The 57,671-nt window shown below is 72.3% G+C and carries 43 protein-coding genes and 1 tRNA gene (2 of these 44 only partly in view); 18 read left to right on the forward strand and 26 right to left on the reverse strand.

What is annotated here, in order from left to right; genetic code table 11:
* Both KF840_22725 and lpxD read right to left on the reverse strand, forming a co-directional pair.
* A protein-coding gene (locus KF840_22725; protein ID MBX3027720.1) for a DUF177 domain-containing protein crosses the window boundary here: on the reverse strand, positions 1 to 149 show its beginning. The gene continues 385 nt to the left of window position 1, outside the view; only the first 149 of its 534 coding nucleotides appear in the window; it begins with the start codon at positions 147 to 149; its stop codon lies beyond the left edge, outside the window.
* Between the two features lie 54 nt (positions 150 to 203).
* Entirely contained in the window at positions 204 to 1,226 is a 1,023-nt protein-coding gene (gene lpxD / locus KF840_22730; GenBank protein ID MBX3027721.1) for a UDP-3-O-(3-hydroxymyristoyl)glucosamine N-acyltransferase, read from the reverse strand.
* A 175-nt stretch (positions 1,227 to 1,401) separates the two neighbouring features.
* Here lpxD and KF840_22735 point away from each other — a divergent pair, with 175 nt between their 5' ends.
* The 4 genes from KF840_22735 (at position 1,402) to KF840_22750 (ending at position 4,872) form a co-directional block, all read left to right on the forward strand.
* Complete coding sequence (locus KF840_22735) at positions 1,402 to 2,274, forward strand: ATP phosphoribosyltransferase (protein ID MBX3027722.1); 873 nt, start codon at positions 1,402 to 1,404, stop codon at positions 2,272 to 2,274.
* 156 nt (positions 2,275 to 2,430) lie between these two features.
* Positions 2,431 to 2,784: a peptidoglycan-binding protein gene (locus KF840_22740; GenBank protein MBX3027723.1), complete on the forward strand. Its 354-nt coding sequence runs from the start codon at positions 2,431 to 2,433 to the stop codon at positions 2,782 to 2,784.
* Positions 2,785 to 2,824: 40 nt separating this feature from the next.
* Entirely contained in the window at positions 2,825 to 4,054 is a 1,230-nt protein-coding gene (locus tag KF840_22745) for an aminotransferase class III-fold pyridoxal phosphate-dependent enzyme (GenBank protein ID MBX3027724.1), read from the forward strand.
* A gap of 17 nt (positions 4,055 to 4,071) precedes the next feature.
* Positions 4,072 to 4,872 carry an enoyl-CoA hydratase/isomerase family protein gene (locus KF840_22750; protein ID MBX3027725.1) on the forward strand — a complete coding sequence of 267 codons (801 nt, stop codon included), beginning with the start codon at positions 4,072 to 4,074 and terminating at the stop codon, positions 4,870 to 4,872.
* Between the two features lie 65 nt (positions 4,873 to 4,937).
* Here KF840_22750 and KF840_22755 read toward each other — a convergent pair whose 3' ends face one another.
* From KF840_22755 to KF840_22770, 4 genes are all read right to left on the reverse strand, one after another.
* Positions 4,938 to 5,420, reverse strand: a complete 483-nt coding sequence (locus tag KF840_22755) for a hypothetical protein (GenBank protein ID MBX3027726.1) — start codon at positions 5,418 to 5,420, stop codon at positions 4,938 to 4,940.
* Positions 5,421 to 5,543: 123 nt separating this feature from the next.
* Positions 5,544 to 6,713 carry an N-acetylglucosamine-6-phosphate deacetylase gene (nagA, locus tag KF840_22760; protein ID MBX3027727.1) on the reverse strand — a complete coding sequence of 390 codons (1,170 nt, stop codon included), beginning with the start codon at positions 6,711 to 6,713 and terminating at the stop codon, positions 5,544 to 5,546.
* On the reverse strand, positions 6,710 to 7,882 hold the full coding sequence (locus KF840_22765) for a CoA transferase (GenBank protein MBX3027728.1): 1,173 nt from the start codon (positions 7,880 to 7,882) through the stop codon (positions 6,710 to 6,712). The genes nagA and KF840_22765 overlap by 4 nt, the downstream gene beginning before the upstream one ends.
* The gene (locus tag KF840_22770; protein ID MBX3027729.1) at positions 7,879 to 8,670 is read right to left on the reverse strand and encodes an enoyl-CoA hydratase/isomerase family protein; all 792 of its coding nucleotides are present in this window, start codon (positions 8,668 to 8,670) and stop codon (positions 7,879 to 7,881) included. The genes KF840_22765 and KF840_22770 overlap by 4 nt, the downstream gene beginning before the upstream one ends.
* Positions 8,671 to 8,972: 302 nt before the next feature.
* Here KF840_22770 and KF840_22775 point away from each other — a divergent pair, with 302 nt between their 5' ends.
* A complete protein-coding gene (locus KF840_22775) occupies positions 8,973 to 9,533 on the forward strand; it encodes a Smr/MutS family protein (GenBank protein ID MBX3027730.1) in 561 nt (186 codons plus the stop codon).
* 69 nt (positions 9,534 to 9,602) lie between these two features.
* Here the strand turns inward: KF840_22775 and KF840_22780 are convergent, their stop codons facing one another.
* Complete coding sequence (locus KF840_22780) at positions 9,603 to 11,804, reverse strand: glycoside hydrolase family 127 protein (protein MBX3027731.1); 2,202 nt, start codon at positions 11,802 to 11,804, stop codon at positions 9,603 to 9,605.
* A gap of 136 nt (positions 11,805 to 11,940) precedes the next feature.
* On the opposite strand from KF840_22780, the gene KF840_22785 reads away from it, so the two are divergent.
* Both KF840_22785 and KF840_22790 read left to right on the forward strand, forming a co-directional pair.
* Complete coding sequence (locus KF840_22785; protein MBX3027732.1) at positions 11,941 to 13,659, forward strand: glycosyltransferase family 39 protein; 1,719 nt, start codon at positions 11,941 to 11,943, stop codon at positions 13,657 to 13,659.
* Between the two features lie 94 nt (positions 13,660 to 13,753).
* Positions 13,754 to 13,825, forward strand: a tRNA-Gly gene (locus tag KF840_22790).
* A gap of 181 nt (positions 13,826 to 14,006) precedes the next feature.
* On the opposite strand, the gene KF840_22795 is transcribed toward KF840_22790, so the two are convergent.
* The 7 genes from KF840_22795 to KF840_22825 all read right to left on the reverse strand — a co-directional run bounded on the left by KF840_22795 (position 14,007) and on the right by KF840_22825 (position 20,664).
* Positions 14,007 to 14,771, reverse strand: a complete 765-nt coding sequence (locus KF840_22795; GenBank protein MBX3027733.1) for a class I SAM-dependent methyltransferase — start codon at positions 14,769 to 14,771, stop codon at positions 14,007 to 14,009.
* Positions 14,772 to 14,948: 177 nt separating this feature from the next.
* The gene (gene greB, locus KF840_22800; GenBank protein MBX3027734.1) at positions 14,949 to 15,500 is read right to left on the reverse strand and encodes a transcription elongation factor GreB; all 552 of its coding nucleotides are present in this window, start codon (positions 15,498 to 15,500) and stop codon (positions 14,949 to 14,951) included.
* 87 nt (positions 15,501 to 15,587) lie between these two features.
* Positions 15,588 to 16,700 carry an ABC transporter permease gene (locus KF840_22805; GenBank protein ID MBX3027735.1) on the reverse strand — a complete coding sequence of 371 codons (1,113 nt, stop codon included), beginning with the start codon at positions 16,698 to 16,700 and terminating at the stop codon, positions 15,588 to 15,590.
* 193 nt (positions 16,701 to 16,893) lie between these two features.
* Positions 16,894 to 17,862, reverse strand: coding sequence for an IS5 family transposase (locus KF840_22810; protein MBX3027736.1), 969 nt, complete (start codon positions 17,860 to 17,862; stop codon positions 16,894 to 16,896).
* A 68-nt stretch (positions 17,863 to 17,930) separates the two neighbouring features.
* Entirely contained in the window at positions 17,931 to 18,929 is a 999-nt protein-coding gene (locus tag KF840_22815) for an ATP-binding cassette domain-containing protein (GenBank protein MBX3027737.1), read from the reverse strand.
* A complete protein-coding gene (locus KF840_22820) occupies positions 18,926 to 19,999 on the reverse strand; it encodes an efflux RND transporter periplasmic adaptor subunit (protein MBX3027738.1) in 1,074 nt (357 codons plus the stop codon). The genes KF840_22815 and KF840_22820 overlap by 4 nt, the downstream gene beginning before the upstream one ends.
* Entirely contained in the window at positions 19,996 to 20,664 is a 669-nt protein-coding gene (locus KF840_22825) for a TetR/AcrR family transcriptional regulator (GenBank protein MBX3027739.1), read from the reverse strand. Before KF840_22825 ends, KF840_22820 begins: the two co-directional genes overlap by 4 nt.
* 540 nt (positions 20,665 to 21,204) lie before the next feature.
* Here KF840_22825 and KF840_22830 point away from each other — a divergent pair.
* Complete coding sequence (locus tag KF840_22830; protein ID MBX3027740.1) at positions 21,205 to 23,466, forward strand: hypothetical protein; 2,262 nt, start codon at positions 21,205 to 21,207, stop codon at positions 23,464 to 23,466.
* 129 nt (positions 23,467 to 23,595) lie between these two features.
* Here the strand turns inward: KF840_22830 and KF840_22835 are convergent, their stop codons facing one another.
* The gene (locus KF840_22835; protein ID MBX3027741.1) at positions 23,596 to 25,446 is read right to left on the reverse strand and encodes an NAD(P)/FAD-dependent oxidoreductase; all 1,851 of its coding nucleotides are present in this window, start codon (positions 25,444 to 25,446) and stop codon (positions 23,596 to 23,598) included.
* A 271-nt stretch (positions 25,447 to 25,717) separates the two neighbouring features.
* Complete coding sequence (locus KF840_22840; protein ID MBX3027742.1) at positions 25,718 to 26,311, reverse strand: hypothetical protein; 594 nt, start codon at positions 26,309 to 26,311, stop codon at positions 25,718 to 25,720.
* Positions 26,312 to 26,523: 212 nt separating this feature from the next.
* Between KF840_22840 and KF840_22845 the strand changes: the two genes are divergently transcribed.
* Positions 26,524 to 26,982 (forward strand): DUF2834 domain-containing protein, encoded by a 459-nt coding sequence (locus tag KF840_22845; protein MBX3027743.1) that lies wholly within the window; start codon positions 26,524 to 26,526, stop codon positions 26,980 to 26,982.
* Between the two features lie 12 nt (positions 26,983 to 26,994).
* On the opposite strand, the gene KF840_22850 is transcribed toward KF840_22845, so the two are convergent.
* The 3 genes from KF840_22850 to KF840_22860 all read right to left on the reverse strand — a co-directional run bounded on the left by KF840_22850 (position 26,995) and on the right by KF840_22860 (position 30,975).
* Positions 26,995 to 28,275 carry a hypothetical protein gene (locus tag KF840_22850; GenBank protein MBX3027744.1) on the reverse strand — a complete coding sequence of 427 codons (1,281 nt, stop codon included), beginning with the start codon at positions 28,273 to 28,275 and terminating at the stop codon, positions 26,995 to 26,997.
* Between the two features lie 198 nt (positions 28,276 to 28,473).
* Positions 28,474 to 30,027, reverse strand: coding sequence for a hypothetical protein (locus KF840_22855; protein ID MBX3027745.1), 1,554 nt, complete (start codon positions 30,025 to 30,027; stop codon positions 28,474 to 28,476).
* Between the two features lie 9 nt (positions 30,028 to 30,036).
* Positions 30,037 to 30,975 (reverse strand): right-handed parallel beta-helix repeat-containing protein, encoded by a 939-nt coding sequence (locus KF840_22860; GenBank protein MBX3027746.1) that lies wholly within the window; start codon positions 30,973 to 30,975, stop codon positions 30,037 to 30,039.
* Positions 30,976 to 31,129: 154 nt separating this feature from the next.
* Here KF840_22860 and KF840_22865 point away from each other — a divergent pair, with 154 nt between their 5' ends.
* Together KF840_22865 and KF840_22870 are read left to right on the forward strand one after the other, a co-directional pair.
* Entirely contained in the window at positions 31,130 to 32,119 is a 990-nt protein-coding gene (locus tag KF840_22865) for a TauD/TfdA family dioxygenase (GenBank protein ID MBX3027747.1), read from the forward strand.
* Between the two features lie 5 nt (positions 32,120 to 32,124).
* Positions 32,125 to 33,231, forward strand: coding sequence for a Gfo/Idh/MocA family oxidoreductase (locus KF840_22870; GenBank protein ID MBX3027748.1), 1,107 nt, complete (start codon positions 32,125 to 32,127; stop codon positions 33,229 to 33,231).
* 44 nt (positions 33,232 to 33,275) lie between these two features.
* On the opposite strand, the gene KF840_22875 is transcribed toward KF840_22870, so the two are convergent.
* The 3 genes from KF840_22875 to KF840_22885 form a co-directional block, all read right to left on the reverse strand.
* A complete protein-coding gene (locus KF840_22875; protein ID MBX3027749.1) occupies positions 33,276 to 34,541 on the reverse strand; it encodes a right-handed parallel beta-helix repeat-containing protein in 1,266 nt (421 codons plus the stop codon).
* 216 nt (positions 34,542 to 34,757) lie between these two features.
* Positions 34,758 to 35,579 carry a carbohydrate ABC transporter permease gene (locus tag KF840_22880; protein MBX3027750.1) on the reverse strand — a complete coding sequence of 274 codons (822 nt, stop codon included), beginning with the start codon at positions 35,577 to 35,579 and terminating at the stop codon, positions 34,758 to 34,760.
* Entirely contained in the window at positions 35,576 to 36,637 is a 1,062-nt protein-coding gene (locus KF840_22885; GenBank protein MBX3027751.1) for a sugar ABC transporter permease, read from the reverse strand. Before KF840_22885 ends, KF840_22880 begins: the two co-directional genes overlap by 4 nt.
* A gap of 1,197 nt (positions 36,638 to 37,834) precedes the next feature.
* Here KF840_22885 and KF840_22890 point away from each other — a divergent pair.
* The 4 genes from KF840_22890 (at position 37,835) to ugpC (ending at position 44,897) form a co-directional block, all read left to right on the forward strand.
* Complete coding sequence (locus KF840_22890; protein ID MBX3027752.1) at positions 37,835 to 39,388, forward strand: glucan biosynthesis protein G; 1,554 nt, start codon at positions 37,835 to 37,837, stop codon at positions 39,386 to 39,388.
* 401 nt (positions 39,389 to 39,789) lie between these two features.
* Positions 39,790 to 42,003 (forward strand): glucans biosynthesis glucosyltransferase MdoH, encoded by a 2,214-nt coding sequence (gene mdoH, locus KF840_22895; GenBank protein MBX3027753.1) that lies wholly within the window; start codon positions 39,790 to 39,792, stop codon positions 42,001 to 42,003.
* A gap of 46 nt (positions 42,004 to 42,049) precedes the next feature.
* On the forward strand, positions 42,050 to 43,813 hold the full coding sequence (locus KF840_22900) for a DUF3131 domain-containing protein (protein ID MBX3027754.1): 1,764 nt from the start codon (positions 42,050 to 42,052) through the stop codon (positions 43,811 to 43,813).
* Positions 43,814 to 43,823: 10 nt separating this feature from the next.
* Positions 43,824 to 44,897 (forward strand): sn-glycerol-3-phosphate ABC transporter ATP-binding protein UgpC, encoded by a 1,074-nt coding sequence (gene ugpC / locus KF840_22905; GenBank protein MBX3027755.1) that lies wholly within the window; start codon positions 43,824 to 43,826, stop codon positions 44,895 to 44,897.
* A 95-nt stretch (positions 44,898 to 44,992) separates the two neighbouring features.
* On the opposite strand, the gene KF840_22910 is transcribed toward ugpC, so the two are convergent.
* Positions 44,993 to 48,817: a glycosyl transferase gene (locus KF840_22910; protein ID MBX3027756.1), complete on the reverse strand. Its 3,825-nt coding sequence runs from the start codon at positions 48,815 to 48,817 to the stop codon at positions 44,993 to 44,995.
* Between the two features lie 8 nt (positions 48,818 to 48,825).
* Positions 48,826 to 51,999 (reverse strand): discoidin domain-containing protein, encoded by a 3,174-nt coding sequence (locus tag KF840_22915; protein MBX3027757.1) that lies wholly within the window; start codon positions 51,997 to 51,999, stop codon positions 48,826 to 48,828.
* Positions 52,000 to 52,099: 100 nt separating this feature from the next.
* Here KF840_22915 and KF840_22920 point away from each other — a divergent pair, with 100 nt between their 5' ends.
* The gene (locus KF840_22920) at positions 52,100 to 53,074 is read left to right on the forward strand and encodes a pyridoxal-phosphate dependent enzyme (protein MBX3027758.1); all 975 of its coding nucleotides are present in this window, start codon (positions 52,100 to 52,102) and stop codon (positions 53,072 to 53,074) included.
* Between the two features lie 7 nt (positions 53,075 to 53,081).
* On the opposite strand, the gene KF840_22925 is transcribed toward KF840_22920, so the two are convergent.
* Positions 53,082 to 54,326, reverse strand: a complete 1,245-nt coding sequence (locus KF840_22925) for a hypothetical protein (protein MBX3027759.1) — start codon at positions 54,324 to 54,326, stop codon at positions 53,082 to 53,084.
* A 51-nt stretch (positions 54,327 to 54,377) separates the two neighbouring features.
* Complete coding sequence (locus KF840_22930; GenBank protein MBX3027760.1) at positions 54,378 to 55,640, reverse strand: hypothetical protein; 1,263 nt, start codon at positions 55,638 to 55,640, stop codon at positions 54,378 to 54,380.
* Positions 55,641 to 56,055: 415 nt separating this feature from the next.
* On the opposite strand from KF840_22930, the gene KF840_22935 reads away from it, so the two are divergent.
* Both KF840_22935 and KF840_22940 read left to right on the forward strand, forming a co-directional pair.
* The gene (locus tag KF840_22935) at positions 56,056 to 56,832 is read left to right on the forward strand and encodes an outer membrane lipoprotein-sorting protein (GenBank protein MBX3027761.1); all 777 of its coding nucleotides are present in this window, start codon (positions 56,056 to 56,058) and stop codon (positions 56,830 to 56,832) included.
* A gap of 129 nt (positions 56,833 to 56,961) precedes the next feature.
* Positions 56,962 to 57,671, forward strand: partial view of a PQQ-dependent sugar dehydrogenase gene (locus KF840_22940; GenBank protein MBX3027762.1) — the start only. It continues 958 nt past the right edge of the window; 710 of the gene's 1,668 nt are visible here — the first part of the coding sequence; it begins with the start codon at positions 56,962 to 56,964; the stop codon falls past the right edge of the window.

Raw genomic sequence — 57,671 nt, forward strand, 5'->3', positions numbered from 1 at the left:
CGGTAGAAACGCACGTCCACCGTGGCGGGTCCGCGGAACTCGTAGTCGTGCGCCGGTCCGTGCGCCAGCAGCGGGCTCAGCTCGTCCGTCGGCTCGTCGCAGACGAGCGACTTGACGCGTTCGTCGATGTCGCGAAGGGGGATACGCACGGCCTCATACCGGGGAGCAGAAGTTCGCGAGAGTATCGGCGAGGGTGGCGAAAATCAAGATTGGTCGGCACCTTCCACGCCCAGGCGACGCTCCAGTCGGCGCACCCGGCGGAACAGCTCGGGCAGCCGCGTGGTCGCCGCCATGGCCCGGCGCCAGAGCCCCATTTCCATCGCCGGATAGCCGCCCATCGTCGCGCCGGCGGGCACCGAGTTGTTCACCCCGCTCTGGGCGGCAATCTGCGCCCCGTCGCCGATGGTCAGGTGCCCCGCGGTCCCGACCTGCCCGCCGATCCGCACCCACTGGCCGATGCGGGTGCTGCCGGAGAGCCCGACCTGCGCCGCCAGCATGCTGTGCGAGCCGATCTCGCAGCCGTGGGCGACCATCACCAGATTGTCGAGCTTCACGCCCTGGCGGAGGACCGTCGAGCCGACCATGGCACGATCCACGGTGCTGTTGGCTCCGACCTCGACCTGGTGCTCGAGCACCACGTCACCGCCCTGCAGCAGGCGCTTGATGCCGCCGTCCGCTGGCGCATAACCGAAGCCGTCCGAGCCGATCACCGACCCGGCGTGCAGCACGACGTCGTCGCCGATGCGCACCCGCTCCCGCACCGTGGCGTGGGCATGAGCGGTGAAGCGCTCGCCGATGGTGACGTCGTCGTAGATCACCACGTGCGGCGCGAGGCGGGCCTGGCGCCCGATCCGCACCCGCTCGCCGATCACGGCGTAGGCGCCGATCGACGCGTCCGGCCCGATCACCGCCGAGGCGGCGATCTGCGCCGTCGGGTGGATGGAACGCGGCCAGGTCAGCGGGACGTGGAAGTGCTCCACGGCGCGCGCGAAGGCCATGTACGGCTCCGGCGTGCGCAGGCTCGGCAACGGCGTCGCCGGCGCGTCGAGCGCCAGGATGACCGCCGCGGCGCGACAATCGGCGAGGAACTTCAGATAGCGTGGGTTCGCCACGAATGTGAGATCGCCGGCGCCCGCGCTCTCGATCGGCGCGCAGCGCGTGATCTCCACCCCCCCGTCGCCGTGCAGCTCGCAGCCCAGCCGCGCCGCCAGATCGCTCAGGCGCATCGTCCGCCTCCTCGTGTGCTGGGCCGCTCTTAGCGACGGCGCGCTGGCGCGGCAACTCGGCCCGTCGGTGCGTTGCGGTCGCGCAGACCCTGTGGTAGCTGCCGACGACTCGGCTCGGCGATCAGCGCCGGCACCCGTGCGGATCGCGAATCCCGCGCCGGGCCGCACACGACAGATGCCCCAGCTCACTCTCGGTCTTCCCAAAGGCAGTCTCGAAGCCACCACCCTCGAGCTCTTCCGCAAGTCGGGCTGGAAGATCTCGGGCGCCGACCGCAGCTACTTCCCCAGCGTCGACGACGATACCCTGCGCTGCGTTCTGGCGCGCCCGCAGGAGATGTCGCGCTACGTCGAGGACGGCGTGCTCGACGCCGGCATCACCGGCAAGGACTGGACGCTCGAGAACGATTCCGACGTGCACGTCGTCTGCGACTTCGTCTACTCGAAGGCCAGCATGCGCCCGACCCGCTGGGTGCTGGTGGTGCCCCAGGCCTCGCCGATCACCACCCTGGAGCAGATGCAGGGCAAGCGGATCGCAACCGAGATGGTCGGCTTCACCAAGCGCTACTTCCGTGAACGCCACGTCGACGTCGACGTCGAGTTCTCGTGGGGCGCGACCGAGGCGAAGGTCGTCCAGGGGCTGGTGGACGCGATCGTGGAAGTGACCGAGACCGGCAGCACCATCCGCGCCAACGGCCTCAAGATCATCCACGAGCTCTGCCAGTCCAATCCCCAGTTGGTCGCCAATCGCGGCGCCTGGGAGGACCCGTGGAAGCGCGAGAAGATCGAGCAGATCTCGCTGCTCCTCAACGGCGCCCTGCAGGCCGAGGCCAAGGTCGGGCTCAAGATGAACGTGCCGAAGGACAAGCTCGACGCCATCATGGCGATGATCCCGAGCATCACCGCGCCGACCGTGTCGCCGCTCTACAAGACCGAGTGGTTCGCCATCGAGACCGTCATCGCCGAGGCGGTGGTGCGGGAGCTGATCCCGCAGCTCCTCAAGAACGGCGCCGTCGGGATCATCGAGTATCCGCTGAACAAGGTGATCTGACCTCGATGCGACAAAACGCCTTCACCGCGGAGGCACGGAGACACGGAGGGGGCAGCGTCGCAATGGCGGGTGGGTGCGATCCCTATGGCCATTGTTGATGGCGTTGGGGATCTCCCCCCCCCCGAACCCCCTAAGCAAGGCTAACAAGGTGATCTGATGTTGCGCTGCGCTCCCGTCCGCTGGCTCGCCCTCGCCGGCCTCGTCCTGCTCGCCGCCTGCAGCCAGCAGACCCCCGAGGATCGGGCCCGCGAGCAGGCGGAGAAGCTGCAGAAGAGCATGGTCGACGTCGAGGCGGTGGCGCTGGAGCAGAAGGCTCCGGCCGACGTGGTCTCGGAGGTGCAGCGCAATCTGACGGCGGTCAACGAGTACCAGGGCGAGATCAATGGCACGCTCGACTCGGTGACGATCAACGCCATCCAGGCGTTCCAGCGCAGCGCCGGTCTCAGGGACGACGGCATCATCACCGAGAAGACGCGCGAGAAGCTGGCGGCCGCCGCGGCCAAGCCATAGCGGCGGTAGACCTCGGTGTTCCTCCGTGGTGAAGGAGGCCATGGCCGATCGCTTCGCCGAGAGTGAGGCGCTGCTCGAGCGCGCCCGCCGCGTCGTTCCCGGCGGTGTCTACGGACACCAGGCGCCGCGCATGGTGGTCGGCGGCTCGTACCCGTATTTCTTCGCGCGCGGTGAGGGGTGCCGGATCTGGGACGTGGACGGCAACGAGTTCATCGACCTGATGTGTTCGTACGGGCCGATCGTCCTCGGCCACCGCCACCCAGCCGTCGAGGAGGCGGTGCGCCGGCAGATGGCCGAGGGCGATTGTTTCAACGCCCCGAGCCGGCGCTGGGTCGAGCTCGCCGAGCGCCTGGTTGCGATCACGCCGTTCGCCGACTGGGCGGCCTTCGCCAAGAACGGCTCCGACGTCTGCACCTGGTCGGTGCAGGTGGCGCGCGAGCACACCGGCCGCCCGCTGGTCGCCAAGGCGACGGGCGCCTACCACGGCGCGCACGCCTGGTGCACCCCGGCGCCCGCCGGCGTCACCGCGGAGGACACGGCCAACGTCGTCACCTTCACGTACAACGACCTCGACAGCGTCCGTCGGGTGGTCGACGCGCACCGCGATCGCCTGGCGGCGATCATCGTCTCGCCCTTCCGCCACGACGCCTTCCACGACCAGGAACTGCCGGTCGAGGGCTTCCTGCCCGGCGTGCGCGCGCTGTGCGACGCCGCCGGCGCGGTGATGATCCTGGACGACGTGCGCGCCGGCTTCCGGCTCCACCTCGGCGGCTCGGGCGAGCGCTTCGCCGTCCGGCCCGATCTCGCCTGCTACGCCAAGGCGCTCGCCAACGGCTATCCGCTCGCCGCGTGCGTCGGCCGCGAGGCGCTCAAGGGCGCCGCCGAGCGCGTCTATTTCACCGGCTCCTACTTCACCAGCGCGGTGCCGATGGCGGCCGCGCTCGCCTGCCTCGCCGAGCTCGAGGCGTCCGGCGCCATCGCCCACATGGAGGCGATGGGACGGCGGCTGCAGCGCGGCATCGCGGCGCAGGCCGCAAGCCACGACCTGTCGATCACCTACTCGGGACCGCCCGCGATCCCCTTCATGACCTTCGCCGGCGATGTGAAGTTCGCCCGCAGCCGCGTCTTCGCCGCCGCCTGCGCGGCGCGCGGCGTCTACCTCGCGCCCTACCACAACTGGTTCGTGTCGGCGGCCCACCGGGAGGGCGACATCGACCAGGTGCTCGACGTCACCGACGCCGCCTTCGCGGCGGTGCGCAACGCGGCCTGAGTCGCGTCGAGGTGCCCATGCCCGATCTGCTCTACGACAAGTCCGATCACGTTGCCGTCATCACCCTCAATCGGCCCGAGCGGCTGAATGCCATCAGCATCGAGATGCTGCGCGCCCTTGGCGATGCGCTCACCGACGCAGACCGCGACGGCGCCGTGCGCGCCGTCATCATCACGGGCGCCGGCCGCGGCTTCTGCAGCGGCCTCGATCTCAAGGACGCCATGGCCGGCACGGGCATCGGCGGCAGCGGCGCCCTGGCGCCCGGCGGCGGCGCCGCCCACTTCGGGACCCGCGAGCTGCCGACGGTCGTCCTGCACGAGATCGACACCCCGGTCCTGTGCGCGATCAACGGCCCCGCCGCCGGCTACGGCCTCGACCTCGCCCTCGGCTGCGATATGCGCCTGATCGCCGACACCGCCCGCCTGCTGCCCGGCTTCGCCAAGCGCGGCATCGTGCCGGAGAGCGGCGGCACCTGGTACCTTCCCCGGCTCGTCGGCTGGGCAAAGGCGTGCGAGATCGGCTTCATCGCCGACGACATCGCGGCCGACCGCGCGCTCGCGCTCGGCTTGGTCAACGCCGTCGTGCCGGCCGCCAACCTGCTCGACGAGGCGCATCGCTGGGCGGCGAAGATCGCCGCCAACGCGCCGTTGGCGATCCGCGCCATGAAGCGCCTGTATCGCCACGGTCTGAGCGAGGACTTCTCCTCGCACTCGCATCACGTGCTGATGCAGCTCCTGCTGCTCTTCCGCTCGCAGGACTTCCAGGAAGGCATGATGTCCTTCATGGAGAAGCGGCCGCCCAGGTTCGGCGGCGCGTGAGCGCCGCCGTCAGCCGTCAGCGGCAGGCGCGATCCGACTGAGGACCGCGGGCCGACCGCCGCCGGCTATGGCGTGACCGGTTTTCCCTCGACCGCCGTGGTTTCGACGATCCACGGCGGCGCGGTGTCGGGGAAGGCCGGCGGCGCGGTCGTTTCGTCCACAGCCGGCGCCGCCGTCAGCAGACGGTCGAGCTCGCCGGGATCGATCTTGCCGATGTACTTGCGGACGCCGTAGTCGTAGACGCTCGGCGCCACGTGGACGCGGCCGAAGGCGAGGTAGGCGTTTCCCTTCACGTAGTAGAGTCGCACCTCGTAGGGCGCGAACGGGGGATCCAACTCGAGCTGCTGCACCTCGGCGTAATCGGGTGGACCGTAGAGGCGGACCCAGTCGCGTAGATCCGAATTGCGCGCCATCTCCGCCGCCAGGGTGCCGCGGGAGATCAGGATCGGGTCGCCGACCTCGATGATCTCCGGCCGGTTGACCGCCGGATGCGACTGCGCTCGCGCCCCTCCCGCCCAGCCGAGAGCCACCAGCGCTGCCCCTGCCACGAGTACCGCTCCACGCCGCATCACCGTTCCTCCTTCACCCCGGCGAGGATAGCCGCCCGCGATCAACCCTCAAGCAGTTTTTTGCGTGTAATCAGTCGGTTGGCGGCATACATGCGAGGTGCTCTAGCAACTGCGGATGAGCGCCTCCCCGGCGCGGACGACGCCGGCCAGGCGCCACTCGGCGTCGAGCAGAATGAGGTCGGCGCGCCGCCCGATGGCGACCCGCTGCCCGTGATCAGCCCGATCGATCGCGGCCGCGGGAACGGCGCTGGCGGCGTCGAGGATGAGGTCATCCGCCAGGTCCGGCATCCAGTCGCGCAGGTTGCGCACCGCCGCGGCGAGGGTCAGGGAGCTTCCGGCGAGGCGGCCGTCGTCGATCCGGCGGACGGCATCGGTGACGACGCAATCGGCGCCGAACAGGCGCAACGGTCCGGGCGCCTGACCGACCGCGGCCACGCCGTCGCTGACCAGCAGCCATCCTCCGCGCGGCTTGCTGCGCATCGCCAGCGTGAGGGCGCGGCGGTCGACGTGGACGCCGTCGGCGATGAGCTCCACGCGCAGCCGGTCGTCGGCCAGCGCCACGCCGAGCAGGCCGGGCGCCCGATGGTGCAGCGGCGGCATCGCATTGAAGCAATGGGTGACGTGCGTCGCCCCGGCGGCAATCGCCGCGTCCACCTCCGCGGCGGTCGCCTCGCTGTGGCCGAGCGACACCGCGACGCCGAGCGCGCGCGCGTGGCGGATCACCTCCAGGGCGCCCGGGAGCTCGGGTGCGAGGGTCAGCAGACGGATGTGCCCCTCGGCAACCTGGTGCAGGGCGTCGAGCTCGGCGAGGGATGGCGGGCGCATCCAGTCCGCGCGCTGCGCGCCGCCGCGGCGGGGATTGAGGAACGGCCCTTCGAGATGAATGCCGAGGAGTGACGCCCCGACCTCCTCACGCATGGTGGCGGTCACGGTCGCGACGGCGCGCCGCAGCGGCTCCGGCGGCAGCGCGGCGATGGTCGCGAGCAGCGCGGTCGTGCCGTGCGCGGCCAGCCGGCCGCGGATGCGCCGGACGCCGTCGGCGTCGGCGTCCTCGAACATGGCGCCGCCGGCGCCGTGGACGTGCAGGTCCACCAGGCCGGCGGCGACCACGTGGCCCCGGACGTCGATCGTCTCCGCCGCCTCATCCGTGGCGCCGGCGCCGATACCGACGATCGCCCCGCCGCCGATGCGCACGTCGCACTCGTCGCGCCAGCCGTCGGCGGTCAGCACCCGGCCGCCGCGCAGTCGCAGGCGCGGCGCGGCGCGGCTCATACGGCGCCGACGGCGCGCAGCGCGGCGATCTCGGCGGCGCTGAAGCCGTAGCCCGCGAGGGCGACGTCGGTGTCGGCCCCGAGCTCCGGCGGCAGCCGCTCGACCGCGCCCGGGCTGGCGCTCAATTTCACCGGCACGCCGGTGGTCTTCAGCGTGCCGAGCGTCGGGTGCGCCAGCTCGACGTACATCTGCCGGGCGCGCACCTGTGGATCGGCGAAGGTCTCCGCCATGTCGTTGATCGGCCCGCTCGGCACGTCCGCGGCGTTCAGCAGCGCCACCCACTCGGCGGCGTCGCGGGTCGCGAGGCGAGCCTCGAGCGCGGCGGTGAGGGCGGCCCGCTCGGCGACGCGGGCGAGCGGGGTGGCGAAGCGTGGGTCCTCGCCCAGGGCCGGAAGGTCGAGCGCAGCGCACAGGGCGCGCCACTGGCGGTCGTTGCCGCAGGCGATATTGAACCCGCGGTCGCGCGCCCGGTGGACGCCGTACGGTGCCGCCAGCGGATGGTGGTTGCCGGCCAACGGCGGCGGCGTCCCGGTCGCGAAGTAGATGCCGGCGCTCCAGCTCAGCACCCCGACCAGGGCCTCGAGCAGCGAGGTGCTCACCACCTGCCCGTCGCCGGTGCGCTCGCGGTGGTAGAGCGCCAGGGCGATCCCGTGCGCCGCGAAGGTTCCGGCCAGGATGTCGCCGATGGCGATGCCGACGCGAGTCGGCTGCTCGGTGCCGGTGACGCTCATCAGCCCAGACATGCCCTGCGCGATCTGATCGAACCCCGGCCGCTGGGCATACGGCCCGTCGGCGCCGAAGCCGGAGATGTTGCAGTAGATGAGGCGGGGGTTGGCGGCCCGCAGCGCGTCGGCGCCGAGACCGAGACCGGTCATGACCGACGGGCGGAAGTTCTCGACCACCACGTCGGCCTGCGTCGCCAGGCGGCGGAAGGCATCGCGGCCGGCGGGCAGCCGCAGGTCGAGCGTGGCGCTGCGCTTGCTGCGGTTCACGGAGAGGAAGAAGTAGCTCGCCTGCGCCCCTCCGCCGCCGAATTCGCGGCCGCCGCGTGGCGGCTCGAGCTTCAGCACGTCGGCGCCCATGTCGCCCAGCAGCATGGTGCAGAAGGGGCCGGCCAGGTAGCGGGTGAGGTCGAGAACCCGCACGCCGTGCAGCGCGCCGGCGCTCATCGCCCCTGGAAGCGCGGCGGCCGCTTCTCCAGGAAGGCCGCGATCCCTTCCTGGTAGTCCGCGCTGTCGAAGCAGCGCCGCATCGCTTCGCGCAGGCCGGCCATGTCGCGATCGGCCGGCGCGCGCAGCGCCTCGCGGATGGCGCGCTTGTGCGCCGCGACCGTGAGCGGCGCGCCGTGCGCCATCGCCAGGGCGTACTCGCGCGTCGCCGCCTCGAGCTCGGCGGCGGGGAGGACGCGGTTCACCAGCCCGATGTGCATCGCATCGCCGGCGTTCAGCGTGCGCGCCGAGAGCAGGATGTCGGCGGCGTGCGTCGGTCCGACCACCTGCACCAGACGAACGATGCTCTCGAAGGGATACGACAAGCCGAGGCGCGTCGCCGGGACGGCGAAGCGCGCCTCGGCGGACGCGAAGCGCAGGTCACAGGCGAGCGCCACGGCGACGCCGCCGCCGAAGCAGAAACCGTGGATCATCGCCATCACCGGCTGCGGCGCGTGCATCAACGCCGCCCAGGCGCGGCCGGAGACCTGGTCGTACGCCGCGGTCGCCGCCGCATCCGCGCGCACGGCGCGGAACTCGCTGATGTCCGCGCCGCTGATGAACGCCTGCTCGCCAGCGCCGCGCACGATGACCACCCGCACGTCGCGGTCGGCGCCGAGGGCGGTGATCGCGTCGGCCAGTCCCTCCCATACGGCGACGCTGAGCGCGTTGCGCGCCTGCGGCCGGTTGACCACGACCCAGGCGAGCGGGGGCTCGCGGTGCACGAGGAGGGCGTCGTCGGCTGCCATGGCCGACGACTCGATCATTTCCGCCTTGCGGTCAACCGCGCCGCCGGCGCTGTCGCGCCGACGCGACGGCGTTGCGGGACCCGATTGCCTCCCGTACAGGAGATGGGGGTGCGCATGCGATGAGCCGCCGGAAGCGAACTGCCGATCAGCCGATGGCCGCGCCCGACGGATTCCATCACCAACCCTTCCGCGGTCTCAAGGCGCGCGCGCCGACGCCGGCACCTCCGCCGCCCCCCGCGCCCCCTGCCCCGCCGCCGACACCGTCGCCCGAGGTGGCGGACGCCGACCTGTTCGCGCGCGAGATGCGCGGCGTGCAGCCGCTCGCCGCCACGGCGCGGCAGCGCGTGGCGCCGCCGCCGCCGGCCACGACCACGCATCCCGTGACCGACGAGGACGCGGAGGCGCTGGCCGAGCTCTCCGACCTCGTCGGCGGCACCGGCAGCTTCGACCTCGCCAACAGCATCGAGTTCATCGAGGGTGCCGCCAACGGTGTCGACCGCCGTCTCGTCCGGCGCCTGCGCGCGGGCGACTTCGCGTACCAGTCTCACCTCGATCTCCACGGCATGACCGCCGAGGAGGCGCGCGGCGCGGTCGACCGCTTTCTCAAGTCCGCGCAGCAGCAGGGCCAGCGCTGCGTCCTCATCGTCCACGGCCGCGGCCTCAACTCGAAGGACCAGGTACCGGTGCTGAAGACCCGCCTCGCCACCTGGCTGGCCCGTGGCAGTTGGGCTCGCCTGGTCCTCGCCTTCACCAGCGCCCGTCCCTGCGACGGCGGCGCCGGGGCCCTCTACGTGCTCCTCCGCCGGCAGCGAAAGACGGGACCACGGGCGCCGGTGCGCGTCACGCACGGCGCGAAGTGGTGAGCGTACCCGCGCGGGCGGCGCCGCGCGCCGGCGCGCGCCAACCGGGCGCCGTCGCCGCGGCCGCCGAGGTCACTGCAGCAGCGAGAAGATCCGGAAGCCGAGCCGCCCGTTGGCCGTGAACGGCTTCCCCCACGAGCCGAGGTCGAGGTCGCGGGCCCGTTGCAAGGCGGCGTCGCGCATCGCCGCGTTGCCGCTCAGGTGGGCGACGTAGGCGACCGCGGGGAAGGCGCGCACGTCGGGTCGGCCGGGATGCGCCATGATGGCCGCCGCGTAGCGCTGCAGCCAGTCGCGCATCGCCTCGTCGCCGGTCGCGGCGTGGGTGTGGGCGAGCGCGTCGGCGAGAATGCCGAGCTTCCAGTTGTTCGTGCCGTCGGGAGGGTGCGCCGCCATGCCGCCGGTGGCGAAGCGGCGGGCCGCCTCGAGATACTGTGGCTCGCCGGTCGCCTCGTGCACCGCGAGCAGCGCGATCTGCGGCCAGCCCCACTGTCGGGGATTGCCGCGCAGTGGGTTGCGCACGCGCGCCACGAGATAGTCGGCGATGCCGCGCGCCGCAGTGAGCGCGCGCTCGTCGCCACTGAGGTAGTAGTAGTCGATCAGCCCCTGCGCCCAGGTGTGGCCGAGATCGGGTCCGCCGAGCTGGAACGAGAAGTGGAGCGGATTCTTCGGGTGGTTCATGCCGACCCACTCCGGGCGCGCTGGCGCGGCGTGGATCACGTCGACGTCGGCATAGTGGCGGGCCGCCGCCGCGGTCGCGTCGAACAGCGCCGGATCGCCGGTGGCCGCGTACGTCAGCGCCAGCACCTCGGTCGTGTCGTACTCGAGGTTGCCCCAACTGTCGGTGCCCTTGACCGTGTCCTGGTAGCCGCGGAAGTTCCAGTCGCCCCAGTTCCACATCCCGTAAGCGCCGGTCCGCATGCGCGCGAGCCCGGCCTCCCCGCAATGGACACGACCGCAGTCGTTCCACTGCTCCCGCGCGTTGCGCTTCAGGTAGCGATCGGCGCCGGCGGCGGCCTTGCGGATGAAGCGCGCGCCCGGCTCGCGGGCCGCGATCGCGCCCGGCAAGGCGCCGCTGGCGGCGATGACCTGCGGGTCGACGACGCCGACCAGCGGCGTCGCCAGCGCCGCGCCGATGCCCGCCGGCAGGCGCTGCGGCGGCGCCAGCCAGAGCGCGAGCTCGTGCGTCTTGGCGGCGCCCACGCCGGCGTTCGCCGGATCCGCCTCGGGCGCCCAGAGGTTGTAGGTCAGCCGGTCGCGTCGCATCTCGACGCTCTGCGGATACTCCTGCCAGAACCAGCGCGAGGCGATGCCGAGGGTGCCGCGGCTGCCGCTGACCTCGACCCAGCCGGCGAGTTGCACCGCTTCGGCGTCGCCGGCGATCTCGGCCGTCTCGTTGTCGCGCTGCACCAACCGCACCCCGGTATCGGGAATGGCGCCGCTGCGCATGCGTTCCCCGACCACCCCGGCGCGCCACGTGCCGGGTTTGATCTCGCCCAGGGGCAGCGAGAGGGCGATCTGTGGCACATTGATGAAGGGCGTGGGGTAGCGGTTGATGAAGGTGTGCAGGACGCGCACGAAGGGCTGTCCGGCGTAGGCGTCGAGGCGGATCTCGTAGTCGAAGCCATTGCCGTAGGTGCCGCTGAGGGCGAGGCGGGCCCGCAACGGCCCGTGCTCGAGGATGCGGACGTCGACCGGTTTCTGCGCCTCGCCGCGCCGCTCGCCCGCGACCAACAGCGAGCCGACCGCCCCGCCGAGCGGCCGCTTCTCGCCCGCCGGCTGCAGGCCTTCGAGCAGCGCGAAGTGCTTGCGCGGCACGCGGAAGCGCAGCGCCCCGGTGTCGACGTCGACTCGCTCGCTGGCGCTGGTCACGGTGAGCGCGGCGTGCGGGCGCGGCGGCGTGCCGCGCTCGACCCGCAGACGGCGCTCCTGGCGCGGCCGCAGGTCGACCTGCGTGTCGATCAGCAACCAGCGCGTCGAGCCGTCCGGCCAACTGGCGAGGACCCGCGTCTGCACCGGCAGCGCCGCGCCGCCTTCCTCGTGGACCGCCACCGCGTCGCTCCGCTGCAGCGCCCCCCGCGGCCACGGCACGCTGAAGGTGAGCGGCCAATGGTGTCGCTCGACGCCGTCCGGTTCGCGCACGGTGACGGCGATCGGCGGCTGCGGGGCCGCGACCGCGGATCCGCCGACGACGGCGCCGAACAGAACGCCGCCGAGCAGAGCGCCACCGAATAGAGCGCGACGCAGCGGGCGCGGCAGGCGGAAGCGGCCGATCATCGAGACTCGACAGTACCCGTCTGCGCCATGGGCGAGCAAACGAGACCCGTCGCTGACGGGCGCTTCGTCGCCATCGCCGGGTCGGCTCCGGTTCGACGGCGTTGCATCGCGACCGCGCATGTGGTGTCCGGACGCGATGGTTTCCGAGCCGCCGCCGATCGCGCGTTGGCCCGCGACGCTGCTCGCGCTCCTGGTGGTCGGCGCCGCTTGGGCAACCCTCCAGCTCTGGGGTCTCGGCGACACGCCCTTCCACACCCGCGGCGAGCCGCGCGAGGCGGTGGTGGTGCAGGACCTAGTGGCCCACGACCGCTGGATCCTGCCCCGCCGCAACGGCGTCGACCTGCCGCGCAAGCCGCCCCTGTTCTATTGGCTCGGCGGCGCGACGTCGCGCGCCCTCGGCGTCGTGGACGAGCGCAGTGTGCGGCTGCCTTCGACGGTGCAGAGCGGCCTCGCCGCCCTCCTCGTCAGCGGCGCGGCGGCGACGACGGTCGGGCCGATCGCCGGCGCCGCCGCCGGTCTGATCCTGCTCAGCAGCTTCGAATGGCTGCGCGCCGCCACCGCGGCGCGGGTCGACATGACGCTCACCTTCGGCCTGACGATGGCCTTCGTCGGTCTGCTCCTGTTCGAGCGCCGCCAACGCGCCCTCTGGCTCGGGCTCTTCTACGTCGGCGCCGCCTGGGCGACCCTCGCCAAAGGCATTCCCGGCCTGGCGATTCCCGCCTTGCAGGTCGCGCTCCTGTGCGCTCGCGATCGCAGTCTGCAGCCGCTTCGTCGTCTGCAACCCCTGCGCGGCCTGCTCTTCGTCCTGCTGGTCGCCGGCGCCTGGTACGCGGCGGCGACCGCGCAGGCCGGCCGCGCCTTCCTCGCCATCGTCGCCAGCGAGAACCTGGTGCGCATCGTCGGTGCCAAGACGGCGAGCCTCGGGCACGCGCACGGCTTCGGCTACCTGGTCGGCGTGCTGCTGCTCGGCCTGCTGCCGTGGACCCTGTTCCTGCCGAGCACCGCGGTGGCCCTGTGGCGCGAACGCGCCGGCATCCACCGCGGCGATCCACGCGCCTTCGCTCTGCTCTGGGCGGCGGCGGTGTTCCTGCCCTTCGCCGTCGCCAGCAGCAAGCGCGGGGTCTATCTGCTGCCGCTCTACCCTGCCGTCGCCCTGCTGATCGGCTGGTGGGCGCAGCGGGTGTGGCGCGGCGGCACCGCCGGCGCGCCGACGCGCCCCCTGCTCGCCGCGGCGCTGTGGGCGCTCGCCATCCTCTGCGCCGTCCTCGCCATCGCCGCCACGGCCGAGCGCGCGGGTCTGCCCCTGCTCGCCTGGTTGCCGGCAATGGCGCGCGGCCGCTCCAGCGCCCACCTCGACGCCATCGTCGCGGCGGCGCACGCGCCCCGGCCGCTCTTCGCGGTGCTCTGCAGCATCGGCGCGATCGCCGCCACGACTGGCGCGCTGGCGGTTCGTGGAACGCGACCGCGTCTGCTCCTGGCGGCCGTCGTCGGGGTCACCGGCGCCCTGGTGCTGGCCGTCCGGCTCGTGGTGATGCCGGCGATCGGCGCGGTGGAGACGCGGCGCGGCTTCGTCGCCGCGATGCGAGAGGCGGTGCGCGACCCCGCCGGCGTCCACACCGTGCCGAATCTCGACTATGGCACCATCTTCTACTGGGGCGGCGCCATGCCGGTCTACGATCCGCGGAGCGGCGGCGACCCACCGCCCTATCTGGTGATGCCGGACGCCGCCTGGCTCCGCGCCCCGGCCCGACTGCGCGATCAGTACGAACGGATCACCGGCTTGCCGGCGACCGCTGGCGGCGAGGGAGCCCCAGCGCTTCTGACGCGGCGTCCCTCGGTACCGACCGTCGAGTGACGAACCCACCGCGGGCGTCGGAGACGCCGCGGCCGCAGCCGCCGCAGCCGCGAATTGACATCACCGCTGTCGTCACCTACCGTCGCGCCACTTCGCGGGCGTAATTCAGTGGTAGAATGCCAGCTTCCCAAGCTGGACGTCGCCGGTTCGACCCCGGTCGCCCGCTCTCCGCGAAAGCCCTTGTGTCACAAGGGCTTTCGTCGTTTCTGCTTCACGTGCGAGGTGGCTGCGTTCGGCTGTGGGCAGGCCGGTTTGCCAGGGCGATCGGCGACCACCGCTCTCGGCGCCCGGCCAGGCGCCGGGATCGCTCCGTAGCGCGTCGCTTCGCGCGCCCGACCGCCGTCGGGCTACTCGAAGGCCAGGGCGAGGAACTTCTCTCGGCCGGCACCCGGGACGCGCGGAGGCGCGACGCCGACCTCGTCGCGCCAGAATGCGGGATCGGTGAGCAGCGCGGCAACAGCGCGCAGGTGGCCGTCCTGCGTGAAGATGACGCCACCGGGGCGCAGGCGCGGCGCCAGGTGGGCGAGGCAGGTGCGGGTCGAAGCCAGCAGGTCGACGTCGAGCAGCACGACATCGACGGGCGCCGCGAAGCGCGGCAGGGTGTCGGCGAACCAGCCCTTGCGATACTCGACCACCTGCGGCGCGCCGAAGGCGGCGACGGTGCGCTGCACCTCGCGCAAGCGGCCGTGGAAGGCGCCGCGGCGGAACACCATCGGGCGGCCGTCGAGCGCCTCGTGCCGCTCCTCGTTCGGCGGCATGCCGCGGAACGAGTCGAAGACGACCAGCCGACCACCGGCCCGCGCCGTCACCAACGACAGCTTGGCGGTGCTGGCTCCCTTGCCGACCCCGCATTCGACCACCGTCAGGCCGGGCGTCCCGGTCCGGGACAGGATCGCCTGCGCCACGGTCAGCATCTCCGCCTGGGTGTGGTAGGCGCGCACGTGATTGGTGATGCGCACGAAGCGCGCCAGCAGGCGCAGGTCGCTTCGCCAGGGTCGGCCAGCCGCGCGCGATGCGCGCAGGAAGGCGAGCACGGCGTGACGATCCCGGCCGGCGAGGAAGCGCAGGGACTGCAGGCGACGGTAGATCGTGGCGCGACCGCGCCGCAGCATCGGGGCGCGTCGCCTTAATACGGAAGTGGACGGAAGGGCCATGGGAGAGCGCGGGAGCGGCCCGTGTCCAACCACATTCCGGATCGAAAGTCGCGCCCCGCCGCGGGCGGCCGAACGGGACTCGGGCACCTGCCGCTGGTCCAGGCGGCGGCGCCGCGATCCGATGCGGTGCGCGCGTTACGGCAGGGCCTCGTAGCGGATGTCGAGGATCTCGAGCTCCTCGTCGCCGCGGGGCGTCTTCAGCGTCACCACGTCGCCGACGGTGCCCTTCAGCAGCGCCGTCGCGATCGGCGAGATCCAGCTCACGCGGCCGCGGGCGGGATCGCTCTCGTCGACGCCGACGATGCTGACCGTGCGCTCGCCACCGTTCGCATCGGCGACGGTGACGGTCGCCCCGAAGTAGACCTTCTCGTGCTCCCTGCCGGCGTTGTCGACCACCACCGCCGCCTCGATCCGCTGCCGGAGGAAGCGGATGCGGCGGTCGATCTCCCGCAACCGGCGCTTGCCGTAGATGTAGTCACCGTTCTCCGAGCGGTCGCCGTTGCTCGCCGCCCAGGCGATGATGTCGACGAGCTTCGGGCGTTCGATCCGCCACAGTTTCGACAGCTCGTCGTGCAGGCGCTGCAGCCCGGCGGGCGTGATGTAGTTCGCGCCCTCGCGCGGCGGGGCGGTGGCGGCGACCTCGTCGCCGTCGTCGCCGTCCGGTTCCCTGGTGAAGGCCTTGCTCATCGGAAGCGGTCGCGAGGGCCGCCTCTACCACCTGCCGCCGGGGCGCGCCATGCTCCCCCCAGCCGGGCGGCCGATGGCCGCCTCCCGCTACAGCGTGCGCCGGAAGAGGACGGTGGCCAGCGCCATGGTCACGACCGTGAAGCCGAGCAGCACCGCCAGGTCGACGCCGATGGCCGCCAGGCCGGTGTTCTTCAGCACCAGCGCCTTGAAGCCATGCACCGCATAGGTGAAGGGATCGACGACGGCGAGCGCCTGCATCCAGCCGGGAAAGGCGTTGACCGGATAGACGGCGCCGCTGGGGTAGAACAGCACGGTGCTCAACACGCCGTAGATGGCGCGCGGGATCAGGGGGTCGCTGACCCGCACCATGAGCAGGAACATCATGCTGATCAGCGCCAGCGACGTCGTGACCACCATGGTCATCATGCGCAACAGGCGCAGCGGGTCCAGGGGGTGGGGAATGCCGGCGATCAGCGAGCCGGCGATCACCAGCACGGTGCCGGCGACGATCGCCTTGGCGGCGCCGGCGAGGGTGAAGCCGAGGATCAGCTCGAGCTTGCGGATCGGCGTCACCAGATAGCCCTCGTGCAGGCCGCGCGCCTTGTCGTCGATGAAGATGATGCCGCCGCCGATCATGGCGGACACGAAGATCGCCAGCACGATGCTGCCGGGCAGCAGGTACTGGACGTACGGGACGTACGGGTAGACCTCGACGATCGACAGCGTCGCGCCGCTGGCGACGCGCTCCTGCGGTGGCGGGTGGTTGTACGGCCCGAGCATCGCCGCCAGCGCGCCCTCGAGCGTCGCCGCCGCGAACTGGTCGGTATTGTCCTCGATCAGCGCCAGGCGCGGACCAGCGCCGGCCAGGACCTGGCGCGAGAAGTTGGGCGGAATGTTCAGCACGCCGCTGATCCTGCCGTTGCGCAGGTCGTCGAGCGCTCGCGCCTGGTCGCTGTAGGCGACGGTCTCGAAGGTCCTGGCGTTGGCGGCCACGGCCTGCAGCATCTCCCGCACCTTCACCGCCGGCACGCCGTGGTCCTGGTCGACCACGCCGACCGCGAGATCCTTCACCCGGCCGCCGAAGGCGTGTCCGAGCACGACCAACTGGACGACCGGCATGAGCATGGAGACGACGATCAGGCTCGGGCTGCGTCGGAAACGGCGCAGGTCGCGTTCGATGATGGCCCAGATGCGGTGCACGGCAGCGCCTCGCTAGGGAACCTCTGCACAGGTCCCGTCAGTGAATGAAATCGTGAAAACTTGGACGGCTCCCGGCATCAGCAGGGCTCGACGAGCGAGAATTCGCCGCCAGCCGGGTGGAATTGCCGGGGGCCCGCGTATCGCCGGAGTGTCGAGGTTCGTGGCATTGCGTTCACAGTCCGCGTTCGCCCATTCACAGCGCGCACCGCGCCCCCGCGGGCAGGAGGTGATGACGGACACTGTACAGATTCGCCAATGCGAACATCGTCTGCGCTCGCGCCAGGTTCTTGGCCAAGCCGCGGTAGCGCACCTTGGCGAATCCCCACAGCCGCTTCACGATGTGAAACGGATGTTCGCCGCGCGCGCGAATGCGCGAGCGCGCCCGGTTGATCTGGCGCCACCGCTCGCTCAGCGGCTGACGACCCGCCTGACGCCGATTCATGCGGTACCGCACTCCGGCCGCCTCGAACGCCTGGCGATCGGCTTCCTTCCAGTACGCCTTGTCCCCGTACACCGCGCTCTCCTCGCCATGGAGCAGCTCCTCCAATTGCGTGATGTCCGCGGTCGCCGCATTGGTGGCCACCACGCTGTGCACGCGGCCCCGCGTATCGGTCCCAATGTGCAGCTTCATCCCGAAGTGCCACTGGTTCCCCTTGCGCGTCTGCTTCATCTCGGGATCGCGCGCTTTGTCCGCGTTTTTGGTCGAACTCGGCGCGGCGATGATCGTCGCATCCACAATGGTGCCGGCCTTCAGCAACAGCCGCTTCGCCTGCAGCAGCTCCTTCACCAGCTCGAAGAGCTTCGCCGTCAGGCCCTGCTTCTCCAGCAGGTGGCGGAAACGCAAAATCGTCGTTTCGTCGGGGACGACATCCTCGCTCAACTCGATGCGCACAAAGCGCCGGATCGACTCGCTGTCGTACAGCGAGTCCTCTGCTTGCGGGTCAGACAGGTTGAACCACTGCTGGACGAAGTAAATCCGCAGCATTTTCTCCAACCCCAGGGGCTGCCGGCCGTTGCCCGCCTTCGGGTAGTGCGGCGCAATCACCCGCAGCAACTCGGCCCACGGCACCACGGCATCCATTTCCGCCAGGAACCGTTCGCGACGCGTCACCTTGCCCTTCTGGCTCCACGCCACCGACGCAAACGTTTGCTGCTTCTCCATCACCACACCACCTCCGCACTCAGCTGCGGCGCACTATACATGACGCCCCGGCCTTATGCAGAGGTTCCCTAGCGGTTGTACATGAAGTTGGGATCGTACCTGGGGGCGCTCTGCAGCGCGTCGCGAAGCTGGTGGCCGGTGTAGTGGACGAAGACGTCGTCCAGGGTCGTGCTCTGCACCGACAGCGACTCGACCGCGATGCCCGCCTGGCGCGCCGCTTCCATCACCCCGACCGTGGTCCGCGGCCCGTTGTGCGAGGAGATGCGGAAGACGTGCTCATCGGCGCGCACGTCGGCGACGTCGGGCAGCGCCGCCAGCGTCGCCGTCCAGTCCGCCGGCGGCCGGTCGAAGCTCACCTCGAGGATGTTCTTCCCGGGAATGGAGGCCTTCAGCTTGAGCGGCGAGTCGAGCGCGACGAGCTGCCCGTGGTCGACGATGGCGATGCGGTCGCAGAGCTTGTCGGCCTCGTCCATGTAGTGCGTCGTCACCAGGATGGTCAGGTCCCGCTCGCGCTTGAGGCGCGACAGCATCTCCCAGACGGCGACGCGCGACACCGGGTCGAGGCCGGTGGTCGGCTCGTCGAGGAAGAAGATGCGCGGCTCGTGTACCAGGCCGCGCGCGATCTCCAGGCGCCGGCGCATGCCGCCGGAGAACATCTTCACCGGCTTGTCCGCCCACGGCGTCAGGTCCACCGCCTCGAGCAGGGCGGCGATGGTCCGGCGCCGCCGCTCGCGCGGGATGCCGTAGAGCTTGGCGAAGATGCTCAGGTTCTCGGCCGCGGAGAGGTCGAGGTCGGAGGTCATCGCCTGCGGGATGACGCCGATGCAGGCGCGCACCTCGTTGGCCTGGCGGACGATGTCGAAGCCGTTGATCCGCGCCGTGCCGCCCGACGGCGGCAGCAGCGTCGTCAGCATGCGGATCAGCGTCGACTTGCCCGCCCCGTTCGGGCCGAGCAGGCCGAAGACCTCGCCGTGCTCGACGCTGAAGCTCAGCCCGTCGACGGCGCGGAAGTCGCCGAAGGTCTTGGCGATCGCCTCGACCTCGACGTCGAGCACGGGGGCGCTCATCGCGCCGCCTCGCCCGCCGCCGGGCGCGCCGCCAGCGGCAGGACGACGTAGGCGGTCATGCCGACCGCCAGATCGCGCTCGGCGTTGTCGCAGCGCAGGCGGATCTCGAAGGTCTTGATGTCGCGCTTGGTGCGGCTGACGTCGCGCTGGGTGGCGAAATCGGCGTCGACCCCGCGGTGGATCACGGCGCAGAGGCGCTCGCTGCCCGACGGCAGCCGCACGGTCATCCGATCCCCCAGCCGCACCGCATCGATGTAGGTCTCCTCGACATCGGCGCGCACCCAGAGATCGTCGGGATCGATCAGGGTGAGGATCGCGCGTCCGGGCGCCACCACCTCGCCGGGACGCGCCGCGCGCACGTCGACGATGCCGTCGATCGGCGCGCGGATCTCGGTGTCGTCGAGGTGGACCTGCGCCTTCTCCCGCTGCGCGCCGGCCGCCGCCAGTCGGTGGCGGTTGGCCTCGAGGGTGGCGCGGCGGGCGGCGACCTGATCGGCGTTGCCCTTGGCCAGCGCGACCGCGGCCTCCGCCGCCTGCTCCTGCTTGCCCAGCGCCTCGACGTGCGCCGTCGCCGCCGCGAACGCGGTGCGCGCCTGGTCGAAGGCCTGCGCCGCCTCCACCCCCTTGCGGTACATGGCCTCCGCGCGCCGGAAGGTCAGACGCGCGTTCTCCTCGTCGGCCACCGCCTGCGCCACTTGCGCCTGGGCGGCCGCCAGGTTGGCCTCCGCCTGGTGCGTCGCGTTGCTGGTCTGCGCCTCCTGAAAACGCAGGTTGGCCTCGGCCTCCTCGACCTGCGCCGCCGACTGCCGCTCGCTGTCGGCATAGAAATCGACGTCCGCCTTCCACTCCCGCGGCCGGATGCGCGCGAGGAGCTGGCCACGCTCGACGACGTCGCCCTCGCGCGCCGCGAGCTCCTGCAGCCGGCCCTGGATCTCGGCGCCGACGATGACGTCGTCCGTGGTCACCACGCCGGTGAGCACGATCTCGTCGGGACGGCGGGGCAGCAGGGCGGCGAGCGCGGCCCCCAGGATGGCGGCGGCGACGAGGACGATCGGCAGGCGGCGCGTCATGAGGAACTGGCTCCGGAGTCGAGGAAGAGGCCGTGCCGGATGAAGTCCAGCACCTCGCGCTTGCGGCGCGCCAGGCTGGCGGGCGCGTAGGCGTCGGCGTGACCGAGGACCCGGAGCACCGGAGCGGCGGAGAAGTAGAAGACGATCAATCCGACCACCGACATGGCCGTGTGCCGGGGATCCGTGCGGCGGAACTCGCCCGCCCGGACGCCGCGTTCGAGCAGCTTCTTGAACGCGGCGTTGCGCGGCACCAGATAGCGGCGCGCCAGGCGTTCGAGGGAGCGGCCGCGCGCCGTCATCAGTTGGTGGTAGAGCGCCGCATAGCGACGCCGGGCGCTGATGAAGTCGAAGTAGAGGCTGACGTAGCGCAGCAGGACCGCGCCCGCCGGTCCGGGCTCCTGCAACACCGCCACCGCCTGGCGGTTGAACTCGCGGAAGTGATCGTCCATCACCGCCTCGTAGAGCCCGCCCTTGCTTCCGAAGTAGTAGTAGAGGAGCGCCTTGTTGACCCCCGCCGTGGCGGCGATGGCGTCGATCCGCGCCCCCTCCATGCCGGCGCGGGCGAAGGCATCCTCCGCCGCGGCCAGTATCGCGGCGCGGCTGTCCGGTCCCCGCGCCGGTGCGGGCGCGGGTCGGCGGTCCTTCGAGGCGGCGCGAGGGGGCATGCGATCACGCGCGCGGCGCGGACTCATACGGAGCCGCGGAGACACAGGGCCGGCCCGCGAGCGCAGCGCTCCGGGCCCGTGCGGGTCCCCTCGCGCGCGATCCCCTGCAGGGCATCGAGGAGGCGGGGCGAGGACATCCTGGACCATTCAGCGCGCGCGGCCACGTTGTTGCGTCTCCGGGTGAAGGTGTCGTCACGGCGAGATCAACCTCGATACGACAAGACACCTTCACCACGGAGGCACGGAGCCACGGAGGGTGCAGCGTCGGAACGGCGGGTGGGTGCGATCCCCATGGCCATTGCTGATGGCGTTGAGGATCTCGACCCCGAACCCCCTCGTGTCCAGGTTGCTCCGTGTCTCCATGCCTCCGTGGTGAAATGTGCTCGTCATATCGGGGTTAACTGACTGGTTAGTTGGACCCGAAGGCCCAGCCGGAGTCAAGGTGCCCGTCCGGCGCTGCGCCACGGCGCGCGCCGCGGCGTCCGTCCCCGCCGCGATGGAGCCTTGCATCCCGGGACCCGACGCACGTACACGAGATCGATGACGACGCACTCCCTAGCGGCTCGGAGCCGCGCCGCCGCGCTGGCGCTGGCGACGCTGGCCGTGGTGATGGCGGGGCGGCCGCTGCGTGCCCAGGACTGCGCCGGCGATTGCGCGGCAACCGGCGCGGTCGGGGTGAGTGACATCCTGCGCTGCGTTGCCATCGACCTCGGGCGCAGTCCGCTCGCCGCGTGTGACGCCTGCGACGTCGATGGCGATACCCGGGTCTCTGTCGACGAGCTGGTCGCGGCGGTCGCGGCGGCGCTCGGCGGCTGCCCCGCCCCGCCGGTGGCGAGCGCCGTCGCCCGCTTCACGGTGCCCGAGGCCGGCGCCCTGGACTGGGGCGACGTGCCCTTCCCCAGCGATCTCTACCGCGACGACGCGGGCGCGATCCGCATCGGCGCGCTGCCCATCAGCGCGGCGGAGACCCCGCTGCAGCGCGCGATGCGCGACCTGCTGCAGGGGCGTGACGGCTTCTGCGCGACCTGCAACGCGTACTTCGTCATCGAGGGCGCGATCGATCCGGCCAGTCTGCCGGCCGACGACAGCCCCGGCGCCGCTGACGCCGCCCTCCTGGTCGACGTCGATCCCGGGTCGCCGGAGCGCGGGCGCCTGATTGCCCTCCGCCTGGAATGGAACGGCGAGCGCCACCTCCTGGCCCTGCGACCGAACCCCGGGATCGCCCTGCATCGCAATCGGCGCTACGCGGCCGTCCTGACGACGGCCCTGCGAGCGGCCGACGGGAGGCCGGTCGGCGCCAGCCCGACCTTCGCCGCGGCGAAGCGACGCCACACCAGCAGCAGCGCTCCCGCGATCGAGCGGGCGCGGACGGTCGTCGCGGCGGCGCTCGACGAGCTCGAGCGGATCGGCATCGGGCGCAACCGCATCGTCGCCCTAGCGCCGTATACCACCGAGGACGTGACCGCCGACGTGCTCGGCACGCGGGCCGCGGTGCAGGGCGGCGCGCCGCTGCCGGTGACGATCGACCGCTGGCGGCGCGGCGAGGAGATCGACGAGTTGCTGGGCATTCCCGGCGAAGACCGTCCCGGGATCGACGTGCCGCCGGCCGAGGGCGTGGCGGGCACCCGCGCGATCGCGCACGACGCGATCGGCGACGTCATCACGGGGGTCTTCCTGGCGCCCCGCGTCGTCACCGGAAGCGGCACCGAGATCGGCACGGCCCGGCGCGACGCGAGCGGCGCGGTGGTCGCTGGCCCGCGGCAGCCGGTGCCCTTCGTGCTCACCCTGCCGCGCGCGCCCGCGGCGCCCGCCGTCCCCCTCCTGGTCGCGCACCACGGATTCAGCGCCAGCCGCGTCACCGGCTTCGCCTCCGCCAACACGGCGGCGCGCGCCGGCTTCGCGGTGTTGGCGATCGACGCCTACCAGCATGGCGATCGGGCCGCCTCGGCGACGGACACCCTGCACGCGATGCGCGGCAACGTGCCCGGCCCCGACGGCTTCGCCGAGACCGTGGCGCTGGACGTGACCGGCCGCGTCTTCGGCGTCCTCGGCGCCGCGCCCGGCCTCGAGTCCTTCACCGGGTACTCGCTGGGCGCGTTCCTGCAGTTCGAGGCCGACATCGTGGCGGCGGTGCGCATCGCCCGCGACGGCGAGCTGCTGGCGGCGCTGCGCGACGCCGGCGTCGCGTCGCTGGCGGGCTTCGACCCGCGGCGCATCGGCTTCATCGGCAACTCGCTCGGCGCCGTGGTGGGCGCCGCAGTGCTCGCCGCCGAGCCCGACGTCGGCTTCGGGATCCAGAACGTGCCGCCCGGATCGATCGTCGAGACGCTCGCCGAATCACCCGAGTTCCGGCCCCTGGTCGACTCCCTGTTCCTACCCCTGCTCGGCGTCGTCGGCCCGTTCGACGAAGTGGATCGCCATCTCCTCTTCGATCCGCTGGTCGACCTGACGCGCTGGATTCTCGAGCCGATCGACCCGCTGGCCCTCGCCCCCTACCTGCTCGCCGACCCGGTGCGTGCGGGGGGCGCGCCGGAGATCCTCTTCCAGGTGGCCGCGCTGGACGAGGTCGCGGCGCCGCGCCCGACCGCCGCGATGCTCGCCGCGACCGGCACGACGCGCGCCACCCGCTACGATCCCGCGGCGCACGGCATGCTGGAGGTGCTGGCCCAGTCGTCGCGCTACGTGCCGCCCGCCGCGCCCCCGTTCGTCCTGCGGCCGATGGAGATCGCCGTGCTGAACCCGCTCGTCGCCGAGCACGACGAGATCGAGGCCTTCCTGATCGAGCAGACGCAGTCGGAGTAGCGGCGCCTCACGACCGGCGCCGCGCCGGCACCGCCCCGATGTCGTCGTTGCGCATCCTGTCGCCGGGCGTGTTCGGCGCGCACCGCGTGCAGCGACTGCCCGGGCGGGTCCCGGCGTCAGCGGTCGCGGCTACTCGTTGGCGGCGCGGGCGGCGGCGCGGCTGCGAAATTCCAGGCCTTCGAAACGGCCCGACTTCCGCCAATCGTCGATGTAGTTGAAGAAGGCCACCGGCCCACCGGGATAGCCGCCGGTGCTGATGCGCTCGCGCCGGCCGAACGGACGCCCCTCGTTGTTGTAGTAGCCGGGGGTGCACTCGGGGTTGCCGAGGAAGGTGAGCGGCGCGCTCTCGATCTGCTCCACCCAGCGCTGTTCGGCCTCGGCCGTCGCCTCCACCTCGTCGGCAGCGACGTCCAGCGCATGTCGGACCACGGCGGCGATGGTGGTCCCGGCGTCGGTGAGGTTGTGGGTTATGTTCGATACCAGGTTGGCCGCCTGCGTCATGCCGACGATGAACAGGTTCGGGAAGCCGTGCACGTGGATGCCGTGCAGCGTCTGCAGGCCGTCGGCCCAGTGCTGCGACAGCGTCTCGCCGCCGCGCCCGACGGTCTCGAAGCCGGCGCGGCGCCGGTAGTCGGTGCCGACCTCGAACCCGGAGGCGAAGATCAGGCAGTCGACGTCGTAGTGCCGTCCGCCGACCCAGACGCCCGTCGCGTCGATACGCTCGACGCCCTTGCCGTCGGTGTCGACGAGGTGGACGTTCGCCCGGTTGTACGTCTGCAGGTATTCGTCGTGGAAGCACGGACGCTTGCACAGTTGGCGGTACCAGGGCTTCAGGGCCTCGGCGGTCGCCCGGTCCTTCACGATGGCGTCGACCCGGGCGCGGATCTCGGTCATCTTCTCGTCGTCGCTGTCTTCGAACGCCTTCTGGATGGTGGCCGGATCGAAGCTGGCGCCGGCGTTCATCTCGGCGACGATGCGGTCGCGGACGCGGATGGCGATGTCGGTCCAGCCGTCCTGCACCAGGTCCGCGTCGGCGAAACCGCCGGTCTGCAGGGTCGCGAAGTTCATCAGCCACTCGTGCTGCCAGCCTGGCGCCAGGGTCGCGAACCACTTCGGGTCGATGGGATGGTTGTTGCGCACGTCGATCGACGAGGGGGTGCGCTGGAAGACGTACAGCTCCTTGGCATCGCGGCCGAGCGGTGGGATGCACTGCACCGCGGTCGCTCCGGTGCCGATGATGCCGACCCGCTTGTCGGCGAGCCCGGTCATGGGCGCGCCGGCGGGGTCGCCACCGGTGTAGGCGTAGTCCCAGCGGCTGGTGTGGAACGCGTGCCCGGCGAAGGTCTCGATTCCCGGAATGCCGGGCAGCTTCGGTCGGTGCAGCGGTCCGGTGCCCATGGCGACGAAGCGCGCCCTGATGGCGTCGCCGCGGTTGGTGCGGATGATCCAGCGCGCGGCGTCCTCGTCCCATTCGAGGCCGGTGACGGCGGTCGAGAACAGCGCCTGCTCGTACAGGCCGAAGGTGCGAGCGATGCGCTGCGCGTGGGCGAAGATCTCGGTCGCGAAGGTGTACTTCTGGGTCGGCATGTGCCCGGTCTCTTCGAGCAGCGGCAGATAGACCATTGCCGCGGTGTCGCACATCGCGCCCGGATAGCGGTTCCAGTACCAGGTGCCGCCGACGTCGCTGCCGCCCTCGATGAGCAGGAAGTCGTCGATGCCCGCCTGCTTCAGGCGCGCCCCGGTCACCAGACCGGCGAAGCCGCCGCCGATGAACGCCACCGTCACTTCATCGTGACGCGGCGCCCGCTCCGCGCGCTGGGCGTGGGGATCGTCGAGGAAGTGGGCGAAGCGACCGGTCGGCTCGATGTACTGGTCGTTGCCGTCGGGGCGCAGCCGCTTGTCGCGCTCCTGCCGGTACCTGACCCGCAGGGCATCGCGTTCGCTCTGGCTCAGGTGCGCGTGCTCGGTCTGGTTCGTCATCTCCCCTCCTCTGCTCGGGCGCGGCGGCCGATCGACAGCAGCGGCCGTGCCAACGTTCATCGGCCGATCCGCCCATGTCCCCGGGGTCGGACGGACGAACCGTCTTCGCACCGCGGCCAAGCCAGAGCGGCCACCTTCCGAAATATGGCAGAACCGCCGCCGATGAAACGCCCCCCGGACGCCGCGACGGAAGGCCGGTCGCGGGCGAGGACGGGGCGCGGGCGCTGCGGGAACGGCGCCCGCCCGGGGATAGGGACTGCGCCGGGTCCGCTCAGCTCGCGTCGCAGCTCGCCAGCAGGTCGGGGATCGATTCGCCGATGCCGGGCAGACTGGTCCAGCAGGGTTGTCCACTGCTGCACTGACGCATGAAGGCCCAGTGCGTGACCTGCGAGCTCGAGCTGCCGGACGCCATCTGCATCTCGAACGCCCAGCCACCGACCTTGGTCATGCGGCCGATGCCGGTGGTGATCGAGGGCTGGCCGGCAGGGAGGCTCGTGGTGGCGGTGAACGAGATGTACACCCGCCCATCGGGCGTCACCGACCCCGCCGCATACTGGCAGGAGGTGATCGGAAAGCCCGAGAACCGCGCCGCCACCGGGCCGAAGAAATAGCCGTTGTCGTAGCGTTCGATGTGCCACACCGTCTGGTCGTCGAGCGCCGTCTGCGCCTGCGGGCTCGCGGTGTCCCACTGGTAGGCGAGCAGGTTCTCGGTCGGCACGTACCAGTACGTCCCGCCGTTCGCGGCAAGCCAGCTCCAGCGCGAGGCGTCGGCCGGCGAGCCGCCGCCCGCGGCGGGCGAGCCGCAGCCGCCGCCGGACAGGGCGAGCGCCAGCGCGAGGAACGAAAGCAGAGCCGTGCGGGGCATGGGCATCACGCGACCTCCGCGCCCCACTCTGCCCGCTCCTGGGGGCCGAGCAAGCCGGAAAAAATGCGCGTGTGGCATCGAAAGCGCCCACGCTCTCGACCCGCGAGCGATCTGGTCACAGCGGCCGTGATCGCCCGCGGCTGCGCTCACCCGTGATCGGTCCTCGCGGACCGGCGGCTGGTTGCCGCGCCCCGCTGTGCTAGAGGGCGCGCATGTCGCGTGCTCGCCAACTGCTCTGTCTCGCCTATGCGGCGCTGGCGCTCCTCGCCCTGGCGGCGACCTGGAGCCAGAACGTTCACTACGTGCCCGCCGACCGCGGCCCGCTGGCGGGATTCGCGGTCGCCATGGCGCGCTTCTGGCCCGACACCCTGGCGACGCCCGCCAGCGTCTCGATCACCGTCGACATCGCCATCCTGACGCTCGCGGCGAGCGTCTTCCTGGTGCGCGAGGCGCGGCGCCTCGAGATGCGCCTGCCCTGGCTCTACGTGATCCTGGGACTGCTGGTCGCGATCAGCGTCACCTTTCCACTCTTCCTGATCGCCCGCGAGTGGCGACTGGCGCGCCGCGGCGCGCTCGGTCCCGGTCCCGGCCTGACGCGCAACGACGCCATCGCCTTCGCCGTGCTCGGCCTGGCGACCGCGATCTTCGCGCTCTGGACGATCTGGCGCTGAGCGACCGCTCGCTCAGCGCGACACGGCGACCTCGATCGGCGGGAAGTCGACGGCGATGGCGCGCACGCCGAGCGGCGTCCCGCTGTCCGCCTCGAACACGTGGATCCCCGGATCGCAGCCGGTGTTCACCGGGCCGGGACGACAGGGATCGGGGAAGAACAGCCGATTGCCCTGGCGGTCGATGGCGAGATCGTTGACGTGCTCCTCGGCGAAGGTGTTGTAGGTCGGCGGCATCGTGGCGCCGAAGAAGTTCAGGTGCGAGGACGGACCGGGCCCGAATTCGGTGTGGGTGATGAGCCAGTAGGCGTTCGGGCCGACGATCTCGAAGCCGCCGACCTCGGCGCCGGTGGCGATGGGAAAATCGCTGGCGACCAGTGCTTCGAGGTCAACCACTTCGTAGCCGCCGCCGCCCTGCATCAGCGGCTCGGGCTCGGCGATCCAGAGGCGCCGCGTCGCGCAGTCCACCGGCATGTCGAAGTTCGGTGGCCCGGCGAGCGCGATCGCCTGCCGCCCGTCCACCGCGGGATCGGCGTCCAGGATCTCGTCACCCGCCGGCCGGTCGAGGTCGATGGCGGCGAGTCCCGGACCCTCCGCCGTCGGCAGGCCGGAACGGCGATCGATGCGCAGCAGTTGCGCCAGCACCAGGTGCCCGCAGTGCGCCAGGCGCAGGGTCTCGGGGGTGCCGTCGGAGTCGGCGAGCGGACGGAGATCGATGGCGCTGCGGGCGCGGAGGCGCAGATCGATGCGCAGCAGCTCGGCGCGGCCGTACAGGCCGACGAGCGCGGTGTCGTCGTCGACGAGCGCGACGTCGCGCGGTTCGGCGCCGCGCTCGAGGGCGATCGGCTCGGCGCGCGCCAGATCGTCCGCGGCGACGATGCTGATCGCATCGTCGCTGGGATGCACGATCAGGCAGCGCCCGGCGCGGCAGCGAGCGCTGCCGATGTTCATGCCCAGGGCCGCGGTGGCGCGTACGGTCCACGGCGGCTCGAGGTCGAGCGAGGCGATATGGCCGTCGCGAGCCACCACGATCAGCCGCGGTGGCGGCGCCGGACAGCCGGCGAGCGCCGCGTTCACCGCCGCGACGAGCTCGGCGATCGTCACCGAGCCGTCGCGGTCGCGGTCGATGGCCTCGCAGCGCCCGGCACGCGCCGAGCCGAGCGCGATGTTGACCCCGAGGATCAACTCGTCGACCGAGACCGTGCCGTCGATCCCGCAATCGCCGGCACAGGCATGGACCGGCGTCGACCACGCGGAGAGGAGACCGACCAGGAGCAGCGTGAACGCGCGCAGCATGGCGGGCCAGATACCAGAATCCGGCGCGGCGCGCGCCTCGCGTCGGGTTCCGCATCGACGACCCCCACCGAACGCGAACCGCGCTGAGCCGGGCCCGCTGTTTTGTGGTTGGCGGCGGCGCAATGAGGGTGAACGTCGTTCACCGCCGCTGAACGCCTCGCCCACCCGCGCGGGGCGCCGGCGCTGCGGGGTGCGGGCTCAGCTCGCCGGGCAGCCCGTCAGCGCGTTGTTCACCCCGCGCACGAGCTCGTCCACGGTCACCACGCCGTTGCCGTTGTCGTCGAAGGGCGGGCAGGCGGCGATGTCCAGGCTGCCGAGGGCGATGTTCACGCCGCGCACCAACTCGTCGACCGTGACGACGCCGTTCTCATTGCAGTCGCCGGCGCAACCCGCAAGCGGCGTCTCGCCGGGACTCGCGGTCGCCGTCGGGGAGCCGGTCACCGTGGCGGACGCTGCCGGACTGGCCGGGGACGTGGGCGATCCCGACGCAACCGGCGTCGGTGTGGGCGAAGCCGTCTGGCTCGCGGTCGGCATCGCCGACGGCGGGGTGGTCGCTTCGCCGGTTGCGGTGGGCGTCGCGGTCGGCGTCACCGACGCGGTCGGCGACGTCGTGACGGACGCCAGCGCGGAGGCGGAGGGCGTGGACGCTGACGTCGCGCTCGCCGTCGGCGGGATGCTCTGGGTCGCGGTCGCGCTGGCGCTCGGGCTCGCGGACGAGGTCGCGGTCGCCATGGCAGTGCGCGTCGACGCCGGGGTCTCCGTCGCCGTCGCGCCGCCGTCGACCGTTGCCGTCGCCGTCGACGATCCAGGCGTGTGGGACGGCTCCGATGTCCGGGTGGGCGACGGCTCCGGCGGCGAGGTGGCGGCCGGGGTCGCGGTGCCAGTGTGGGTCGGCACGAAGGTGCTGGTCGGCGGGAGGCTGGGCGTCGCCGTGGCGGTCGCGGTCGACGTTTCGCTGGGCGTGCTCGTCGGCGGGACGACCTCGGCCGACACGGCGACCAGGTCGGCGCGCGCCAGGCCGGCGTGACGGGCGGAACCGTCGTACACCATCTCCCAGGTGGCCGCCTCCGGCGCATACTCGAGCACGTCCTCGTCGTCGAACGACACGGACGCGACCGAGCCGCTGCCGTCGAACGACAGCAGCAGATGGCCGTTGGCAAGCACGTCGATGGCGTCGAGGTCGAGGGCCGGCGCGATGCCGGCGGCCGAGCCGTCGAAGAAGGAATGGAACGAGGCGCCGTCGAAGACCACGGCGTCCTCGTCCTCGTAGGTCGTGCCGTCGAGGCGCACGGCGGTGTCGAACGAGAGGACGAGGTCGCCGCCCGACAGGGCGATGCCATCGGTGGCGACGCCGCGCGGCAGACCACGGGCGGTGGCATCGAATGCCAATTGAAACGTGCCGCCCTGCAGACGAACCACGTCGCCGGGTCGAACGGTCAGTCCCCCCGGAAGCGCCGCTGGCGTGTCCAGCGCGAAGAGCTCGCTGCCGTCCGCGGCGCGGTGGTAGGCCAGGAGCGCGCTGCCACGGGGAATGCCGGCGATGGCCCGAACCGTCAGCCCGCCATCCGCCTCCTCGGCGACTCCATCGGGCGACAGGAGGGCGCCGTCCAGCGCCACGGTCGTGTCGGTCGCGAACAGCAGCGCGCGCAGCGGCGTCGCCGCCCCGACGGGCGCCGCGGCGGCGAGCGCCAGCGCCGCGACACCCGCCGCGACGCGCCAGCCTCTTGCCGGAAGGGAACGGCCCAACGCCATGCCGTCGGCTCAGGGACAGAGCGCGACGCCGCAGATGTTGTTGCCCAGCTTGGTGCCACCCGCCACCTGGGGATTCCCGTTTCCTCCGTTGTTGCTGCTGGCGACGTTGTTGACGTAGCCCACCGAGGGGTCGCTCAGCACCATGCCCTGCTGCGCGTTCGACTGCGCCGTGTTGCCGATCAGCAGGCTGCCGGATCCGGCGCTGATGCCGTTGGTCGAGTTGCCCGTCGCGGCGCTGCTGGTCACCGTGCTGCCGGCCTCGACGGCGATGCCGGTGAGCGAGTTCTGGGCCGCGGAGCAGTTGCTGACGACGGAACCGCTCGAGGCGCGAATCCCCGCCTGGCCGTTGTTGCCCGCCGTGCAGCCGGTGATCGTGCTGTTCGTGCTGGCGAAGATGCCGTTGCTGCCGTTGACCGAGCTGACGCAGCCGCGGATGACGCTCTGGCTGCCGACGTTCATGCCGTCGGCGCCGTTCGCTTCGGTGCGAACCGATTCCAGCCGGGAGCGCCCGCCGAGCAGGATGCCGACCGAGGGGAAGCCGCGCACCACGCCGTTGACGATGCGGATGCCCTGTCGGCCGGCGCCGTCGATGCCGCTCGCCGAGCCCGTCGGGCTGCACGTGATCGGTCCGCCGGCGCAGTTCGACGGTCCCTGGATCGTGAACCCGTTGAGGTCGATGGTGACATTGTTCGTCTGGATGAGGATCGCCCCGGTGTTGGCCGGGTCGGACGCGGGAACCGTCAGGTTGCTCGTCAGCCGGTAGCTCCCCGCCTCGTTGATGCTCACCGGAAACCCCGGCGCGTCGGTGGCCACGACGCCCCCCGCCAGGGCGCGCGCCTGGTTGATCTCGATCACGCCGTCGACGGCGCGCGCGCGCTGCGCCGACGCGGCGAACCCCCCGAGCACGGTAGCGGCCAGCAGGCCGATCCGGATCACACGCTTGTCCATCGTCACCCCCGCCGCCGCGCCGCGTCGCGCCCGCGCGCCGGTGCCGACGCTTCAACCACACGCGGGCTCGACCAACAAGCAGCGCGGCGGGCAGCGACTCCGGCAGCGGCCCCACCGGTTGAGGGGACGGGCAGCGGCGTGGCAGGGAGGAGGCATGAGCGAGGCGTGGCTGAGCTTCGGGGCGCAGGCGCTCCATTACTTCCAGCGCCCGCACGGTGAGGTGCGGCGGACGCCGATCGGCGGGCCGGCGGCGTGGCGCGGTGACGAGGTGCGGCGGCGCGAGGACTGGATCGAGCCGCTCGAGCCCGGGGACGTCGCCGAGCTTCGCGCCGCCGTCGACGCCGTGCGGGCCCGCGGCCTGGCGATGGGCGACCTGCGGCGCGAGGACTTCCCGCTCCCGAGCCTCGGCGCGCGCCTGCGCGGCTGGATCGACGCGCTGCGCGATGGACGCGGCTTTCTCCTCCTGCGCGGCCTGCCGGTCGCGGAGTGGGGCGACGACGACAGCGCTCTCGCGTTCTGGGGCCTCGGCCAGCATCTCGGGCGGCCCGGCGCCCAGAACCCGCAGGGGGAGCTGCTCGGCCACGTCGTCGACACCGGCGAGGATGCGGCCAATCCGTTCGTGCGCCGCTACCGCACCGCGGCCGACATCGCCTATCACTGCGACCTCGCCGACGTCGTCGGCCTGCTCTGCCTGCGCCAGGCGCGGCGCGGCGGTGCCAGCCGCATCGTCAGCTCGGTCACCGTCTACGACGAGCTGCTGCGCCGCCGGCCGGACCTCGTCGACCGCCTCTACGAGCCGTTTCCGCTCGACACCCGCGACGAAGCGCGGGCCGGTGGGCCGGCCTGGATCCCGGTTCCCCCCTGCCGCCATGCCGGTGGCCGCCTGCGCACGTTCTACCACAGCGACTACTTCCGCTCGGTCGAACGGCACGCGGACGCGCCGCGCTTCACCGCCGCGGAGCGCGAGCTGATGGACCTGTACGAGGCGATCGCCGGCGATCCGGCCCTCTACCTCGACATGGCGCTGCGGCCGGGCGACATCCAGCTCATCTCCAACCACACGATCCTGCACGCCCGCACCGCGTACGAGGACGAACCGGACCACCGGCGCCACCTGCTGCGCCTGTGGCTGTCGCTGGAGTGAGCGCCGTGTCCGACCGCCTCGGCGTGGCGCTGATCGGCTGCGGCCGCATCGCCGATCTGCAGGTGCTGGGCTACCGCGATCATCCGCGGGCCCGCCTGGTGGCGGTGTGCGATCGCGACGCCGAGCTCGCCCACCGGCGACAGGCGGAGTGGTCGGCGGCGCGCGCCTACACCGCGATCGACGACGTCCTCGCCGATCCGCGCGTGGACGCCGTCGACATCGCCCTGCCGCACCAGCTCCACCGCGCGGTCGCCATCGCGGCGCTGCGCGCCGGCAAGCACGTGTCGCTGCAGAAGCCGCCGACCCACACCCTCGGCGAGCTCGCGGCGATCGCCGCGGCGGCGCGGGCGGCCGGGCGCACGCTGCGGGTGTTCGAGAACTTCATGTACTACCCGCCGCACGAGAAGGCGCGCCAGCTCGTGCGCGACGGCGCCATCGGCGAACCGCTGTCGGTGCGCCTGACGACGGCCGCCGGCCGGCCGAGCGATGGCTGGGCGGTGCCGGCGAGCGCGCAGACGTGGCGCATGGATCCGGCGCGCTGCGGCGGCGGGCCGACCTTCTTCGACCACGGCTACCACTGCTTCAACATGGGCCGCTTCTTCATCGCCGAACCGGTGGAGCGGGTGCACGCCTGGATCCACGTCAATCGCTTCGGCGACCGCGCCTTCTACGATGGCCCGGGCTTCGTCTCCTGGAAGTACGCCGGGGTGCCGAAATTCGGCAGTTGGGAGGTCATCGCCTCGCTCGGCCTGCGCGTCCGCTCGCGCTACTACGCGAGCGACGACCGGATGGAGATCCACGGCAGCGAGGGGATCATCTGGGTCAATCGCTGCACCGGCGCGCTCCTCGAGGAGCCCGCGCTGGTCCTCTACCGCGACGGCGAGACGCGCGCCTGGCACGACCTCGCGACCGACTGGGCCGAGAGCTTCCGCCGCGGCGGCCACGACTTCGTCGATGCCATTCTCGACGGCCGCCAACCGGCCCAGGACGCGGACGAGGCGGCGGAGACCCTCCGCTTCGCCATCGCCGCCCATGTCTCGGCGGCCGAGGGGCGCGAGGTCGCGCTCGCCGACGTGACGTCCGACACGCGCGCGCCGCTCCCCGCTGCGTGAGAGCGGCGCGCGCGCCGGTCGGCTCGCGCGCGAACAGCGCGCCGTCAGTCCGCGACGCCGTTGGCCGCGCCGGCGACGCACAGGTCGGCGACGTTCTGGGTCGCCGCCGTGACGTTGGTCCAGGTGTTCGCCGAGCCGGCGGTGCCGGTGCCGGACGTGTCGTCGTGGCAGTCGTGGTTGAAACTGCCCGAAATGGTGTTGCGCGCGATCGTGTTGCCGCCGTTCGCTCCCGAGGCCGTCGGGTCGGCGATGCGGATGCCGTCGCCGCTGCCGCTCTGACCGCTGGCGGTGACCGTGTTGCGCTCGATGGTGGAGTTGATGAGCGAGGACTCGCCGGCGCTCGAGTCGGCGACGATCCCGTGCACGCCGGCCTTGTCGATCGTGTTCTTCGAGACCACGACGTTGGCGTTGGCCGTGCCGGCGTAGATCGCGGTGTTGAAGCGGATGGCGCGGGTGCCGGCATTGGTCACGGTGTTCTTGCTGATCGTCAGACCGGTATTGTTGGGGCCGACGAAGAACGACGTGCCCAGGGTCCCGTCCACCGTGTTCTTGGCGAACGTCGAGCCCACCGTGCCGAGGATGACGGCGAACGTGTCGTCCCCCTTCGACTGGTTCTTGCTGACCGTGAGCTGCTGGGTGCTGGCGCCCGGCTCCTGGTCGATGATGATCGCCGCGCCGCCGATGTTCTGGAAGAAGTAGTTCTTGCTGATCGTGGCGTCGGCCAGGCCGTAGCGGCTGCGGATGCCGGTCGCATTGGTGCGGAAGCAGTTGCCCTTCACCGCCGTCGACGTCGTGCCGCTCGAGTGCAGGTAGAGCCCGTTGGCGTTGTCGATGAAGACCACCTTCTTGAGGGAGAACCCGCTGTGGGCGGGATCGGTCCGGATGCCGACCTCGCCGGCGTTGCGGATCACCAGCCCCTGGATGCGCACGTCGTCGGCCAGGACGTCGATGCCGATGCCGCCGAGGCCGCTGACCGGCGGTGGCTCGAAGATCGCGTGCAGCGTCGGATCGGGGGCCGCCAGCGTGTCGCAGGACTTGGCCTTCGGCGCCTTGCCCTTGATGCGCAGCGTCTTGTCGATCACCACCTGACCCGAGTACACGCCCGGACAGACCTGGATCGTGTCGCCCGCCGCGGCGGCGGTCACCGCCGCCTGGATGGTGGTGTAGGCGGCCGACGCGCACTGGACGCCGTCGTCGTCCACCTTCAGGACGCTGGCCGACGCGCTACCGGCGCAGAGGGCGGCGGCGAGCAGACCACGCGCGCACCATGCGCCGCGACCCTGGCCGCGGAAACCGTTCACTGACGTCATCATCATCCTCCTGTGGGATTGCCGGAGGGCGCCCGCCGGCAGCGTTCCACGCTCCCGGCGCTCGGCCGACACGGAACCGGCACGGACCGAGCCTTCCTCGCCGCGGTTACCGTGCGCGCGCGACTCTCGTCTCCCCCCTGACGTTGGTTGCGGATGGCGCACCGTCCCACAGTCGTTCGAGTCGTGCAAACCGAGCCGGCGCCGAGCGGTGGGATCTCACTCCTTGAGCGCGCCGCCCATGACGCCGGCGATGTAGAAGCGCTGCAGGGCGAGAAACAGCAGCACCACCGGCATCACGGTCAGGACGGCGCCAGCCATCATCAGCTCGGTGTCCTGCACGTGCTCGCCGACCAGACCGGCCAGCGCCACCGGCAGCGTGTAGCGTCGGCTGTCGGTCAGCACCACCAGCGGCCAGAGGAAGTCGTTCCACGCCCCCATGAAGGTGAAGAGGCCGAGGGTGACCAGGATCGGCCGGCACCACGGCAGGACCAGCGACCAGTAGATGCGCCACTCGCTGGCGCCGTCGACGCGGGCCGCGTCGAGCAGGCTGTCCGGCATGCCGAGCGCATACTGGCGCACGAGGAAGATGCCGTAGATGCTCGCCAGGCTGGGCACGATGACGCCCCAATAGGTGTTGATCAAGCCCAGCTCCTTCAGCAGCAGGAAGAGCGGCAGCATGGCGATCTGGCCGGGGATCACCAGGGCCCCGACCAGCAGGCGGAAGAGCCGTTCGCGACCGCGGAAGCGCAGCTTGGCGAAGGCATAGCCGGCCATCGAGTTGATCAGCACGGCGCCGGCGGTCGCCAGGGTCGCGATCAGCAGGCTGTTGGCGGCGGCGCGCGACAGGTCGAGGCGCGCGAACAGGGCCTGGTACTGCGCCAGGGTCGGCGCGCTCGGCCACAGGCGGGGCGGGAGCTGGCTCGCCTCCCCGGTGGGCATGAAGGACGCCGCCAGCATCCACCACAGCGGCAGCGCCGTCAGCGCGGCGCCGAGCAGCAGGCCGAGGTGCAGCGCGAGGGATCCGACGCGGCGGCTCATGCGGCCACCGCGCGCGGCCGCGCCAGCAGCGAGACGGCGAGGATGACGGCGAAGAGCACGAAGGCGAGCGCCGCGGCGTAGCCGAGGTTCCACCAGCGAAACCCCTGCTCGTACATGTAGAGCACGACGCTGAGGGTCCGGTTCGACGGCCCGCCGCGGGTCATGATGTACGGCTCGGCGAAGAGCTGGCAGTTGCCGATCAGGGTCATCAGGGTGACGAAGAGCGTCGTCGGACGGAGCATCGGCAGGGTGATGCGGCGGAACTGCGCCCACCGCCCGGCGCCATCGACGCTCGCCGCTTCGTACAGCGATGGTCGGATGCTCTGCAGGCCGGCCATGAAGACGACCATGTTGAAGCCGAAGCCTTTCCACACCGCCAGGACGATGATCGCCGCCAGCGCCAGGCGGGGATCGCCGAGCCAGTCCCGCGGCGCGATGCCGACCAGTCCGAGGCCGTAGTTCAGCAGCCCGACGCGCGGGTGGTAGAGGTAGCGCCACACCACGGCGACGGCGACCAGGCTGGTCACCACCGGGACGAAGAAGAGGGTCCGGAAGAGCGCCGCGAGGCGCACCGCCGCGGCGGTCACGAGCAGCGCCGCGGTCAGCGAGACGGCGATCGAGAGCGGCGTCGCGACGGCGACGAAGACGGCGGTGTTGACCAGCGCCCGCCAGAACAGCGGGTCGCGTGCGAGGGCGAGGTAATTGCGGGCGCCGATGACTCGCAGGTGGTCGGGGTCGGCGACGGCATAGATGTCGAAGTCGGTGAGGCTGAGCAGCAGCGAGGCGGCGACCGGCAGGAGGAAGAATCCGGCGATCAGCAGCAGCGCTGGTGCGGCGAAGGCGATGCCGGCCCGCGCCTGCCGGGTCTCGAGCGCGGCGCTCACGATCCGTCCCCGGTGGGCGCCGCCGCCGCGGCGCCCTGTCGCAGCAACCAGCGCCGCTTCGCCAGGATGGCGTCGACCTCGCGGTCGAGCTCGGCGAGAGCCTCGTCCGGGCTGCGATCGCCGCGCACCGCCGCCTCGGCGGCGCGGCTGATGGCGGCGGCGATGCGCTCCCATTCCGGGATACGCGGCGGCGGTTCGACGTGCTGGAGCTGCGTCAAGAAGGCGGCGACCCGCGGGTCGTCGGCGAGCTGCCCGGCCGCCCAGGCCGAGGGCCGCGCCGGCAGATCACCGCTCAGCCGATGGAACGCGAGCTGCTGTTCGGCCGCCGTCAGGTAGGTGACCAGGGCCCACGCGGCGTCGGCGTGCGGCGTCCCGGCCGCGATCGCCAGGCTGGCGCCGCCGGCGATCGAGACCCCCGGCTGGCCGGCGTCGGGCCCGGGCATCGGAGCCGTGGCCCAGCTTCCCTGCAGGTGCGCCGGCAGTCGCCCGGCCAGCTCGTCGAGGTTCCACGGGCCGCTGATGAAGACGCTGAAGAAGCCGCCGGCGAAGTCCTGGTAGAGGTTGGCGATCTGTCCCTGCGCCCCGGTGGGCGCGAGATGGCGCGTGAAAAAGTCGAGGTAGAAGGCGAAGGCCGCGCGGAACTGGGCCGACTCGAAATTGCCCCACTCGGCGTCGCCGCGCAGCAGCTCGGCGCCCTGCTGCATGGCCAGGATCACCGGCGTCTGCCAGTCGTCGAGCGGCAGCAGGATCGCGTAGCCGCCGTCGGCGGCGCGCTCGAGATCGCCCAGGGCGCGCAGCCACTCCCCCCAGTCGCGCGGCACCGCCGGCCAACCGGCGGCGCGCAGGCGGTCCGAGCGGTAGAACAGCACGCGGGTATCGACGTACCAGGGCAGCGCCCAGGTGCGCCCGTCGATGCGGTTGGCGGCGGCGATGCCGGGGAACTGGTCGGTATCCGGTGTGGCGCCGAGCCGCTCGTCGAGCGGCTGGACGGCGCCCAGGGCGACCAGCTCCGGCGTCCAGGTGGTGCCGACCTGGAACACGTCCGGCATCGAGCCACCGACGAACGCGGTCAGCAGCTTCTCGTGCGCGGCGCTCCAGGGGATCTGCTGGACGCGGACGCGGATCTCGGGGTGGGCGCGTTCGAAGGCCGGCAGCAGCCGCTGCACCACCTCCCCTTCCCGGCCCATCGCCCAGAAGCGCAGCTCGGTCTGCGGCGCCCCCTCGCGCCGCGCGCAGCCGGCGACGAAGAGGAGCGCGCCCAGGGAGTAGACGACTCGCCTCGTAACTGTCATGGTCCCGACGATCGCCCGTGACGCGCCCTGGCTGCCGACCCGTTCGTGATCTGCTGATCGCACTTCGAGATCTCCGCGAATGATCCGCGTCGAGGACGCCCTCGCCCTTAGCCGCCCGTGCGGCGGGCGGCAAATCGCGCTCGTCCTGCTCCTGGGCCTCGCCCTGCTCGGGATCGCCACGCCGCGCGCCGCCGCGGCGTTCGGGTTCGAGGATGTGACGGCGAAGGCGCAGGCGCTGGCCAAGGCCTCGTATCAGGAGCCGCCGCAAGTGCCGGGTTGGCTCCGCGACCTCACCTACGACCAGTGGCGCGACATCCGCTTCCGCCGCGAGCGGGCCCTGTGGAAGGACCAGAAGCTCCCCTTCCAGGTGCAGTTCTTCCATCCCGGCCTCTATTACGACCGGCCGGTCGCCATCAACGTCGTCAGCGACGGCGGGGTGAAGCCCGTGGCGTTCTCGCCCAACGACTTCGACTACGGCCGCAACGAGTTCGCCAGCCGCGTGCCGCAGAACCTCGGCTACGCCGGCTTCCGGGTCCACGCGCCGATCAAGAAACCCAACTACTACGACGAGGTCATCGTCTTCCTCGGCGCCTCGTACTTCCGCGCCGTCGGCAAGAACGAGGTCTTCGGCATGTCGGCGCGCGCCCTGGCGGTGGACACGGCGCTCTCGTCCGGCGAGGAGTTCCCGTACTTCCGCGAATTCTGGCTGGTGACGCCGAAGCCCAAGGACACCAAGCTGACGATCTACGCGCTGCTCGACAGTCCGAGCATCGCCGGCGCCTATCAGTTCGTGGTCGACCCGGGCGACCCGACGACCGTGGCGGTCGCCGCCCGCCTCTTCCCGCGGCGCAAGATCGAGAAGCTCGGCATCGCGCCGCTCACCACCATGTTCTTCGTCGGCGAGAACAGCCAACGCACCTACGAGGACTTCCGCCCCGAGGTGCACGACTCCGACGGCCTGCTCATCAATTTCAACAGCGGCGAGTGGCTCTGGCGGCCGCTCGACAATCCCCGCACCCTGCAGGTGAGCAGCTTCCGCACCGCGCACCCACTCGGCTTCGGGCTGCTGCAGCGCGACCGCAACTTCGATCACTACCAGGACCTCGAGACCCGTCCCGAGCTGCGGCCGAGCACCTGGGTGGCGCCGCAGGGCGACTGGGGCCAGGGCAGCGTCGAGCTGGTCGAGATCCCCACCAAGGCCGACATCAACGACAACGTGGTCGCCTTCTGGGTGCCCAGCAAACCGCCCGAGCCGGGCCAGATGGGGTCGTACGCCTATACGCTCTACTGGTACACGGACCTGCCGAGCATCTCGCCGAGCGGCCGCGTCGTCGCCACCCGTCGCGACCGCGGCACGGCGGACAATGCCTACCGCTTCGTCATCGACTTCGCCGGCAAGAAACTCGAATCGCTGCCCGAGGACACCGTGCTGCGCGGCGTCGTGACCATCGCCTCGGGCGACGACACCGCCGAGCTGCTCGACCAGCAGGTGGTGAAGAACCCGGTGACCGGCGGCTGGCGCCTCACCTTCCAGATCCGCCCCCTCAAGAGCGATCCGGTGGAGCTCCGGGCCTTCCTCGACCAGGGCGGCAACTCCCTCACCGAGACCTGGTCGGACGTCATCCACCCATGAGCGAGCACGCCGCGGCATCGTTCGGCGGCGGCGCGCCGGCGCCGCCGGGGGTCCCCTCCGATCGGCTGCTGCAGGACTGGAAGCTGGCCCGCCAGCGGGCCCTCACCTACCTCGAGGCCCTGCAGGTGCCGGAGGCCGACCGCGCCGCGCTGGCGAGCGCCGCCGTCGAACGGGCCCTGCATTCGCCCGCATGGGGCGCCGACGGCGATGCCATCGCCATGACCCTGCGCGCCCTGCGCGAGATCCTCGTCGAGCGCGAGACGCCGGATGCCGGCGCCGCGGCCGCCCATCTCGATCCCTTCGTCGCCTGGCGCCTGCGCCAGCTCACCACGCGACCCGCCGGCCGCCTGCCGCTGTGCCAGGGACGGCTGTGGTCGATGCCGCGCATCACCCGCCGCCGCATGGTGCCGGAATGGATCGAGCGCCGCTTCGTGCGCCGCATCGTCACCCGCCTCTTCCGCGGCCGGCGCCCCTCGCCGCCGGGCGCCGCGCACACCCACCGCGAGCTGCGCCAGCAACGCCGCCAACTGCCGTGGATCGGCGAGGCGCGGCGCCGCCGGGTGCTGCTGATCTTCCTGGTGTGGCTGCCGACCGTGGTCGCCAGCGGCTTCATGGCGAGCGTCCTGCCGCACCAGGGACGGTCGTGGATCGAGCTCGCGATCGTCACCTTCTTCGGCGCCCTCTTCGGCTGGATCTCGATCGGCTTCTGGACCGCGGTGTTCGGCTTCTTCACCCTGCTCCGCAAACGCCGCCGCTTCGCCATCACCAACCTGCCGGAGCTACCGGCCGACTTCGCGCCCGGCGGCCGCACCGCGATCTGCATGCCGATCTGCGAGGAACCGGTCGACCGCGTCTTCGCCGGCCTACGCGCCATCCGCGAGTCGCTGGCGCGCACCGGCGCCATCGGCCAGTTCGACATCTTCATCCTCAGCGACAGCAACACCCCCGACACCATCGTCGCCGAGGAGGCGGCGTGGGCGGAATGGTGCCGCGAGGTCGACGGGTTCGGCAGCATCTTCTACCGCCGTCGCCGCGTGCGGGTGCGGCGCAAGAGCGGCAACGTCGCCGACTTCTGCCGCCGCTGGGGCGCCCAGTACCGCTACATGATCATGCTCGACGCGGACAGCATCATGGCCGGCAGCACGCTCCTGCGCCTGGTGCACCTGATGGAGCAGCGGCCGGACGCCGGCATGATCCAGACCGCGCCGAGCGCCGTGAACCGCCGCTCGCTGTTCGCCCGCGTGCAGCAGTTCTCCAGCCGCGTCTACGGGCCGATGTTCGCCGCCGGCCTGCACTTCTGGCAGCTCGGCGACGGCCAGTACTGGGGCCACAACACCATCATCCGCATCGCTCCGTTCATGGCGCACTGCGCCCTGCCCAAACTGCCGGGGAAGCCGCCGCTCGGCGGCGAGATCCTCAGCCACGACTTCGTCGAGGCGGCGCTGATGGGCCGCGCCGGCTGGACGCTCTGGCTCGCCTACGACCTCGGCGGCAGTTGGGAAGAGGTGCCGTCGACCCTGCTCGAGGAGATGGGGCGCGATCGCCGCTGGTGCCAGGGCAACCTGCAGCACCTGCGCCTGCTCTTCACCGAGGGGCTCTTCGGCGCCCACCGCGCCCTCTTCGTCAACGGCGTGCTCTCGTACGTCTCGGCGCTGCTGTGGTTCACCTTCCTCGTCCTCAGCACGGTCGCCGCGATCCTCGAGGTGGTGCGCGTTCCCGACTACTTCCCGCACGGTCCCAGTCTCTTCCCCGAGTGGCCGGTGTGGCGGCCCGACTGGGCGCTGGCCCTGCTGTCGGTGACCGGGATCATCCTGTTCCTGCCCAAGGTGCTGAGCGTCCTGCTGCTGGTGTTCCACGAGCGCAACGCGCGCGCGTTCGGCGGCGCGGCCCGCCTCACCCTGAGCGTGCTGCTGGAGATCATCCTGTCGAGCCTGCTGGCGCCGATCCGGATGACCTTCCACAGTCGCTTCGTGGTGCAGAACCTGCTCGGCCGCACCGTGACGTGGCGTTCGCAGGGGCGCGAGGACGCCGAGACCCGCTGGCTCGAGGCGATCCGCCACCACGGCTTCGACACCCTCTTCGCCAGCGCCTGGGGCATCAGCCTCTACTGGCTCAACCCGGACTACTTCTGGTGGGTGACGCCGATCATCGGCGCGCTCATCCTCTCGATCCCGACGTCGGTGCTGGCCAGCCGCATCGGGCTGGGCGATCGGGCCCGCGCCTGGCGGCTGTTCCTCATCCCCGAGGAGGCGGATCCCCCGCGCGAGCTGCGCAGCCTCGGCGAGCGCCTGGCGGTGGAGGAGAAGGCGGAGGCCGCGCGGCCGGCGGTCGAGAACGACGGCGTCGTCCGCGTCGCCGCCGATCCCCTGGTCAACGCCCTGCACCGCGCCCTGCTCGGGGCGCCGCGTCGCCTGGCGCCGGCGATCCGCGACGCCCACCACGCCCTGGTCGACCGTCTCATCGCCGAGGGGCCGGACACGCTGACGGCGCGCGAGCGCCGCCAGCTCCTCACCGATCCGCTGCTCATCGATCAACTGCACGAGCGCGTCTGGACCCTTCCCGACCGCGAGCGCGCCGCGCGCTGGGGCCGCCCGGCCGGCCCGCGCGCCACCTGAGCCCCGTGCCGGCCCGCGCGCCGCTGCCCTCCGCGTCGCACGTCCGGTGGGTGGGAAACCCGCCCGGCGCGCCGCCGTACCGCGCCGGCGCCCGCTGGTCGGCGACGACAGCGCCCGCGGCGGCGCCCGGCACGGGGCGACGCCGGCGGTGAGCCCGTCCTCGTCGAGCGAACGGCGGCAGCGGCGGGCCGAACGCCGCGCCCGCGACCGCCGGGCCCTGATCGCCGTGACGACGCTCGGCGTGATGGTGACCATGGGCGGTCTCGCCCTGCTGGTCAGCGTCGCCCGCACCCTCTTCACCCTGGCGCCGCCGCCACCGCGCAGCACCGCCCTGCCGATCGACCGCGGCTGCGCCCCGGGCGAGCTGCTGTCGCTCGATTCCTGGACGCTGGCGCGGGTCCGCCGCCCCCCCGTGTCGACGCCGCGCAAGCTGCTGTGGGAGCGCGAGCTGGGCGAGAGCGCGCGCGTGCAGGCGGCGCTGCGCGCCCGTCTCAACGGCTGGCCGGCGCGCCTGGTGGTGCCCGCCAGCGCGCTGCCGCGCGACCGCCGCGCCTTCGCCGAGCGCCTGGCGCGCGACACCTGGCGCGGGCTCGACGCGCTCACCGATCGCGCCACCGGCCTGCCCCTCGACACCGTGACGTTCACGGCCGGCAAGGGGCCCCCGGCGGCGGCGCGCATCGGCGACTACACCAACGTCACCAACATCGGGCTCCAGATGGCCGACATCGTCGGCGCCTACGAGCTCGGCCTCATCGACGATCGCGGCGCGCGCGGGCGCCTCGGGCGCATCCTCGATACGCTCGACCGCCTGGAGACCGACAACGGGTTCTTCTTCAACTACTACGACACCACCTCGCTCGAGCGCACCAGCCACTTCGTCTCGTTCGTCGACTCGGCCTGGCTGCTCACCGGCCTGATGACCGCGCGCATGACCTTTCCCGAGCTGTACGAGCGCTGCACGGCGCTCATCGAACAGATGGACTTCAGCGTCCTCTACGACCGCGGCGCCGATCTCGTCTCGCACGGCTACTACGTCGAGCCACGGGCACCGTCGCGCTACCACTATGGCGTGCTCTACACCGAGGCCCGCCTCGGGGCGCTGATCGGCATCGGCAAGGGGCAGTTCCCGGAGAAGGCCTGGTTCAACATGACCCGCACCTTCCCGGCCGACTGCTTCTGGCAGACGCAGGCACCGCGCGACGTCCGCACCCAGGAGATCCGCGGCTACGCGGTCACGGGCGGCCACTACCGCTGGCGCGGAGTGAAGTTCGTGCCCTCCTGGGGCGGCAGCATGTTCGAGGCCCTGATGCCGACCATCGTCCTCGACGAGATGGCCGCGGCGCCGCGCAGCCTCGGCCGCAACGGCCTGGCGCACGCCGTGGTACAGGCGCGCTTCGCCCGCCGTGCCCTGGGCCTGCCGGTGTGGGGACTGTCGCCGAGCGCGACCCCGGGCGGCGATGCCTACGGCGAGTACGGCGTGCGTCCGCTCGGCTCGTTCGGCTACGCCCCCGGGCCGGTGACGCCGCACGCCTCCGCGCTCGCCCTGGCGGTGATTCCGCACGCCGCGATGCGCAACCTCGAGATCCTCGCCAACCGCTATCCCCGACTGTACGGCGACTTCGGCTTCTACGACGCGGTGGATGCGTCGACCGGCGCGGTCGCGTACAAGTACCTGGCGCTCGACCAGTCGATGCTCTTCCTGGCCCTCGTCAATCATCTCGCCGACCACGCCGTGCAGCGCCGCTTCGCCTCCGACCCGATCATGGTCCGCGCCCTGCCGGTGATCCGCGAGGAGCGCTTCTTCGAGTGACGCGCGAGCGATGGCGAGCGTTCGTTTCGAAGCGGTCGGCAAGCGGTATCCGAACGGCGTCGTGGGGATCGACGACGTGTCGTTCCACGTCGACGACGGCGAGCTCCTCGTCCTGGTCGGGCCGTCCGGGTGCGGCAAGAGCACGCTGCTGCGCCTGCTCGCCGGGCTGGAGTCGGCGACCGCCGGGCGGATCCTGATCGGCGACCGGGTGGTCAACGACCTGGCGCCGCAGGCGCGCAACGTGGCGATGGTCTTCCAGGACTACGCCCTCTACCCGTTCCTCACCGTGCGCCGGAATCTCGCCTTTCCGCTCGAGATGCGGCGGCTCGACCGCGCCAGCATCGCGGCGCGGGTCGCCCGCGTCGCCGCGATGCTGGACCTCGAGGCCCTCCTCGACCGCCTGCCGCGCCAGCTCTCCGGCGGCGAGCGGCAGCGGGTCGCCATGGGCCGCGCCCTGGTGCGCGAGCCGAGCGTCTCGCTGCTCGACGAGCCGCTCTCCAACCTCGACGCCAAGCTGCGGGTCGAGGTGCGGGCGGAGATCGCCGACCTGCAGGCGCGCACCGGCACCACCATGCTCTACGTCACGCACGATCAGACGGAGGCGATGACCCTCGGCCGCCGCATCGCCGTCCTCGACCGCGGCCGCGTGCAGCAGGTCGCGACGCCGCGCGAGCTCTACGAACGACCGGCCAACGCCTTCGTCGCCGGGTTCATCGGCAGCCCGCCGATGAACCTGCTGCCGGCGAGCGCGGCCGCCGACGGCGATGTCGTGCTCCTCAGCATCGCCGGCCAGTCGCTGCGCCTCGCCAACCCCTCGCTGGCGCGCGCCGTCGCCGCCCACCGCGGGTCGGTATGCAGCGCCGGCGTTCGCCCCGAGGACTGGCAGCTCGCCGGCGACGGGATGGCGGCGCGCGTCGAGCAGGTCGAGTTCCTCGGCCACGAGACGCTCCTCCACGCCCGCGCCGGCGACCAGCGCCTGGTGGTCCGCCTGCCCGGGGCCTTCGCCACGAACGCGGGCGATCACCTGCGCCTGACGGCCGCCAACGTCCACCTGTTCGACGACGCCCGCCGCCGCGTCGGATAGCGCCGGCCGAGGCTCCGGCCGCGATCCCACTGGCCGGCGGCGGAGTGGCGCCGAGCGGTTGGCCCGGCGGTCACCGGTTGGTGCCGCCGCAGGCGTCAGCCGAGCGCCACCCGGACGAGGTGTTCGGCGCCGTCGCGCAGCAGGGCGACGCGGCCGATGCCGGCGTCGATCCGGCCGGGGACGCCGTCGAGCGTGATGGCGGTCACGGCGGCGGCGCGCTGGTGCGGATTCTCGACCGCGACGGTGTAGCGCGTCGCGCCGTCGTGCAGGCGCAGCGCGACCTCGAAGCCCGGCCAGGCGTCGGGGATGCGCGGGTCGATGGCGAGCGTCGTGCCCGCTTCGACGCGGACGCCGAGGAGCCGCTCGACGGCGATGCGGTACATCCAGCCGGCCGACCCGGTGTACCAGGTCCAGCCGCCGCGCCCGAGGTGCGGGTCGACGCCGTAGATGTCGGCGACGACCACGTATGGTTCCACCTGGTAGACGGCGAGCCGCGCGGCGCTGCCGCCGTGGGTCACCGGGCTGAGCATCTCCAGGAGCGCGGCGGCGCGATCGCGCCGACCGAGCATGGCGAAAGCCTGTACCGCCCACATGGCGCCGTGCGTGTACTGGCCGCCGTTCTCGCGGATCCCCGGCACGTAGCCCTTGATGTAGCCGGGGTCGTGGGCGCCGCGGTCGAAGGGCGGGGTGAGCAGGCGGATCAGGCCGCCGCGCTCGTCGACGAGCTGGCGCTCGAGCGCTTCCATCGCCTGCGCCGCCCGTTCCGTCCGCGCCGCGCCCGAGATCACCGCCCAGGCCTGGGCGATGGCGTCGATGCGGCACTCGTCGCTGGCGACCGAGCCGAGCGGCGTGCCGTCGTCGTAGTAGGCGCGCCGGTACCACTCGCCGTCCCAGGCGTTGCTCTCGATCGCCGCGCCGAGCGCCCGGCGGTGCGCCGCGTAGCGCTCGGCGCGGCCGTGGTCGCCGCGCTCGGCGCAGTAGGGCGCGAAGGCGCCGAGCACGTCGTAGAGGAAGAAGGCCACCCAGACGCTCTCGCCGCGCCCGGCGCGCCCGACCCGGTTCATGCCGTCGTTCCAATCGCCGGTGCCCATCAGCGGCAGGCCGTGCGCTCCGGTGGTCAACGAGCGGTCGATGGCGCGGCAGCAGTGCTCGTAGAGGTCGGTGCGCTCGCTGGCGATCGCGGGCTGGAAGTAGGATTCGTCCTCGCCCGGGGCCAGCAGCCGTCCCTCGACGTAGCCCGCCAGCTCGTGCAGCACCGCGTGATCGCCGGTGGCGTCGATGTAGGCCGCGGTGACGAACGGCAGCCACAGCAGGTCGTCCGAGAAGCGGGTGCGGATGCCGCGGGCGAGCGGCGGGTGCCACCAGTGGAGCACGTCGCCCTCGACGAACTGGTGCGCCGCGTGCAGCAGGATCTGCTGGCGCGTGAGCTCCGGGCGCGCCAGCAGCAGCGCGGCCGCGTCCTGCAACTGGTCGCGGAAGCCGAAGGCGCCGCCCGATTGGTAGAGCGCGGTGCGTCCCCAGATGCGGCAGCTCACCACCTGGTAGAGCAGCCAGCCGTTCACCATCACGTCGATCGCCGGCGCCGGGGTGCGGATCCGCACCGCGCCGACCAGTCCGCGCCAGAAGGCGCGCACCGCCGACAGGGCATCCTCCACGACCCCGCCATCGGCATAGCGGCGCACCAGCTCGCGCACCCGGTCGCGGCCGACCGCCTCGCCGAGCAGGAAGATCCATTCCACCGTGGCGCCGGCCGGCACCTCGACCGCCGCCAGCAGCGCGAAGCACGGGTCGAGCCCAGCGCCGACGGTGCCGTCGAGCGCCGCGGCGCGCAGCGCCAGCGGCGCGGCGGGGCTGCCGTTGCGGCCGAGGAAGGCGGTGCGGTCGGTGGTGGCGCTGCGCGCGCCGCCGGCCGGGGGATGCACCGCGGCGAACGCCTCGCCGTCGGCGAACTCGTCGGCGAGGAGGTTGCGCGCCAGGAGCGCGCCGCTGGCGCGGTCGCCGGCGGTCACCAGCAGGCGGGCGCTGTCGCGCGGCGTGACCCCGAGCACGAGCCGGGCGTACGCCGCGGCGGCCAGGCGGCGGGGCGCGCCGCCGGTATTGGTGACGCGCAGGCGGGTGATCTTCACCGGATCGTGCCGGGGCACGAACTGCACCACCTCCTGCGCCAGGCCGTGGCTCTCGCTGCGCCAGCGCGTGTAGCCGAATCCGTGGCGCACCTCGTGGCGGGCGCCGGGCGCCGGGCACGGCCCGGGTTGCGGCGACCAGACATCCCCGGAGGCCTCGTCGCGCAGATAGAGCGCCTCGCTGTGGGGGTCGCTGATCGGGTCGTTCCCCCACGCGGTGGTGCGGTGCTCACGACTGTTGCGGCTCCACGTGTAGCCGGCGCCGCTCTCGCTGGCGAGGAAGCCGGTGTGCTCGTTGGCGACGACGTTGATCCAGGCCAGTGGCGGGCGTTCCGCGGCGCCGCCGCCGACGCGGATGACGTATTCGTCGCCCTCCGGGCTGAAGCCGCCGATGCCGTTGTCGAAATGGCCCGGCGATGCCGCCGCGCCCGGCGTCGGGCGCGGCGGCGCGCTGGCGGCCGGCGCCGCCGGCGGCGCGGCGGCGCCCCAGCGCAGGCGCGGCGGCGCGCCCGTGCTGACCACGGACGCCCACGCCAGCGCGACATCGAGGTCGGCCGCGGCCAGCGCGCCGCGCGCCCGGACGACGACGCCGGGCGTCTGCTGCGCCGCCGCCTGTTCCGCCGCCTGCGCCGCCGCGGCGCTGTCGGTCACCAGCAGCAGGTCGATGCCGAGACCGAGGGCGTGCCAGTAGGCGTGCGCGCCCAGCATCGCCTGCAGGTGCTTCTCCGCCGCGGCGCCGATGCCGACGGCCAACGGTCGACCGCCGAGCGCCATCGCCCAGATCTGCGACAGGGCGCCCCGCGCGCGGCGCAGCACGGCGTCGGGGGCGCGCAGCCTCGGATGCTGGTAGAGCAACGCCGCCGCCAGCTCCTGCAGCTCCGCCCCCTTCGCCGGCGCCAGACCGAGATGGGCGCAGCGCTCCCGCTCGGCCGCCGCCGCCGCCGCGGTCGCGCGGTCCCGGCGCTGGCGCGGCGCCCCGGCGGCCAGGAGGGCGAGCAGGGCGTCGCGCTGCGACGCCGCGGCGAGCAGCAGGTCGCGTTGCAGTGTGGCGCCGGGCGGCAAGACCACCACCTCGCGCAGGGCGAAGGCCGGATCGAGCACGCTGCCGACCGTCCCCGACAACGCCGCGCCGCTGGCGCCGGCGAGGGGCGCGGCCGCGCTGCGGTTGCGGCCGAGGAAGCGGGCGCGATCGGTCTCGACGCTGTAGGCGCCCCCGTCCGGCCAGCTCAGGCCCATCAGCGGCGGATGCTCGCCGGCGGCGCGGGGGCGGCGCCGCGCCAGCAGCAGGCGGCGCTCCGCCAGGTGTTCGGTTTCGACGAACAGCTTCGAGAACGCGGGATGCGCGGCATGCGCCGACGCCTGGTTGAGCACGAGCGGCGCGTACACGGTGACGGCGAGGCGGCGCGCGCGGGGCGAGTCGTTGCGCAGCACGAGGCGGCGCAGCTCGCCATCGAGGTCGGGCCAGACGCAGGTGGTCAGCGCGGCCGTGACGGCGTGCTGCCGGCGTTCGATCGCCACCACGCCGTCGTCCGCCATGGCGGCGTAGGCGTCGGCGCCGGCGAGGCCCATCGGCTGCGCGCCGACGCTCCACGTGGCGCCGTCGTCGAGGTCGTGGAGGTAGATGAAGAGCCCGTCGCCGTCCTCGGTGCGGTCGCCCTCCCACGCCGTCAGCAGCGTGTCGCCCCAGGACGAGTAGCCGGTGCCGGCGCCGCTGAGCAGCACGTGATAGCGGCCGTTCGACAGCACGCGGGCGCGCGGCGTCGGGTCGTGGAGTTGGGCGATGTCGGTGCTCGCCACCGGCCGCCTCAGTATTCCAGCACGACGTCGGCCGGCAGGGCGCGGACGATCGCGCGCCCATCCCGGATCTCAGCCGGCTGGCCGTTCACGGTCGCCCGGCGCAGCGGCGCCGGCAGCGGCGGATCGAGCACCAGACCGCCGCGCGGCCCCTCGAGCTCGCCGCTGATCTGCAGGCGCGTCCGCCCCTCGCCGTCGGCGCGCACCGTGTAGCTCAGCACGCCGTCGCGCGTCGGCAGGCGCTTCGCCCCGACGCCGCCGTCGCGCTCCACCCACTGACGCGGCAGGCCGGCGGCGAGGACCAGGGCGTCGTCGTCCTCGCGCTCGTAGACGAACATCGTCCGCACCGACTCGATGAAGCCGGCGCCGACCCAGGTGTGCGGCATGTCACCGATGAACTTGGGCGCCGCCGGATCGCGCCACACCACCTCGGCCCATTCGTTCCAGGCCGCCGGGCGGCGCCCCGCCATCAACAGCTCGAGCGCCTGCAACGCCTGGTCGCGATGGCCGAGGCGAATGAGCACGCCGACGTTGCGCAGCTCGTACGGGGCGTAGGCGTCCCAGGCCACCGTCTCGTCGCGCCGGCCGATCAGCTCGTCGTAGTAGCGCTGGAAGGTCCGTTCGAGCGCGGCCGCCGGCAGACGCGCCTGCTCGCCGACGGTCACCAGCGCCACCGAGGTCGAGCTCGGGTCGAAGTCGCCGAGATCCGCCGAGGCGGGGATGAAGTCGAGGCGCTTCTCCGCGATGACCCGCTCGATCGAGGCGTGCAGGTCGCGCTGCAGGCCGTCGCGCAGGGTGGTCGCGCGCAGCGCCTGCGCCGGGTCGTCCATCACCGTCGCCAGGAAGACGGCGTCCTTCAACCCGCGCAGGGCGTAGAAGTCGTCCCAGTAGGAGTGGACCGGATGCGCGGCGTAGCCCTCGTGGCTGATCGACTCCGGCAGCAGCCCGTAGAACGCCCGCCGGTCGCCCTGCTGGTACTCCGGCGTCAGGCGCTGGGCGCGCAGGCGTTCGAGGTAGTCGATGGCGCGGATCGCGTTCGGCCACAGGCGCTGCACCATGCCGACGTCGCGCGTGTAGCGGTAGTACTCGGCGAGGCAGTAGAGGAACTGGCCGTTGCTGTCGTGCTCGGGCAGCGGATCGGGCCCGTGGCGGTCGATGGCGCAGGGGATCTTGCCGTCGGGGTACTGGAAGCCGGCGTACCACGGCAGGAGGTCGCGCACTGGACCGGGAATGCCCATCTGCAGCAGCGCCGCCGAGGTCATGGCGGAGTCGCGGATCCACGAGCGCGCGTAGGTGCGCGAGCCGGGCTGGATGGCCGGACCGTCGCGATTGATCAGGATGTAGGCGAGCGTGCTCTTCACCGTGTCGACCAGCGGACGCGCGTCCTCCGGGACGTCCAGCTCGACGGGACCGAGCGCCTGCTGCCACGAGGCGATGGTGCGGGCGAGCGCCGCCTCGACGTGCGCCGCGGCGGTGGCCGGGGTGACGTCGGCGAGGTCGTGCTCGGAGCCGCTGTACGGCACCGCCAGCAGCACCTCCTGGCTGCCGTTGGGCGGCAGGCGCAGATCGTACTGGAGGGCGGCGGAGGCATAGCCGATCGGGTCCGTGACCTGGCGGCGCGCCGGTACCCGGCCGCCGAGCAGGAGCTCGCCGATCTGCGCCTCGTCGAAGGTGGTGGCGCCGGCCTGCGTGGCGGGGGTCAGGGAGACCACCGGCGTGCGATGGTTCACCCAGACGGTGCGGCCGTCGATGCTCAGATCGTGGATCTGGGTGACGCCGCCGATCATGTTCAGCGTCTGCCACGGCGGCAGCACCTGGAACGGGCGCACGGCGACGAACAGCGTCGCATCGCGCGCCGTGTCGCTGGCGTTGCTGACCCGGTAGCGGGCGTAGAGCACCGACGACCCCGGCTTGCCGGCGACGAAGGCGGTGGTGGCGAGGGTCAGCGGCGCCGCCTCCCAGGTGACGGTCGGGATCGGCAGGGAGCCGTCGGCCAGCGACTGGGTGATGCGGACGTCGTTCCAGGTGATCAGACGGCCGTCGCTCCACAGGAACGGCTCGAGCGAGAAGGAGCCGCGGTCCACCTCGAGCATCCCCTCCTCGTTCATCGCCGCCTTCTTGCGGTCGCCGTCGGCCCCGAGCACGGTCCAGTACGACTGCACGCCGCCGAAGTACTTCGGGTAGGTGCCGGCCGGCGCCTCGCGCGCCATGGCGGTGAAGAACGCGTTCGGCGACGCGGCGAGCTCGAGCGGCAGCAGGCTGACGCGGCGGATGGCGAAGCCCTCGCCGCGGCTGCTCTCCTGCAGCGCCAGGCGGACGTAGCGCGACTCGCCGTCGGGCAGGTAGACGTAATCGCGGCCGCCGTTGCCGTGGGTGCTGCGAAAGGCGGAGGTCCAGGACGAGCCGTCCTCCGACGTCAGCACCTCGTAGACGACGGCATAGTCGTCGGGATCCCAGTCGATGACCAGGCCGCCGTACTCGCGCACCTGGCCGAAGTCGAGCATCAGCCACTGCTCCGGTCCGAGGACGCCGCTGCGCCAGCGCGTGTAGGGATCGGCGTCGAGGACGCGCTCCGGCGTCTCGTCGGCGGCGGAGGTCGAGGCGGTGACGCGCATCGGCCCCGGGGTGCGGGTCGGCAGCACGCGGGTCTGCAGGCCGAGCTCGTCGATCCACACCGAGCCGCTGTCGCCGGCGCTGGCGGTGACGGCAAACTCGATGGCGGCGATGTCGCGCGGCGGGCCGCCGCTGAGCGGTCCCCAGGCGAACTCGATGCGCGGCTTCTTGATGCGCATCGCCCGCCAGCGCTCCGGCAGCGTGACGTCGCGCTCGCGGTACCACCAGACGTTGCGGTCGGTCTTGTCGATCAGCTTGAGCTCGAAGTCGATCGGCGGCCCGACCGCCCGGGTGTGCAGGGTGAAGGCGTAGTTCGCTGGCAGGTCGAGGGCGAACGACTTGCGCACCAGGACGTGGCCGCCGATCGGGAACCGGTAGTCGATGCGCATCGCCTGGCCGGCGACGCCGCGGTCGCGCGCCAGCTCGACCTGGGCGCCATCGGTGCCGATCGCCGTCCAGCCGTCGAGGGTCTCGAAGTCGTCGAGGACCGTCTCAGCGAGGATCAGTTGGCTCTTCATCACCATCACCAACGCCACGATGACGCAGCGGGCCAGGTGGCGCACGGTCGGCATCCTCCACGACGTTCCCTGTTCTGGCATACGACATCGGGGGATGCCACCGGCGCGCGGCCGACCATGGGCGGTCCCGCGCTGGCGTGGTACACGCATCGCGATGTCCGCCGCCCTCGACCGCCGCCTGCCGCTCGCCCACCTGCCGACGCCGCTGGTGGCGCTCGATCGCCTCGGCGCGGCGCTCGGCATGGCGCCGGGGCGCCTCTTCGCCAAGCTCGACGACAGCACCGGCCTCGCGGCCGGCGGCAACAAGGTGCGCAAGCTCGAGTACCTGTGCGCCGCGGCGCGGGCGCAGGGCTGCGACACGTTGGTCACCGGCGGCGGGGCCCAGAGCAACCACGCCCGGCTCACCGCCGCGGCGGCGCGCCGGCTCGGTCTGGAGTGCACGCTGGTGCTCGGCGGCCAGCCGCCGCCGCTGCCGGTCGGCAACCTGCTGCTCGACCACCTGCTCGGCGCCGACCTGCGCTGGGTCGACGCCTATGACTTCGCCGCCATCGAACGGGCGATCGACGCCGCGGCCGACGCGCTGGCGGCCGCCGGTCGCCGACCGTACCGCATCCCGATCGGCGGCTCGACGCCGCTCGGCGCGCTCGGCTACGTGCGCTGCGCCATCGAGCTGCTGGCGCAGGCGCCGCGCGCCACGCTGGTGGTCGTCGCCTGCGGATCGGGCGGCACGCATGCCGGGCTCGCCGCCGGGCTCGGCGAGCATCGCCGCGTGCTCGGCATCGACGTCGGCGCTCGCCCGGGCCTGGCGGCGCACGTGGAAGAGCTGGCGACCGCCACCGCGGCGCTCGCCGCGCTGCCGCCGCCGGACGGCGCGGCGCAGGTCGACGCGACGCAGGTCGGCCCCGGCTACGCCGCGCCCACCGACGCCTGCCGCGAGGCGATCGCCATGGCGGCCCGTCTCGAGGGCCTGGTGCTCGATCCCGTCTACACGGGCAAGGCGATGGCCGGTCTGATCGCCGCCCGCCGCGCCGGTCGCATCGCCGCCGACGCGCCGGTGGTGTTCGTGCACACCGGCGGCCTCCCCGGCCTGTTCACGCCGAGCGCGAGCGCCTGGCTGAGCGCGACCTGACGGCCGGCTACTGCGGCCGGGTTCTGGCGATGATCGCCGCGGCGATCGCCTCGGCGACGCGCTCGGCGCCGCGCGGCGTGAAGTGGCAGCAGGTGTCGGCGTAGATGTCGCCCGCTTCGTCGTGGAACAGCATCGTCAGGTCGTGGAAGTCGACCCCCTGCCCCGCCAGCTCGCGGCCGCGCGCGACCAGCAGCGGGTAGCCGGCAGTGACACGACCGGCGGCGGCGACGTCGGCGTCCCAGGCGATGCGACGCTCCGTCTCGTTCAGCACCTTCGAGCCCTCGAAATACTGATTGGGCTGGAGGAAGTGCAGGTACTCGATGCCCTGGCCGCGGCACAGGCTGTCCATCGCCAGCGAGGCGCGGGCCCACACCTCGACGAGCTCGGTGAACATCGCCTCCGGGTCGGCGAAGGCGAACGGCGGTCCGCTCACCTGCGGCGGCTTCGCCTGGCTCGCCGTGGCGGCATCGAGCGCCGCCGTCTCGCGCCGCAGCGCCGCCAGCTCGCGCCGGTCGAGCGCCTCCCAGAGCGCCAGCAGGAAGGCGCTGTGGCCGACGGCGGGCCAGGCCGCGAACTGGCGGCGCAGCGCCTCGCGCCGCTCGCGGATGCCCTCGATCCGCGCCACCAGCCGAAGCTGGTCGCGGTCGAGGACGTGCTGCGCCTGCACCTGCCAGTGGTGCGGGTAGAACGGATTGACCCCGTCCTGCACGTTGTCCGCGGCGGCGTCGATCTCGTTGAAGCCGTCGAGGTTGACCACCGCGTCGAACTGCGCCCCGAGGGCCAGCAACTCGGCCAGCACCAGCAACTGCTGCGGCTGTTTGTAGCCGCCGAGCGCGGTGCTCAGCACCTCGATGTGGCGGTGGGCGAAGGCGGGATCGCGGCGCAGGGCGGCGATCAGCGCCCGTTGACCGAGCGTGAAGACCTGGTCGGCGACGGAGCCGCCGAAGAAGGCGACGACGTACCGGTCCGGGCTGCGGGTGGTGAGCGGCGAGGCGCGGAAGAAGCCGTACGGATTGATCCCCGGCGAGCGCGGATCGACGACGTAGCCGAAGTACGGATGAGCCATGATGCGCTGGTCCTCGAGCGCCTGCGCCCGCGGCAGCTCGGCATCGTCGGCGGCGCTGGCGAACAGGCGGCCGGCGCGCTCCGCCCGTGCGCCGCCATCGACCAGGCGGGTGCCGATTTCCAGCAGCCCGGCTGCGCAGGCGATCGCCGCCGCGACCACGGCGAGGCGTTTCAGCAGCAGGGGCACCGGCCGCTGTTAGCGCAGCGCGCCCGGCGGCGAAAGCCGCCCGGCGGCGCCTCAGGGCCGCTGGTTGACCAGGAGGAGCGGGCGCGGCGCCGGCGCGGCGTCCCCTGCCACCTGCGGCGCCGGGTCGATCGGCAGCGCCACGGTGACCGTCGTCCCCTCGCCGACCGCGCTCTCGACCCGGACGCTGCCGCCGTGCGCCTCGACCACGGCGCGGACGATGAAGAGACCGAGGCCGGCGCCGTCGATGCCGCGGCTGCGGACGCCGCGGAAGTGCGGTTCGGCCAGGCGCGGCAGCTCGTCCGGCGGAATGCCCGGGCCGTCGTCGGCAACCGTGAGCTGCACCATGCCGCGCTGCCGGCGGGCGCCGAGACGCACCCGGCCGCCGGCGGGCGTGAACTTGATCGCGTTGCCCAGCAGGTTGGCGATGACCCGTTCCATCTGCACCGCGTCGAGCGCCAGCAGCGGCAGGTTGGCGTCCACGCGCGTCTGCAGCGCCACCCCCTTGATGGCGCTGGCGCTGCGCGCCACCACCAGCGCGTCGTCGACCACCGCCGCCAGGCTGGCGCTGCGCGGCTGCACCACCAGACGCCCGGCTTCGATGCGCTCGGCGTCGATCAGGTTCTGCGACAGGGTGATCACCTGGCGGGTGCTGGCGCGGATGCGCCGGGTGAGATCGGCCTGCTGCGGGTTCAGCTCGCCGGCGCTCCCGTCGAGCAGGAGATCGGCCAGCGACTCGATGACGCCGAGCGGGTTCTTCAGGTCGTGGCTGACACCCGACAGCAGGTCGAGGCGCAGCGCGCGCGCCTGCTGCGCCTCGGCGTCGCGCTCGCGGTTGCGCGCCAGGTGCACCAGTTGCCCGAAGAAGAGCGCGACGACGAAGAGGAATGGCACCCGCAGCATGTAGCCCTGCGCGAGCAGCGCGCCGATGCCCTGGTACTCGACCACGGTGTAGAGGTTCGCCACCGTGATCAGCAGCGCCGCGCCGACCACCAGGCCGATGCGCTCCGACAACGCGCTGAGGAAGAGGACGGCGAAGTAGAGCACGAACAGGTCGCCGCCCGCCGCGCCCGTGAGCGCGAGCGCGAGCGTGAGGGCCAGGGTGTCGACGGCGACCACCGTCCACTCGAGCGCCGCCGCCGAGCGCAGGCGCGGCAACCATTCGGTGAGGAGCACGTTCGAGCCCAGATACGCGGCGACGAAGAGCGCCACCCAGGGCGACATCTCGCTCAGTGGACGGCTGAACAGCACCAGATACGCGGTAGTGACGATCAACACCCAGCGCAGCAGAAGGATGCCGTGGGCATGGTGCAGCACGGCCAGCGGGAATGCAGCATTCCCGCTGGTTTGCCGTGTATTCTTGGTCGCCTGCTCGGGCACGGCTGGCGATCAGAGCACGCCTCGTGCCGGACAACGACGCGGCGATGCGGATGGGGGCGCTGAATGCGCCCCCACCGCGTTTTCAGGCGAACCCCTGCCGCCCGATCGACGGGCCCCGGCACCGCAGTGTCGAAAGATCGCCGAGCGTCACGGAACGCGACGATTCGGACCGGATCCGCTGTGCGGACTGCCAGGGCGCTCGCCGTCGCGCGCGCCGTTGGATGGCGCATTCGGCTGTGGAGAGACGCGGTCGTCCTCGCGATGACGATGGCGCGGCCGACGGCGGCCGGTTTGGCGCGCCGGGGCAAATGGGCTAATCCGGTCCGATCCGTTTGCCAGGGGGATCGCGAAGATGACGACGAGAACGGCACGCGCCGCGGGCGCGCTCGGGTTGCTGGTGGCGTTGGGGGTGCCGATGGCGAGCCGCGCCGCGGAAGAGGACGGCGACGCCAAGGCGCTGGTCGCCAAGGTCGCGGCGGCGATCCCCAAGAGTCCGGTCACCGCCAAGCTGACGCTGTCCTCGAGCGAGCTGCCGCCGCGCGAGCTGGCGATGAGCCGCAAGTACCTGAACGGCGCCCACGGCAGCTACCTCGAGGTGACGGCGCCGGACGAGCTCGAGGGGATTCGCTTCCTGTTCATCGAGCGCGCGAACGAACCCAATGAGCAGTACATCAAGGTGAAGGCGAGCCGGAATCCCGTGCGGGTCCAGGAGGGGGTGCGCACGCAGCCGTTCCTCGGCTCGGCGTTCTACGTGTCCGACCTCGTCCTGCCCGAGATCGAGGACTACACGTACAAGTACGTGGGCAAGGACGTGATCGGCGGCCGCAGCGTGACCCTGGTGGAAATGACGCCGAAGGACCCGGAGAAGGGGGTCTACGCCAGGACGGTGCTCGCCCTCGATCCCAAGGACCTGCTGATCATGCGCCGCGAGTTCTTCGACCAGAAGGGCGACAAGGTGAAGGTCTGGACCATCGACAAGGTCGAGCAGATCGACGGCATCTGGACGCTCACCGGGCAGGAGATGCAGGACCTGAAGAACAACACCAAGTCCCGCCTCGACGTCAGCGACGTGAAGTACAACGCCGAGCTGCCCGACGTGATGTTCACCCCCAAGTACCTGACCCGCTGACGGGCCTCTGCCTCGCTCCCCGTCCACCCGCCTTCCCCTGCCGCGTCACGCCCGGCGCGGGCGGAGGAAAAGGGCACGCCGTCCCCCGGGCCCGCGTGCTATGCAGCGGCGACATCGGGGGGAATGTCCATGACGATTCGGCTCGCTCGCAGCGCCGTGTTCGCGGCGTGGTTGGCCAGCGCCTCCGGCGCCGCCGCGCTCGAGGTCGCTCTCGCCCCGTTCGCCAGCGGCTTCAACCGTCCGGTGGCGCTCGCCCACGCCGGCGACAGCCGCCTGTTCGTGGTCGAGAAGGGCGGCTACATCCGCGTCGTGCAGGCCGATGGCAGCATGCTGCCGACGCCGTTTCTCGACATCCACGGCGCCGTCTCCACCGGCAACGAGCAGGGCCTGCTCGGCCTGGCGTTCCACCCGGACTACGCCAGCAACGGCTTCTTCTACATCGACTACACCGACACCGCCGGCGCCACCCGGGTGGTGCGCTACACGGTGAGCGGCAACCCGAACGTCGCCGTCGCGGGCAGCGCCACGCCGGTGCTGAGCGTCGCCCAGCCCTTCGCCAACCACAACGGCGGTGATCTCCACTTCGGCCCGGACGGCTATCTGTACATCAGCCTCGGCGACGGCGGCGCCGCCTGCGATCCCGGCGACACGGCGCAGAGCGGCAGCTCGCTGCTCGGCAAGCTGCTGCGACTCGACGTCGACAGCGCCTCGCCCTACGCCATTCCGCCCTCGAACCCCTACGCCGGCCCCGACGGCATCGCCGACGAGATCTGGGCCCTCGGCCTGCGCAATCCCTGGCGCTTCAGCTTCGACCGCCTGAGCGGCGACCTGTGGATCGG

This window comes from bacterium (assembly GCA_019637795.1).
Lineage (GTDB): Bacteria > Desulfobacterota > Binatia > HRBIN30 > CADEER01 > JAHBUY01.

Excerpts from the sequence above, each read along its gene's own strand:
- nagA (MBX3027727.1), bottom strand. The coding sequence starts at position 6,713 with ATGAGCCGCGCCGCGCCGCGCCTGCGACTGCGCGGCGGCCGGGTGCTG.
- KF840_22770 (MBX3027729.1), bottom strand. The coding sequence starts at position 8,670 with ATGGCAGCCGACGACGCCCTCCTCGTGCACCGCGAGCCCCCGCTCGCC.
- greB (MBX3027734.1), bottom strand. The coding sequence starts at position 15,500 with ATGAGCAAGGCCTTCACCAGGGAACCGGACGGCGACGACGGCGACGAG.
- KF840_22810 (MBX3027736.1), bottom strand. The coding sequence starts at position 17,862 with ATGGAGAAGCAGCAAACGTTTGCGTCGGTGGCGTGGAGCCAGAAGGGC.
- KF840_22825 (MBX3027739.1), bottom strand. The coding sequence starts at position 20,664 with ATGCCCCCTCGCGCCGCCTCGAAGGACCGCCGACCCGCGCCCGCACCG.
- KF840_22780 (MBX3027731.1), bottom strand. The coding sequence starts at position 11,804 with ATGATCGGCCGCTTCCGCCTGCCGCGCCCGCTGCGTCGCGCTCTATTC.
- KF840_22785 (MBX3027732.1), top strand. The coding sequence starts at position 11,941 with ATGGTTTCCGAGCCGCCGCCGATCGCGCGTTGGCCCGCGACGCTGCTC.
- KF840_22735 (MBX3027722.1), top strand. The coding sequence starts at position 1,402 with ATGCCCCAGCTCACTCTCGGTCTTCCCAAAGGCAGTCTCGAAGCCACC.
- KF840_22820 (MBX3027738.1), bottom strand. The coding sequence starts at position 19,999 with ATGACGCGCCGCCTGCCGATCGTCCTCGTCGCCGCCGCCATCCTGGGG.
- KF840_22885 (MBX3027751.1), bottom strand. The coding sequence starts at position 36,637 with ATGGGAGCGCATCGCCGCCGCCATCAGCCGCGCCGCCGAGGCGGCGGT.
- KF840_22750 (MBX3027725.1), top strand. The coding sequence starts at position 4,072 with ATGCCCGATCTGCTCTACGACAAGTCCGATCACGTTGCCGTCATCACC.
- KF840_22840 (MBX3027742.1), bottom strand. The coding sequence starts at position 26,311 with ATGCCCCGCACGGCTCTGCTTTCGTTCCTCGCGCTGGCGCTCGCCCTG.
- KF840_22855 (MBX3027745.1), bottom strand. The coding sequence starts at position 30,027 with ATGGCGTTGGGCCGTTCCCTTCCGGCAAGAGGCTGGCGCGTCGCGGCG.
- KF840_22875 (MBX3027749.1), bottom strand. The coding sequence starts at position 34,541 with ATGACGTCAGTGAACGGTTTCCGCGGCCAGGGTCGCGGCGCATGGTGC.
- KF840_22815 (MBX3027737.1), bottom strand. The coding sequence starts at position 18,929 with ATGAGCGCCCCCGTGCTCGACGTCGAGGTCGAGGCGATCGCCAAGACC.
- KF840_22765 (MBX3027728.1), bottom strand. The coding sequence starts at position 7,882 with ATGAGCGCCGGCGCGCTGCACGGCGTGCGGGTTCTCGACCTCACCCGC.
- mdoH (MBX3027753.1), top strand. The coding sequence starts at position 39,790 with ATGGTGCCGGAATGGATCGAGCGCCGCTTCGTGCGCCGCATCGTCACC.
- KF840_22845 (MBX3027743.1), top strand. The coding sequence starts at position 26,524 with ATGTCGCGTGCTCGCCAACTGCTCTGTCTCGCCTATGCGGCGCTGGCG.
- ugpC (MBX3027755.1), top strand. The coding sequence starts at position 43,824 with ATGGCGAGCGTTCGTTTCGAAGCGGTCGGCAAGCGGTATCCGAACGGC.
- KF840_22775 (MBX3027730.1), top strand. The coding sequence starts at position 8,973 with ATGCGCGGCGTGCAGCCGCTCGCCGCCACGGCGCGGCAGCGCGTGGCG.
- KF840_22745 (MBX3027724.1), top strand. The coding sequence starts at position 2,825 with ATGGCCGATCGCTTCGCCGAGAGTGAGGCGCTGCTCGAGCGCGCCCGC.
- KF840_22850 (MBX3027744.1), bottom strand. The coding sequence starts at position 28,275 with ATGCTGCGCGCGTTCACGCTGCTCCTGGTCGGTCTCCTCTCCGCGTGG.
- KF840_22830 (MBX3027740.1), top strand. The coding sequence starts at position 21,205 with ATGACGACGCACTCCCTAGCGGCTCGGAGCCGCGCCGCCGCGCTGGCG.
- KF840_22915 (MBX3027757.1), bottom strand. The coding sequence starts at position 51,999 with ATGCCGACCGTGCGCCACCTGGCCCGCTGCGTCATCGTGGCGTTGGTG.
- KF840_22740 (MBX3027723.1), top strand. The coding sequence starts at position 2,431 with ATGTTGCGCTGCGCTCCCGTCCGCTGGCTCGCCCTCGCCGGCCTCGTC.
- lpxD (MBX3027721.1), bottom strand. The coding sequence starts at position 1,226 with ATGCGCCTGAGCGATCTGGCGGCGCGGCTGGGCTGCGAGCTGCACGGC.
- KF840_22880 (MBX3027750.1), bottom strand. The coding sequence starts at position 35,579 with ATGAGCCGCCGCGTCGGATCCCTCGCGCTGCACCTCGGCCTGCTGCTC.
- KF840_22890 (MBX3027752.1), top strand. The coding sequence starts at position 37,835 with ATGATCCGCGTCGAGGACGCCCTCGCCCTTAGCCGCCCGTGCGGCGGG.
- KF840_22860 (MBX3027746.1), bottom strand. The coding sequence starts at position 30,975 with ATGGACAAGCGTGTGATCCGGATCGGCCTGCTGGCCGCTACCGTGCTC.
- KF840_22865 (MBX3027747.1), top strand. The coding sequence starts at position 31,130 with ATGAGCGAGGCGTGGCTGAGCTTCGGGGCGCAGGCGCTCCATTACTTC.
- KF840_22835 (MBX3027741.1), bottom strand. The coding sequence starts at position 25,446 with ATGACGAACCAGACCGAGCACGCGCACCTGAGCCAGAGCGAACGCGAT.
- KF840_22795 (MBX3027733.1), bottom strand. The coding sequence starts at position 14,771 with ATGCTGCGGCGCGGTCGCGCCACGATCTACCGTCGCCTGCAGTCCCTG.
- KF840_22920 (MBX3027758.1), top strand. The coding sequence starts at position 52,100 with ATGTCCGCCGCCCTCGACCGCCGCCTGCCGCTCGCCCACCTGCCGACG.
- KF840_22935 (MBX3027761.1), top strand. The coding sequence starts at position 56,056 with ATGACGACGAGAACGGCACGCGCCGCGGGCGCGCTCGGGTTGCTGGTG.